Here is a 57,671-nt window from a genome sequence, read left to right as displayed (position 1 = left end):
CTTGGCCAAGCCGGGAAGCCAGAGCTTGTCCTGGACCACGCCATTCTTGACGCCTGCCTTTTCGCAAGTCTTGAAGAGGCTTACCGCCGTCTCGACGTCCACAGCCGTTGGCTTTTCGCAGTAAACGTGCTTGCCGGCAGCAGCCGCGTCCTCCACGCCCTTGGCGCGGCGGGAAGTCGTCTGGGAGTCGAAGTAGATCTGGTAGTAGTCGTCCTTCATGACGCTGTCCAAATCCGTAGTGTACTTTTCAACACCGCTCTGAGCGCAAAGCGCCTTGAGCTTAGTCTCGTTACGGCCAACGAGAATCGGGTCCGGCATGATGATCTCAGTTGGGCTAACCTTGACGCCACCTTCCTTGATGATCGCAGCGATCGAGCGGAGGAGGTGCTGGTTTGTACCCATGCGTCCAGTGACGCCGTTCATGATGATTCCTACTTTATGTTCCTTCATAGCAGTTTTGTCTTAGAGTTACGGTTACGTATTAAAATATTAGATACAGTGCTTCTGGTAAGCGTCGGTGATCATTTTGAGGTATTCGTCCTGATCCATTGCCCAGTAGCGGTTAGAAAAGATTTCGACTTCGTCGAAGCCCTTGAATCCAGCGTCCACGACCATCTTGCGAATGCCGCGGTTGTCGATTACGCCTTCTCCCATCAGACCGCGGTCATTAAGCATGTCTTCAGGTTGGTCCTTCCAATCGCAAAGGTGGAAGGAGAAAAGCCGGTCCTTCTCAGCCGTGAGCTTGATCTGAGCTTCCAAGGCGTCGTCCCACCACACGTGGAAAACGTCGACCGTGATCCCAAGGTTCTTGTGGTCCACGATGTCGCAAAGCGCGTTTGACTGAGCCATCGTCGAAACCGCGCTGCGGCTGTCCGCATACATCGGGTGAAGCGGCTCGATGCCCAACTTAACGCCCGCGGCTTCCGCATGCGGCATCACCGCCGCCAAACCTTCCGCGATCTGCTCGCGGGAAGTGAAAAGGGACTGCCCCGGAGTCGCTCCGCAAACCAGCACGATCAACGGCGCCCCCAGCTCGGCAGCCTCGTCGATCAACTTCTTGTTTTCGTCGATCGCCACTTGCCGCGTCGCCGCGTCGAGTCCGGTAAAGAAACCGCCACGCACATAGGAAACGATTTCCAAGCCTTCCGAACGCGTCATCTCGCCAGCCGCCTTGATGCCGCCAGAGAATCCCTGGGCCGCGTCACGCCAAATGGATACGCCGCCGATTCCAGCGGCAGAGTACTTCTGGACCGCAGTCTGCAGATCCCAAGGCTTTGTAGTTATCGTGTGGAGACAGAGTTTTTCGAAGCTCATAGATAATGTTCCTTTTAGTTAAATTCTAATAGCGCTTGTCCTTGCGGATGTGGACGATCACCACCTGGCAATCCTCGATCGCCTCGTAGCTGTGCTCCTGGATCGCGTCGAATTGGATGCTTTGCCCCGCCTCGAGCTCGTGGCTCTCCTTGGGCAAATCCAAGCGAACCGTCCCTTTCAGCACCCAGCAAATTTCATGGTCGTCATGATGGATCTCCGGCTTGGAAACCCGAGCTCCCGCCACCGCCGTCGCATAAATGCAATCCGCATTCCCATAGCGAATCGCCTCCAGCTCGAAGGCGCCCGACTTGTAGCGCACCGAGCTTTTCTTGTTGGAAATCGGGGCCTCCGCCAAGGAAAGCAAATCCGTGGCACGCATCCCGAAAACCTTGCCGATCTTGTGCAAGGTCCCCACCTCCGCCTGCGTTTGGTTACGCTCCAGCTTGGAAATGACCGCTACCGAAACGCCGCTCCGCTCCGACAGGGCGCTCAGCGTCAAGTCAGCGCGCTTGCGAATATCCCTGAGGATGGAGAAATTGAAGGCCGGCACAGCCTCCTGTGCGAGTACGGGGTCACTTGCCATGCACCGATTTAGATCAAATCATGTTTTTCTCTGCAATAATATTATTCGACTTTTTTATCCCCTGAGATAATTCAAAACCCTAAGCCGCGTGGCATTTCTCCCCGCTTTCCAGACCATCCGCACTTTTCAGAGCCGGGCCGTCCAACGGGAGACGCTGCCTTCCAGCACCTCCAGCTTGGTGCTTTGGCGCAGCCTCCCGTTCACGTATACCGAGATGTCGTAGGCTCCGATGATCAGTTGCGGCACGGAAACGTAAACGCCCTCGAAGCTTTTGACGTAGTCGAAGGTCTCGCCGTTGTCGGGCGTGCAGACCAGCTCCACCTCGACCCGGTCTCCGGTCGAACCGCCCACCACCGTGATCTCTACCCCGCCCTGCCGCGGTTTCATCTCCAGGTCCGTCAGGCTTAAAACTCCGTACTCCTTAATCCTAATCGGATAGTCGTAGTCGTAATACTTGGGGTGCTTCAGGCTGAGCTTCAGCTTGCCGGCCCGCATACCGCTGGCCTGCAGCGGCGTCACTCCCACCTCCCGGTCATTGAGGAACAGGCGGGCGCCCGTCGGAATCGAACGCACCTCCAAGGCCCCCGTCCCTCCGGAACCGTACAAGTCTAAACGCTGGGCAATCGCTTCCCGCTTCGGCGCCCACGCCTCCTTGAGCTGCTGCATCAAGGGCTGCTCGAAGCGCCCCGATGCCTGCCGCACGCGTTCCTGCATCACCAACAGGGACTCCTCGTCCGCCTCGAGCGAGAACGCCCGAACTTCCGCCAACATGCGATCGAACTCCCGCATCCGCTGGGCCCGCGGCTCGTAAGCCTCGCTAAACCGATCCCACAGCTGGCTCCGCACCGCCAGCGAAGCGTCCTCCCTCGCGTCGAAGGCCACCAGCTGTTCACGGACCCGATCGAAACTCTCCTGGGTCGACCACTCCCCGAGGCTCGCCACCACTCCGCGCAGCTCCCGCGCATAGGCCTGCGTTTCCGCCAGCTGCAACTTGGCCCGCTCGCCCGGCACGTAAACCTGAGCATAGTACCAATAGCAAAAGGCGACTCCGCCCAAGCCGGCCACCCAGAACAGGACAGCGAACCAGCGGCTCGATTTCTCGGACTTGCGAATCCGGGCCCGAGCGTCGATGGGCTGCGGGTCCTTTTCGGGGCGGGTAACAGACGGCATGGCGAAAATACAGAACCCCAAGACCAGCGACTCTCAAGCGAATTTGCCACCTTCCCCACCCCCGCAACCCTGCCCCCTCGACCTGCCTTCGCCACGGAAGCGCCCCTCAGGTGTAACATTATAATAGCGCCCCAAAATACATCCAGCCTTGCCAAAGCTCGCATCCCTCGTCACAAGTCCCCACTTTTTGCACCTAGGAGCACCATGAAACGCAACGAAGACATTCGCAATATCGCCATCATCGCCCACGTCGACCACGGGAAAACCACCCTCGTCGACCGGCTCATGCAGGAGGGCGGAGTCTACCGCGAAAACCAGGCCGTCGCCGAACGCGCCATGGACTCCATGGACCTCGAGCGCGAAAAAGGCATTACCATCAAGGCCAAGAACACCTCCGTACACTGGAAGGGCAAGACCATCAACATCGTCGACACTCCCGGCCACGCCGACTTCGGCGGCGAAGTGGAACGCGTCATGAAGATGGTCGACGGCGTGCTCCTGCTCGTCGACGCCAAGGACGGCCCCCAGGCCCAGACCCGCTTCGTGCTCCGCAAGGCCCTCGGCCACGGCCTCAAGCCCATCGTCGTCATCAACAAGCTCGACCGCGAACACGCCGACCCCGAGCGCGTGCACGACCTCGTCCTCGAACTCTTCCTCGCCCTCGACGCTGACGAAGACCAGTTCAACGCCCCCTTCATCTACGGCTCCGCCAAGAACGGATTCGCCGTCCGCAACATCGAAGACGAGCGCGTCGACATGACCCCGCTCTTCGAAACCATCCTCGAGCACATCCCCGCTCCGGAAGCCGACACCGAAGGCGAGTTCAAGATGCTCATCTCCAACATCGACTGGGACGACTACGTCGGCCGCGTCGCCATCGGCAAGGTCCTCAGCGGCAAGGTCGCCAAGGGCGACACCATCCTCCGCGTCAAGGAAGACGGCAAGCGCGAGCGCATCAAGGTCACCAAGGTCTTCGAATACAGCGGCATGGGCTCCTCCGAATCCGTAGAAGGCCACGCTGGCACCATCGTCGGCGTCGCCGGCTTCGAGGAAGTCGACATCGGCGAAACCCTCTGCAAGACCGAAAGCCAGGAGCCGCTCCCCTTCGTCGAAATCGACCCGCCAACCATCATGATGCAGTTCGCGGTCAACGACGGCCCCCTCGCCGGACGCGACGGCAAGCTCGTCACCTCCCGCCAAATCCGCGAGCGCCTCATGCGCGAGATGAAGACCAACGTCTCCATCCAAGTCGAAGACGGCGAGACCTCCGGCATCTTCAACGTCTCCGCCCGTGGAGCCATGCAGATCGCCGTACTCGTCGAGACCATGCGCCGCGAAGGATTCGAAGTCCTCGTCTCCCGCCCGAGCGTCATCACCCAGCAGATCGACGGCAAGACCTGCGAGCCCTTCGAAACCCTCTGGATCGAACTGCCAGAAGAATGCATGGGCGGCATCATGGAAAACCTCAACAACCGTAAGGGCATCATGACCAACATGGAAACCCGCAACGGCATCGTCTTCCTCGAGATGGAAATCCCGACCCGCGGCATCATCGGCTTCGAGATCGACCTCGTGAACGCCACCAGCGGCCACGGCATCATGTCCCACCTCTTCCTCGAGTACCGCCCCATGGTCGGCGAAATCGTCACCCGCAAGAGCGGCACCCTCGTCTCAATGGCCAACGGCAAGACCACCGCCTACTCCCTCTCCGCCCTCGAAGACCGCGGCAAGCTCTTCGTCGGCGCCGGCGTGGAAGTCTACGAAGGCATGATCGTGGGCGAAAACCCGCGCCAAGGCGAAATCCCGGTCAACCCGACCACCGCCAAGCAGCTCACCAACTTCCGCTCCTCGGGCGACGGGAAGGGCATCCAGCTCAGCCCGCCGATCTCCTTCTCCCTCGAGCGTTCCATCGAGTACATCGCCAACGACGAGTTCGTGGAGGCCACTCCCAACCACCTCCGCCTCCGCAAGCGCATCCTCAACGCCACCCTCCGCAAACGCGCCAGCCGCTAGGAGCGAACAGAGAAACTTTTTTCAATCCAGCGCGAAGCGAGCCATCGCTTCGCGCTTTTTCATGCCCCGCCCCGCGGAACCGCTCAAGCGTGCTCGCGACCCAACCAATTCTCGAGCGACTTCACTAGGGCCCGCGGATCGATCGGCTTGGTAATGTAGTCGCTCATTCCGGACTCCAAACAGATCTCCCGGTCGCCATGCATCGCATTCGCAGTCAAGGCGATGATGGGAACCTTCACGTTATGCTCCCCCGCCTCGCCTCCGCGAATCGCCCGAGTCGCCTCGTAGCCATCCATCTCCGGCATCATGCAATCCATGTAAATCAGATCGTAGCGCTTGCTGCGAACATGCTCTAGGGCGATCGCCCCATTCTCCGCAGTGTCGGGATCGACAGCGCCATAGCGCTTCAGGATCGCCTTCGCCACCATCGTATTGGAAGCCGTATCGTCGACCAACAGCACGCGGGGCTCAGACCTCTCTCCCTCTTCCTTCGCTAGGGAATCTTGAGCATTCGGGGTAAACTCTGCCACAGCCAGAAAATGAGGCAGCCCATCGAAGCCAGTCAACACATTCCCTTCTTCAATCCCCTAATAGCAAAAGGCATTTACCCTATTTGAGCGATTTTCGAATGGGTTTTACGAATACGCTCCGCCAAAAACTCGCAACTCGCAAAAAGCACGCCGCTCTCGTTCATGAACAAGCTCCTCTCCGGGTTGAGCTTCAACGCTGCTCCCGACAAATCGCACACCACGCCGCCAGCCTCGCTCACGATGCAAGCGGAAGCCGCGAAGTCCCACACGCTGCCGCCCCCTCGCTTCGCCTTCGGCAACTTGAAATAGCAGCTCCTCCCTCCCCGCAACACCGAGCAAGCGTTCAAGGCGGCCCCCATTCCAACCGTGTTGCTGATACCACCCGCTCCGCTAACCGCCTCCAAGTCCCTCAAAACCGCAGCATGCCTCGGATCGTCCCGACTGCTGCGATCGCTAAAAACAGCCAAGACCTCCGCTCCCAAGGGCCTCTCAGGCAAGCGACGGACCTGGCCGTCAACCCTCGCCCCGCATCCCTTCGTCGCCTCGAACAGCCTGTCCTCCCGCGGATCGTAGACCACCCCCACCAAAGGCGCGCCCGCGCGGGTTACCAGAGCGATCGAAACCCCATAGCCCGCAACGCCCTCGATAAAAGGCAAAGTCCCGTCCAGCGGATCGATGCACCAAAAGGCCTCCCGCTCGAACCGGCTTCCATCGTCTTTCCGCTCCTCCGTCAACACGCCTAAGCCAAACGCCTCGATCGAGGCCTCCAACGCCCGCAGGATCCGCTCCTCCGCCAAACGGTCCACCTCCGTCACCACCTGCGACGCCAAAGATTCCCCGGCCTCCTTGCCTTCCACCAGAAACCTCGAACCTACCCGCTGCTCGATCAGCTCGCCCGCCTCGCGAGCTGCCCCAGCCGCCAGCGAGCCCAGCTCCCTCAGATCCCTTTCGCTAAACCCCATCGCCCAGCCCCTCCACGACCTCCCTCGCCAAACGCTCGCTGTAGCTGTGCACCTTCCAGTGCCCCGGACTCCAGCCCTTCAAGAAACGATGGAAATCCGTCCACGCCACCGGAAACAAGCGACGCCATTCCCGCTCGATCGCCTCAACGTCCGCCTCGCGACCCAAACGCGACAACGCCTTGCCCAGCTCCCCGAAATACCAGTCGAGCAAGCTCGCCTCCATTCGCTCGCAATCCGTATCAGTTAAACAACTACCGATAAAGTAGGCCACGTCCTTCATCCCGCAGCCCCCGCCCACGTACTGAAAATCCACCGCCGCCACGCGCTGGCGAACATCGTCGAAGCAAAAGTTCGCCAGCTTCGCGTCCCCATGCACCAAGGTCTTGAAGCGAGCGCCCTCCAGGAGAGCGTCGATCTGGCCCGCCGCCTTCTTCAAAGAAACATCCTCCAACGCCGCCAACTCGTCCGGCCGCGTATCCAGATGCCAATAACTCCCCTTGGGCCACAAGCCCTCCGGCTCCACGCCAAGAAAACGGGCATGAAACTCCGCCAACCACGAAAGACACCGCTTCATGTCATCCAGCGACGCCGCTGTCTTACGAGCCGAGAAGCCGCTCGCGTCGAGATCCTCCAAAGCAAGCATCATCTCGCCCCCTTCCGCAGCCGTCGCGAAACAGCGCGGAATGCGACACGCCTGCCCGCAGGCCTTCGCCTGCCCCTCGTACCAAGCCATCTCCACCTCGTACGAGCGAATCTTCCTCAAATGGGAAAAATCCGAATTCCATCCCCTTGGATGATCCACCTCGTTGGGAATCCGTACCAGCTTAACAACTACATAATCAAGCGATCCACCCACCACGCCCAAACGAGCGATCTTCCCATACCCGCTCCAAAGGCTTTGAATCGTCTCCAGCTCCACCACATCCTTCGCCTCCAATGAGCGACACAACACCTTCCTAAATCCTTCGTTCATGCTTCGAACCAAGGATCTATCGAGGCCAGTCCCCCACTGTCCAGCACCAGATCGAAAAAGCTCCCCTAGGAGGAAGCAGCCAGCCACGCCCAAACGAGCCTACAGGGCCCTACCGTAAAAGACGCAGCGCTCCCAATGGTACCCGCTTTCCGTCTTCACTCCGCATTGGGTGCAGGAATCGCAAGCCTTGATCATACCTGGCGATTCATAACCGGTAATATCGTTCTCGTCGCTCGCCAGCTCCAGGGTCACCTCCCGGTGCACCGCGTTGCAGACCTTCTTCACAACTCTCTCTTTTAACATAGCTCTCAGGGTCCGAGGTTAACGAAAGAAGGGGCAGTCCCGAGAAACCGCTCGGCCACCGTCCCAGTTCCCGACAAACAGCCGGCCTATCCGTCCCGGGATTTGCCAATTCCCAGACGTCCAGACCGCTGGAAAGTCGCCCACCAAACGAGGATGCGAGCGACCGAACTAAAAATAGTCCAACCCGAGCCGCATATCCACCGCCCCGCCCACCTTTTCAAACGAATGAAGCCAACCTAATACCCCCTAAGAGACAGAGCCCACCGGCCACCTCTCCCATTGCAGGATCCCCCAAAAATCCATCAAAAACACCTGCGAACTAGAACCCCAAATAACTCGCTCCCTCACCCCAAACGCCTCCTTGCTCATCAGAGCAATGCCCACCGGCCACCATCCCTAAGAAACCGAAAAAAAATTCGCGTCCACGCTAGTCCGCCATTTCGTCCGCCGTAGCTTTAGCGAAGGTGGAAGCTCAAAGAGCGACGGCCGGATTCGCGCTTCCTCACATAGAGCAACCCAAACGCTCCCCCAAAACCATCTGCGCCCATCTGCGCCATCTGCGGGCAAAAAAGCACAACCCAGTCGCCCGACAAACGAAAACTAGTCACCACCGCAACCACCGCCGCAGTCGCTCCCACACGAGCTGCCACAGCCGCCGTGGCTACCGCCCTTTCCTCCACCCTTGCCGCCACCTAATCTCGCAATCACCACCCCCACAACGATCACCACGAAAATAATTCCCACCACGACATCCCCGTCTACCTTGGCCAGAGCAGACGAAGCACCCTCCCCATCGCCCGCCAAGGAAAGCAGCGCCAGTCCAATTACTAACGCCACCGTGCCCGCAAGCTGTCTCCGCAAGCGTACCGCTGTCCGAAAAACGGTATCCAACTTTAAAATACGAGCGGTCCTGTCCTGCGGCATCGGCCAAAAGCGAACCGGAGCCGCCTCGCCGAACTCCCGTTCGTAGCGCATCAAGGTCTGCACGTAAGTCGCCCGAAAGCGCTCTCGATCCTCCCGAGCCCCCGCGCCGGGATCGTGATGCAATGGCCGTCCCAAAACCCGGCCGCAGAGCTCCTCCCAGTAGGAACGCGTATAAGTCAGGTGAAAATGCCAAACCTCGTCGACCGCCTTGGACGGAACAACTCCGCCTTCGCTCACCCCCGCCAAATAGAGAAACTTGCGGTACTCCTCGATCGCTGCCTGCGTCCGCGAAGGGCTCCAGCCAAGCTTTTCCTGCAAACGCAGGGAAAACGGCGACGCCGATTCCGGCGCGTCAAACTCGAAATGGCACAGTCGCTTCCAAAGCCCGGGATCCGTCATCGCAGTCACTCAGCCAACCGTAAAGCCGTAGCTCGCTTCGCCAACCGTTAAATTCATCATCAAGCTGCGCGGCTCCACCGGGTGACGCGTCAGGTCGTAGCTCAGCACCACTTCCTCGCCCACCTTCACCTCGATCGGCTCAATCGCAAAGTAAGTCTGCATCCAATGCGTCGTCGCCTGGAACGGCCCCGTATCCAAAATCACGGACGGCGTCAGCTCCGCCACGAACCAACCCGCGAAGCCATTGATCTTCCCATCCCGATCGATCTTGAAACGCAACTTCCCATGCTGCCACACATCCTCCTTGGCCGCCTTCGCCAAATCGAGCTTCACCAGCCCCTGCGGCTCCGCGATCACATCCGCCGCCGGAATCTCCGTCTTGATGGCGAGAGCCTGCTGCAGCTCGCGCCGCTCCAGATGCGAAAAGTCGATCCCATGGACCTTGTCCTTCCAGAACCCCGGTCCCTCGATGTCGTAAAGCACCGTCGAATCCACCGGTGCCATCATCAGCTCCACTCCGGACGGCAACATGCGACCGCCCTCCTTCAAGTTCGCGTCCCGGCAATTGATCACGTCGTCCAGCATCGTTTCCGCAAAGCCGAAGTGACCCAGCCACTCGCTCACAATCAAGTCCACCGGCTCCACCACGTCGAAGTTCGACGCGTTCGCGTTTACCACGTCGATCGTCCCCGACATTCCATTGCGCTCCACCGTCTCACGAGCCGCGGCCGCCACTGCCGACTGGTCCAGAGCATAGACCTTCTTCGCGCCCGCATTGGCAGCCAGCATCGCCAACAAGCCCGAGCCCGTGCCCACGTCGATCACAGTCTCGCCCCCTTGCACCGCTTCCTTGATAGCGGCGGCAAAGGCATCCGTACGGGGCCGGTCGGATACCATTAAACGTTGAAGGCCGAGCTCGGCGTAGGTTTCGAAGTAAAAGTCCACGGCAAGGAACTGCTCAGGCCAAGCCCCTATGGCAATCGAAAATACAAGCCCAGCGTCTAGGCCCGTCCCTTGTGCCTGAAAAAAAGGATCAAGGCACCGGAGCGCCGTTCCTCGCCTCCAGCAGCTGATACCAATCCTCCCGCTCGTACTTGATCTCCAAGGCCTTCCTCGCCGTCCGGATCCGCTCCGGAGTCGTCGAGCCCACGATCGGCAAGATCCCCGCCGGATGCCGCAGTATCCAAGCCAGCATGACAACCCAATCCTCCACCCCGTACTTCTCCGCCTGGCGATCGAACTCACGCTTGATACGCGCCTCGTCCTCCGGAGTGAACGTATTGCCCCACGCCGGATAAGCCACCCCGCCGATCGGACACCAAGCCTGCGGCGTCACCCCCAACTCCTGGCACTGGTCCAAGGTTCCATCCAGCAAGGCATCCAGGTTGTGGATATTCACCTCCACCTGGTTCACGATCAAAGGCAGGTCTAGGCGAGACCGCAGCAAGCTGAATTGCGACGGCTTGAAATTGCTCACCCCGCACTGCCGCACCATCCCCGAATCCACCAGTTCCACCAATGCCGACGCAGTCTCGTCCGGATCGAAAAGGTAGTCCGGGCGATGCAAAAGGAACAAGTCCAAGTAGTCCGTCTTCAGGCGACGCAGCGAGCCCTCCACGCTCCGCAAGATGTAATCCCTCGAAAAATCGTAGCGCCCCGGCAGCCCCTCCGTCGGCGTATCCTTGAAACGCACACCGCACTTGCTCGTCAGCAAAACGCTCTCCCGCGTGATCGCGAATTCGCTCATCGCCTCCGCAAACAACTCCTCGCAACGCCCCGCCCCATAGATGTCAGCGTGGTCGAAATGGTTGTAGCCCGCTTCGTAGGCGGCAAGGATAGCCTCCTTGCCGCGTTGCCGGGCCGCGGGCGAATCGTCGCCAGAAATCCGCATGCATCCGTAGACGAGCGGGGTTGAGTGAAGGGAGCTTTTTCCGAGCTTTACTGTTTTCATGGAAGGGGGGGTGGGGAACGTTCGCAACTGCCCTCCAAACAGCAAAAATCCCTCGTCCAAGTCGAACCGTTTCTCGATTCACACGCCCCAACGCGACTCGCACACAAGAGCGATTTCCCAAACTTTTCCAGCAACCGCCTTCCCTCCCCTGGGTAACAGGCGAGACAGAATCCCGCCATGCACCGCGCCTTCCAAAAGCTCATTCTCCTCGCTCTAAGCCTTGCCGCCCTAGCTCAAGCCAAGCCCCGCAATCAGGACCTTTCCTTCGAAGACTTCTACGAACTGGAACCCATCCAGGTCACGGGCCAAGAAATTCCCATCACCGTTTTCGCCCGTTCCGGAGGCGACCGTCGCTACGCCACCCGCTTCGCCCATAATGTCGTCGAGGTCGCCTACGACACCCTCGAACGGTCTCCCGGAGCCGGTCTCATCATCATCGGCAAGCCCGGCGAACCGCACCCCATTAAGCTGCTGGAAAACTTCATGGCCCAAGCGCAAGGCGACGACGCACCCGCCGAGCTTCGCCAAATCGCCGACGAGCTGGAACAGTCGGTCCAGAAATGGCGGGAAAAGATCGACTTCAAAATGGACGACGACGAAGGCGAAGAAGACTTCCCCATCGACATCGATACCTTGATCGACGCCTTCCCCATGCCGATGCCGCCCATCGCCGCCCAACTTTACCTCCTGGCCTGGGAACTCGACTTCGAACCGAAACGCATCGACCAACGCCTCTCAACGCTCACCGTTGCGGACCTCGAAGCGCAAAACTTCGAGGCATTCCGCTGGGTCTTCTACCTGCCCCCCAAGAACACCTTGAACAAAGTCCTCAAGGAAGTCCTCCCCCTCGCCTTCAAGGAAGCCGAACTGGGCCCCGTCAAACGAGCCCTCGCCAGAGCTGCCATTGCCACCTTCAAGCCCCTCATCAAGGACGCGGTCGAAGGAGTCCGCAAAGGAGTCCTCTACTGGTCCGTGCTTTCCGCCAATGCCGCCGCCTTCCACGATGGCGACATCGAACTCCTCTCCGGCAAATACATCGAATCCCAAATGCCTCGCGGCAAAATCCTTGGCAGCGACAAGACCGAGCGCGGCATCGAAGCCACCCGCAAGCAAAAGGCGGAAAACGAAGAGTACGCCAAAGACCCGTTCGTGGTTCTCCAAGCGGTCGACGATTTCGACCCCCAGCGCTTCCTTCCCTACCTCGGCCGCTACGGCGACGAAGGACACCGCAACAAACGCTTCTTCGAGGACGCCGGCCGCTACTACTGGCAAGAGGGCGACGACGAGCCGATCGAATTCCTTCCCGCCGGCGAGCTCTTTTTCGTATCCACTCAAAAAGACACCACCCTGCAGTTCTTTCCCGGAGAGACGCCCAGCTACACCCAAGTCGAGCTGCGCAAAGGAAGGTTCCGCCACACCTTCGACCGCCTCTTCGACTCTGAATAGCGGGAGCTAGAGCAGAACCTTTCTCCTTCCCAAAGGCAGCGTCCCCCTGCAAGCTCGCCTCGTCCCACCCCTTGCCCATGTCTACCCCCGTTTCCTCAAGCGCTCCCAAGCGCTGCTTAAACTGCAGCGCTGAAATTCACTCCACCTACTGTCCATCCTGCGGCCAGCGAGACCTCGACTTCAAAAAGGACTGGCGCGGGCTCGTCGGCGAATTCGCATCCTCGTTGCTGAATATCGACGGAAAAGTCCCGCAAGGCATCATCCGCCTCCTCTTCCTGCCGGGCTCCATGACGGCCACTTTCCTGGACGGCAAAAGAGCAAGCCAGATGCCTCCCCTGCGCCTCTACCTGTTTGCCTCCCTCCTCTTTTTCCTCTGGTTCAACTCGCAACAGGACCCCGACTTGGTCGCCACGCCCACCCTTTCCACAGCCGAAGCGCCCGCCAGCGAGAATGCCCTTTCCAACGGAAACAGCGGGGCCGCCCTCTCTGCGAAAATGCAGGAAAAGTTCGAAAGCCCGGAAGCCTTCCTCAACGCCTTCAACACCTGGCTGCCACGCGTTCTCCTGCTAGGCGTCCCCCTTCTCGCCCTCGCGACCCGCCTCGTCTTTCGCAGACGCGGCTACGTCTACCTCGAGCACGTCATCATCTCGATGCACCTGCAGACCTTCCTCCTGCTCTGGGTTTTCCTAATCGGCCTCAGCTCTGACCTCATTTCTCTCGCATCCCCCAAGGTCGGAGAGCTCGTCTGGGGCGTATTCATTTGGTGGATTCAGCTATATCCCGTTTTCGCGCTGCGACGCATCTTCCAGCTCACTTGGACCAAAGCGATTTTCGCCACCCTGTTCCTCGAGTTCGTCTTCCTTGTCATGCTCGCCGCTGGCGTAGCCCTGGTTTTGCTGATCTCGTTCTTCTGGGCCTGAGCGTTCCCCGGCCACCCCTTAAAAGTGTAAACCCTTACCCTTTGACATCAAACCACAGGGATCCGACAGCCTGCCCAATCGGCTCCGACCTGACGCGAGTACCCTTCGCTTCGCTATCGCAGCATCTGCTGCCGCTCGCGGAAAAAGGATCCCATCAAAAAACCTGCAATGCAGCCGACGGCGAAGCCCATGCGTTTGGCCCTCCAACTTCGACCATCGCAATAAATCAGCAAAACAAAGATTACTATGAAGACCTATCCAAAAACCTTCTCCCACATCGGACTGTCAGTGCCCGACCTTGAGAAAGCAGTCGCATTCTACGAAGAGGTCATGGGGTGGTACACCATCATGAAGCCTACCGTCGTGACGGAAGAGAACGACACCGCCATCGGAAAGATGTGTATCGACGTTTTCGGTACGGGCTGGGAGTCCTTCAAAATCGCCCACGTGTCTACGGGCGACAAGATCGGCATCGAAATGTTCGAATTCCGCAACAACGAGAAACCGAAGGAATTCGAGTACTGGAAAACGGGAACCTTCCACTTCTGCATCCAGGATCCCGAAATCGAAGCCCTCGTGGAAAAGATCGTCGCCCACGGCGGCAAGCAGCGCATGCCGATCCGGGAATATTACCCGAACGAAAAGCCCTACAAGATGGTCTACGTCGAGGATCCGTTCGGCCTAGTGTTCGAGATCTACACCCACAGCTACGAGCTCACCTACTCCCAGGGAGCCTACTAAGCAGGTCGGCTCTCAAGGACGACCTCGCCCGAGGCCGTCCTTGTGGGTGCTTTTAGCGGTCGGAGGCGCAATGCGCATTGCACCCCGACTTCTTCTGGCAATCGGGACCGGCATCGCTCACAGTCGCCCCAACCTGCCATGTCCAATCTGTATCCAGAAGAATTCGACGCCATCATCCTCGGTGGCGGTTTCGCCGGCGTCTATGCCGCCCAAAAGCTCTCCCGCGCCCTGAGGCGCTCCGGCTCCTCCGCCAGCGTCGCGCTCATCGCCGAGGAGAACCACATGGTCTTCCAGCCCATGCTGCCGGAAGTCGCCGGGGCCGCCCTTTCGCCGCGGCACGTCGTCAATCCGATTCGCAGCCTCTGCAAGGGAGTCAACGTATTCAAGGGCAAGGTGAACTCCCTCCAGCTCGACCAAAAGAAGCTCACCCTGCACGCGGGCGACTTCGCGGGCCCCGTCACCTTCACCTACCGAAACCTCGCCCTCTGCCTCGGAGCCAAGGTCGACCTCAGCCGCATCCCCGGCATGCAGGAGCACGCCTTGCTGCTGCAAAACGTGGGCGACGCCATGAGGATCCGCGCCCACTTCATCTCCCGCATCGAAGAGGCGAACCTGACCTCGAACCGAGCGACCAAGCGACGCCTGCTCTCCTTCGTCATCGTAGGCGGCGGCTATTCTGGAGTGGAAACCGCCGGGCAGCTCATCGACTTGGCCCAAGCCATCCACAAGCACTACAAGCACGTGGACTGGGCCGACTTCTCCTTCACCCTCGTGCACAGCCGCGACCACCTGCTCCCCACCCTGCACCGCTCGCTGGGCGAGTACACCGCGGCCCAGCTCAAACGACGCGGACTGGACATCGTACTCAACCGCCGCGCCAAGGCCGTCACCGCCAACACCGTCTACCTCGACGACGGCAGCGGCATCGATACCAACAACATTATCTGCACCGTCGGCAACGCGCCGCATCCGCTCATTCTCAACCTCGAGAAAACTGCACCTTGCCCCGTATCCATCGAACGGGGACGGGTGGTCACCTTGCCGGATTGCTCCATCGACGGGATCCCCTGGCTCTGGGCCGCCGGCGACTGCGCCAGCGTCCCCCAAACCGACGGCACACCCAGCCCGCCAACCGCCCAATTCGCCCTGCGCCAAGGCGAGTTGATGGGCCGCAACATCGCCCGCCGCCTCAAGGACCAAGAAACCCGCCCTTTCACCTTCAAGGCTATCGGCGAGCTCGCCACCATCGGCCACCACAGCGCCGTGGCCGAGATCAAGGGACTTCGCTTCTCCGGCGCCTTCGCCTGGTGGATGTGGCGAACCATCTACCTAGGAAAGCTCCCCGGCCTCGAGCGAAAGCTGCGAGTCCTCTTCGACTGGACTCTCGAGCTCTTCTTCCCCCGCGACATCAACCTTCTCAACCCTCGCTACAGCACCGACATCTCGGAGACCCACCTAGAGCCGGGCGACACCCTCTTCCGTGCCGGCGACCCGTCCTTCTCCTTCTACCTCGTCAAGAAGGGCGCCATCGACCTCCGCGACAAAGGGCAGCTCGTCAAAAAGGTCGGCCAGCACGAGCACTTCGGCGAACGCGCCCTGCTGGAAAACCGCCCTTACCTCTTCGACGCGGTCGCTACCGAAGCCACCACCCTCGTAACCATCGGCAAGGACATCTTCCAAAAGATCGTCTCCGCGGACTCCAGCTTCGGCCAATCCCTCCAGCAAAGCGCCCGATCCTACGTCAGCGCCGAGGAGCTGGACATCCTCCTCAACCGCCTGCCAGCCGAGCAGCTTGAGCAGCCCGTCAGCGAGTACATGAGCGCCAAGCTCTTCAGCATCGAAGCCAGCGCCACTATCGAGGACGCCCTCGAACGCTTCACCCAATCCTCCCGCAACTACCTGCCCGTAATCGAAGCCGACGGCAGCTGCAACGGAGCCATCAACAAGGAAAGCGTCTACATGCGCCTGCTGACCTCGGAACTCGATCGCCAAGAGCCCGTATCCACCCTCACCCAAACCAAGCTCCCCCTTCTCAGAAAGACCGCCAGCCTCCGCGAAGCTCTCACCCTCATGACCCGCTCCAACGCGAGCAAGGCCATCGCCACGGATGCGGAAAACCGGCCCTGCGGCATGATCGCCATCATCGACCTGCTGGAGTCCATCCGTTGAGGCCCAAGCCCACCCAGCCGCCCGCTAGGCTACCACTCAACTCCAACCGCCAAAAGCGTTGAGAAATCCTCGCGGACCGCAAAACTCACCATCCCTTTAAACCCACCCCGAAAACATGCCACATAACAAAACGCGCTCGCGCTTCCCTCGCACCTGCCTCGCGGCCTTCGCCGCCCTACACCTGCTCGCCGCCAGCTGCCTGCTCGAGGCCAAGCCTCTCAAGCCAGCGCCGCCCCAGTCCCTCGGAATTTCCAGCGAGCGGCTCGAGCGCCTCGACAACACTTTCAGCGAAATGGTCGAGTCCGGCCAGCTGCCCGGAGCCGTAGTGCTGGTAGCGCGACACGGCAAACGGGCCCACCTCGGCATCTACGGCGAGCGTGACCAGGAGGCCGACGCTCCCATGAAACGCGACACGATCTTCCGCATCGCCTCCCAAACCAAGGCCATCGTCAGCGTCGGCGCCATGATCCTGCAGGAGGAAGGCAAGCTCCTCATCAACGATCCCGTCTCCAAATACCTACCCGAATTCGCCAAAACCACCGTAGCGGAAACCAACGAATCCGGCGAAACCGTCATCGTGCCCGCCAAGCGGCCCATCACCATTCGCGACCTGCTGACCCACACCTCCGGAATCGGCTACAACGGAAAAGGCCCCGCCTGGGAAGCCTCCGGCATCGGCGGCTGGTACTTCGCAGACCGGGAGGAGCCCATCCGCGAAACCGTCCGCCGCATGGCCGAGCTCCCTTTCGCGGCCCACCCCGGCGAGCGCTACGTGTATGGATACAATACCGACATCCTCGGCGCCGTGCTCGAAGTCGCGTCCGGGAAGTCGCTCGACGTCTTCCTTCGCGAGAAGATCCTCGATCCCCTCGAGATGAACGACACCCACTTCTACCTGCCCCAGCAAAAGGCGGACCGCCTCTCCGTCGTCTATTCCTACAAGCAGGACCGCGGCCTTGAGCGAGCGCCGGACGCGGGCGGCATGTCGGGACAAGGCCAATACCTCGACGGTCCGCGCCAAAGCTTCTCCGGCGGCGCCGGACTTCTCTCCACCGCCGACGACTACGCCATCTTCCTGCAAATGCTGCTCGACGGCGGCGAATACAACGGAGTACGCATCCTCTCCCGCAAATCCGTCGAACTGATGACCTGCAACCACCTCGCGGAAGGCGTCAAATTCCCTTGGAAGGATGGGGCCGGCTTCGGCCTTGGCTTTCGCGTCGTGGAAGACCTAGGCCGATTCGGCGAGCCCGGATCCGTCGGCGAATTCAGCTGGGGCGGCGCCTACCACTCGACCTACTGGGTCGACCCTGCGGAAGACTTGCTAGTCGTTTACTTCACCCAAGTACGCCCCGCGGGCGGACTCGACGACCATGCGAAACTCCGCGCCCTCGTCTACCAAGCCATCGTCGACTAAGGCCCAGCTTAGCCCTCGGCGAGAGACGCAACCCATGCGTTCCCTCGCCAAAAAAGCGGAACGCTAGAGCTCGCAGCTAAAAGCATGTTCGCCCGGTCCGACCTCTCGGCTGCCTCCGTCCGGAAGCTCCACCGAGGCGCTCGTATTGGGCGGAACCCGAACCAGCAGGGAGAAGCGGCCCTCCTTAACCTCCCAAGAGCTCTCCGCCAACCCATAAGGCGTATCCAACTTTGCTGACGCGGACGACAATCCTCCGCCCACCTGCGGAGCCACCCGCAGCTTGCGGTAGCCCGGCGCCGCTTCCGACAAGCCAGCCACCGACTCGTACAGCCACTGCCCCACTGCTCCGTAGGCGTAGTGGTTGAGCGAATTCATTTTAGCCCCATTGAATCCCTCCTCCTGGGAATAGCTGTTCCAGCGCTCCCAAATGGAAGTCGCGCCCTGCCGAATCGAGTAGATCCAGGAAGGGTATTCCTCTTTCAACGCCACCTCGTAAGCGAGATCGCTCCTTCCGAAACGGGTCAAGGTGCGACAAATGAGAGCTGTACCCACAAATCCGGTACGCAGGTGACCTCCCGCCTCCTCGACGATCAGCCGCTCCAGCTCGCCCAGGGCGACGGGGCGATCCTCCTCGGGCAAAAGATCGAACGCCAAGGCCAAAAGGTAAGCCGTCTGCGTGGGCTGCCCATCCTCTCGGGGCTTCAAAATCCCGCCTTCGAAAAATGCCTCCGCAAAGCGATCCCGCACCGCTTCCGCCCTTTTGGCGAACAGCGTGGCGTCATGGCTCTCGCCCAGCGCCTCCGCGGTCCAAGCGAGAATTGCGGCGCTGCGAGCATAGTAGGCCGTTCCCAGCAAGGAGCGACTGGTGTCGCCTCGGAGCGGCCGCTCGGTGTTTTCCTGAAACGGCTGCAGCCAATCCGAATAACCGTAGTCGATCCAAAGCCCGTCGTTCGCCGCCGTTTCCAAATCGTAATAGGCCACCCATGCGATCATGGATTGGTAATTGTCGCGAAGGATCTTCTTGTAACCATACTTCTGGTACATGTCCCAAGGAACGATGGCTATCGCATCGCCCCAAGCGGGCGTACCGGTAGGTCGAACCCGCTCCATAACGTCCGGAGCCACATCGGGAATCTTCCCGCTTGCATACTGCCCGTCCCTCAAGTCGCGGCACCACTTCTCCAAGAAAGCCAGCGATTGGTAGTTGAAGCTCGCGGTTGGGCCGAAGACCTGGATGTCGCCCGTCCAGCCGAGCCGCTCGTTGCGCTGCGGACAGTCGGTCGGCACTTCGAGAAAGTTCCCGAGCTGGCTGCGGCGAATGTTCCGTTGCAGCTGGTTCCAATCGTCCACCGAACTGCTAAATTCGCCCGTGGACGGGACCTCGCTGGAAAGCACCAGACTCTCGACCCAGTCCGCTTGCGGAGCCAGTTCCTCCGGCATGCCGATCAACTCGAGGTAGCGGTAGCCATGGAAGCTGAACCGAGGCGACCATTCAGCTAGCCCCGAAGAAGCCGCGACGTAACGATCCGTCGCTTCCGCAGAACGCAGGTTTTCGTAGTGCGGACTTCCATCCGGATCGAGGGCTTCCGCAAACTTCAACTCGATCTGCTGCCCCTCGCGCAACGGCAAAGCGATACGCGGAACCCCTACCAGATTAACGCCAAAGTCGTAAACGATCGAGCCTGTCGCGCTCCTGCTCCAGGAAACCGGAGCGATGCGCTCGACCACCTTCACCGCTGGCCCCGCATAGGAATTGATCGGAAGCTCGCGATCCACCTCACGGGCCTGAGGCCAGCCCCATCCGCTAGCGTCGTAGCCCGCTTCGTCCCACGCCCCAAGCTCCAGACGCGCGTCGTAGCGCTCCCCATCATAGAAGTCAGCCGACACCACCGGACCCGTCGCCACTTTCCAACTACCATCGCTGGCCAATACGTAGCGACTTCCGTCTTCATAGCTCAGCTCCAACTGGCAAAGCAGGGCCGGCACGCCGCCATTTCTGTCGCGCTTGGAAAAAAGTAAGGTACCGCTGAACCAACCATCCGCCAACACGGCACCGATCGCATTTTCCCCACGCTCCAGCAAAGAAGTGACATCCACCACGCGGGCAAGGCGACGCTTTCGGTAGTCCGGCCAACCGGGAGCGAAGTAGTGATCCGAAACCGCTTGTCCATTGATCGAAAAATCCACGATGCCCTCGGCCGCAAAATACAAGCGAGCCTGCTTCAGCGATTTGCCCACCTGGAAATCCTTGCGGAAATGGGGAGCGTACCAGGCCTCGCCTGCGGGATGGTCTCTATGACTGATCCATTGCCCTTCCCAATCCGTAGCATGCAGCAAGCCGAGCTCCACCTTGGAAACGGGCGCCCATGGCGAAACTTCGTTCGCTTCGTTCCAGTATCGAACCGTCCAATACAGCTGGTCGCGGGAATCTAGAACAGCCCCTTCGTAGTCGACGAATAAGCTTTGATCGGAGTCGCGACGCCCGCTCGACCATAGGTCCGCCTTCCCCGGCAAATCCTCCGCAGAACTCGAGCAGCGCACTTCCCAGGCGATCTGCCGACCTTCCGGCAGCTGCCAGGAAAACTGCAGATCCCGCTCTCCATAGCCGATCGGATTCTCGAGCAACGGTCCGACTCGCAGCGAGGTTGCAGCAGGAGCTGCAAACAGTTGAGGAACGATCAAAAGCGAAAGGGCCAATAGTTTCTTCAGCATACTAGACGAGGTCAGGGTAACAAAAAGGAGACTTGGACGACTTAGCGGACTACCTTTCCTTGGGATACGCGTTCGATCAGGACCAGCCAATCCTGATGCCGATCGAAGGGAGGCAAGCCGATGTCTGAAACGTAAGCTTCCTCCACTAGGATCTCGTCGAGGCTGGGCACGCGACGCTTCGGGTAGCGCTCCTTCCATTCCGATCCCGTGTACGGACCTTCGCCCGTACGCGGATTGAACCACTTTACCCGGTAGGACCCATAATACTCCCGCAGGTCGATAGTGGCCCGTTGCCACTTTTCGAAGTAAACCGCATAGATTTCGCCTTCCGCAGCCAAGCAATAGGCAGGAGCAGCAGGAGCATCGATGAGTTCATTATTTGGATACATGCGCCTCAGCGGCAAGCTCCCCATCACCTCGATGGAGTAACGGGCAATATCCCAAAACCGATCCCGCGTGCGCCAATCTTGGCAGGTAAGATCGTTATGCGGTTGCTCGTATCCAAAATACCATTCCACGCCCGAGCCGCCTCCCATGAGGTTCGGATAGAGAGCGATCCGCCGCAGAACGCCTTGGTTGTTCGGCGACTGAGCATCGGGCTCGACGCCCTGCCAAGCCATGCCAACCTCGTCGATAAAGACAGGCCATTCTCTCCCTGCGGCCCGGGACCTTTCGATCCATTTCACCGTCTGCGAATAAACGACGTCGTAATCGTCGCGAGTCTGCACGCTGAGCACCTCAAAGGTAGGATGCCCCAACATCGGCCGATAAAGCACGTCCCAACCATAAGGCACCGTGTGAAGGGCCTTCGGGTGACCATAGGGATCATGGGACGCGAAGTAATCGCAAAAGTCCTTAACCTGCTCGACTGTATTCGTATTTTCCTCACCGAGATTCCAAACAAGGGCCGGGTGGTGAGCGAAGCGCGCGATCAGTTCCCGGTAGTACAGCTTGCGCTCCGGACCGAGCTCGCCGCCATCGAGCAGCTGGTCATTCTCCCGCTCCTGGGTTACCACGTTGAGCATAATTCCCTTGCGGGTCATGTGCTCGAACACGATCTCCCACTGATCGAGCTTGCTGCAGTCGAAGCGAAAGCGCTCGTCGTAATCCGTGTAGGGCCAAACATCCTGGCCGTCTCCGATGATATTCTTCGTGATGAAGTAGATGACATTCATCCCTTTGTCCGAAAGGTAGTTCACGGCCCCGATAATTCCCTTTCCCTTGCCACCGCGCCAGGTCGGATCCCCTTCGTTCCAATCCCGCACATGCGGGGCCCAATCCTTGGAAAACTGCTTGTTCTTGTTGTGCGAGTAGGTCTCATCGAAATCCGTAAAGGCCAAAAAATTCTCCGGGCTGTCGGGACCGGCCTTCAGGAAAATCTCCCCAGTCTCGGCAAACCTCAGGTAACGGTCTCCCACGTAGTCGAGCCGTCCCTTTCCGCGAAAGTCGGGGCCGTCCTTATCGCTTTCCTCAATCTCGATTCGCCCCGAGCTCCCATCGAAAGCAAGCGCTTCTCCCGCATCCGGATCGTCGGAAAGCGCTATCTCACGGCCCTTGCGAAACGAGGCCTTGTAGGTCCACTCGCCCACCGCGTCCGGCGAGAAGTGGGCCCGCCACTTGTTGCCGACGCTCGCACCGCTTTCCCCCGCCTCGCCGTCAGCTGCGTAATAGCCAGGCACTCGCACCTGCCTGTCTTCTTGGCTAAAGGTCACCCAGAGCCTGTAGTTGAGAAATGGATTTTCTTCGGAATCTTCCGAACTTTCCGGACCGTCGAACGTGAGCGTCACGCGGTGCCACTTTCGCAGCTCTCCGTCAATCTGCGGCGACGCCGCATGAGCGCCGCAAAGGTTCAACAATAACAGCAGGAAGCAAATCGATTTCATTTCTTTCATAGCGTTTCGGGGGGGGTAGCGTGGTTCAATCCGACGTGCTGAATCACGCCTTGGCTAACGGCGACCAAGCGTAAGGGGTGAGGTGTCGGAAGCTAGAATCATAGCGAAGGCGGGAAACGTTTCTATGAGATAGTTTTGTCTCAATGCGTATAGTGTTGTGAAAAAGAACAATAGGACAGCGTCCTCCATTCCTAACTGTACTCTTCCCCTTCAGTGGAGGCTTCCCGCTTCAGCAATCGCAGGTCGTTGCCCGCTATTTCGACGGACTCTCCCACCGCTTCATCGGTACGCGCATCTCGCCAACCTGCGTCCAAGGGAAAGCGCTTCGCGTAATCCGTCCAATTCAGCAAAAACAGCAAGCGGTACGACTCGCAGACGCGTTCGTAAACTGTCACCCCTTCCTGCCGTTCGAAACGCTGCTCTACGCCGGCCTCCGCAGTCAACCACTTCGCGAACGGCAGCATCGCCTCGTCGTCCAGTCGCAAACCGAGATAGATCAGCGCACCCTTGCCAAAACGATGCCGCGTAAGGGCCGGCATGCCCTTGCGCCAGCCCTTGCCGTGCCTGGCCACGACCTCAGCGCCTTCCACGTGTATTTCATCGGCCAATACACCACCGCCCAGCCCATCGAGTTCGCAATCGGACTCTAGGCTCAAATCCAGATCTTCGGAAGCGACGAAGTCGCTCGACCACATTCCCGCAATCTCGCTCAAACGCCCCGGCCTCGGCTCCTCAAAGCACTTCCCGAACTCGTCCACGACCCCGGAACCGGCCGTCAAGCACAAGGTCCCTCCCGCCTCCACGAAGCGACGCAGGTTCGTGGCGATCGCTTCGTCGACCAGCCACAAGCGCGGAGCGACCACCAGACGATAGCCCGACAAATCCGCCCGCGGATCCAAGGCGTCAATGGCCGTCACCACCTGAGACAAACCTTTGTGAAGGCCGATCGCCTCTTCGACTGGGTCAACAGACTTTGGATACACGCTGGCTTCCACTGCCCACCGCGAGTCGTAGCCATAGGTAATCGCCACCTCCGCCCGCGGCCGCGTAGGCTCGATCAAGCCGGCTAAGTTGCCCAGCTCCGCTCCCATGGCGGCAAACTCCCGGAAGAAGCGACTCTCCCTGCCGCTGTGCGGCAGCAACCCGTCGCCGAACTGCTCGCAGCCGTAGCGACACTGCCGCCAGCGGAAAAAAATCAAGGCGCTCGCTCCGTGAGCAATCGCCATCCACGCCCATAAGCGCATCCACCCCGGCGGCGAATCGATGGCCGGCAAATGCGTTTGCTGCTCCAGAACCCAGACCTCCCCCTTGTCGCCTCGCAGGCAATCCAAAGCGAGCTCCGGCGTACGGGCCGGATAGTGATTCATCCCGTTCACGTCGATTTCGTCGGAAAGCGCATGGTAGTCAGTGTGAGCCCAATACAGGTTCTGGAAGTTGGTTGTGACCGGCTTATCCGGATCCGCCGCCTTCATCAGCTTCCGGCGCGAGGCGGCGAATTCCACGTTCAACGACGAGAGAAACTTGCGGTACTCGAGCTTGATATGCGGATTTTCGAACGGCCGCGGCACGTCCTCGAATCGCTCGATGGAAAACGCCCAAAAGTGCTCCCCCCAGGCCTCGTTCAACGCCTCAGGAGTCTTGTATTTCCTTTCTAGATACCGGTGAAACTCCGACATGCAATGATCGCAGTAGCAATCCGTATGGCAGCCGATCTCGTTATCGACCTGCCAAGCCACGATATTTTCGTTTCCGGCAAAATGGCTTATCATGGCCTCGTCGATCCGGCGTGCCTCCTCCACGAACGAAGGGTGCGCCATCGCCACCGCGTAGCGACCATCCGCATACCGCACCACTCCCTGCGGGTCGACCGGCAGCATCTCAGGGCGCCGCCGATACAACCACGGCGGCGGCGTGCGGGAGCAGGTGCAAAGGATGGTGCGAATCCCCGCGTCTCCCAACAAGGCGATCGCCCGCTCCATCCACGAAAAGTCGAGCTGACCGGGCTTCGGCTCGAAGGCGCTCCAGCTCAAGTCGCCCATGCGCACGTACTTCACGCCCGCTTGCTTCATCTTTGCCACGTCTGCCGCCCATTGGCTCTCCGGCCACTGCGATGGATAATACTGAACTCCAAACTTCATAGGATAAAAAACCGATTCGCCCTCCACACTAGCAGCTTGCCCCCATTGCGTGAATACACAGCCTTGCGTAAAACATGGACAATCCTCCGGATACCCAGGCCAACCGCTCCCAGAGCCGACGCCTCTACCGCATCCCCACCCGCGTCCTTAAACTCGCGCGGGCTCGCTCCTTCACACAGGATTTCATCGTCACGGAAATCGGACACCGGCTGCGGAACGCATCCCCCGCTCCCAGCGAAGAAAGAAGCCACCCCCACCACCTGCTGATCTTCGTTCCCCAAGGACAGGCCCAGCTCGAGATATCGGGGCAAACCTACCGCATTAAAGGAAAGCAAGCAGCCTTAATCCCAGCCAGCACGCCCTACCGATACGGATCAAATTCCGACGAAGACGGCGAACGGTATTGGCTGAAGTTCGAGGGCGCCGGAGCTGAGGGTCTCCTGGCCTGGACCAACTTCAATCCCCAGAATCCGCTCCTCGGCTGCGCCGCGGCGGAAAACATAAAGCGCCACTTCAACGCCATCCTCAACGCCGTGGAACGCGGATACACGGAGCATACCACCCTGCAGCTCTCCCTCGCCCTCATAAAGGTTCTCATCAGCCTGCACGATAACCCGCTCGACGCAGAGGGGCGCAGCTCCACCAATCGCATCGAAAGCGCCATGAGCCAAATGCGCGAAGACGTATCCAAACCTCAAGCACTAGCCGCTTACGCGAAGAAGGCCGGCTACTCCGTCACCCAATTCAGCCACCTCTTTCGCCAGCACACCGGCACCAGCCCTATCAATTACCTCAACGAGCTACGTATCCAACGCACCGCCGAGCTGCTCAACAATACCGACCGGACCATCAAGAGCATTGCCTACGAGCTCGGCTTCGAAGACCCGCTCTACTTCTCGAGAAACTTCCGCAAATGCGTCGGCCTCTCCCCGCGAGCCTACCGCAGCCGCTAGCTCGATGCCGCAAGTCCTCCTTGCGCTGGCGGCCTGACGCCCAACGCCAGCCCCGACACCTCGGCAGTGGTGCAACCGCCAAGCGCGCATTCCCCGCAAAAGCGGTGACGACCCCAAAAAAAGGCGGCCTCCCCAAGCAAGGGGAAGCCGCCAAAGGTGTTTTCCTGAAGCGGAGAGACTACTCTTCGCCGATTTGGAAACGAACGAAGCGGCGGATCTTCATGTTTTCGCCAAGCTTGGAGATCTGCTCGGTGAGAACGTCCTGAACCGACTTGCTGTCGTCCTTCACGAAAGGCTGGTCGAGCAAGCATACCGTGGAGTAGTACTTGTTGAGCTTGCCTTCGATGATCTTCTGAACCGCAGCCGCTGGCTTGCCTTCCGCCTGGGAAGCAGCCACTTCGCGCTCCTTCTCGACGAGCTCCGCGGGAACTTCCTCGCGGCTAACGCAAACAGGGTTGAGAGCGGCGATGTGAAGGGAAATGTCCTTAACGAAAGCCTTGAAGTCGTCGTTCTTGGCAACGAAGTCCGTTTCGCAGTTCACTTCGATGAGAACACCAACCTTGCCACCCAAGTGGATGTAAGAATCGATGAGACCTTCGGAAGTCGCGCGGCCAGACTTCTTGTCGGCCGAAGCGATGCCCTTCTTGCGAAGGATGGTTGCTGCAGCTTCCAAGTCGCCGTTGGCTTCAGTCAAAGCCTTCTTGCAGTCCATGAGACCTGCGCCGGTCTGGCCACGGAGTTCGCCTACTAGTTTCGCGGATATTTGTACGCTCATTTGCTTTATAGAAATGTATTGAGTGGAGAGTATTTAAGTAGAAACGAAAAAGGCGTTGCCGAAACAACGCCTCTTGCAGAGTCGTTCTTAGCCTTCGGACTTTTCTTCTTCCTCGGCAGCAGCGGCAGGCGCTTCCTCAGCCTTAGGAGCAGCCACGGGAGCTTCCGCCTTCACGGGAGCAGCGACAGGTTCCTCGGCAGCAGCCTGGACCGGTGCGGCCACTGGCTCTTCGGCAGCAGCAACGGATTCCGCAGCAGCAGCGTTGGCGTCGCCGCCCTTGCCCTGGTTCATGCGGCTCGCGCGCTTGGCGCGGCCCGACTCGACCGCTTCCGCGATCGCCTCGAGGATGATGCGGATAGACTTAACTGCGTCGTCGTTGCCTGGGATCGCGTAGTCAACCGTCGACGGGTCGGAGTTGGTGTCCACGATCGCAGCCACTGGGACCTTAACGCGACGCGCTTCGGCAACCGCGATGTCTTCGTAGTTCACGTCCACTACGAACATAGCCGCGGGAAGCTTATCCATCTTTACGATGCCTTCGAAATTGCGGTGCATACGAGCCATCTCGCGACGGATTGCGGAACCTTCCTTCTTAGGAAGCTTCGCAAGGGAACCGTCCGCTTCCATCGCCATGTACTTCTTGTACTTAGCGATCGAGGTCGTGATGGTCTGCCAGTTGGTGAGCGTGCCGCCCATCCAACGGTTCACGCAGAAAGGCATGCCGGTGTTGGCAGCCGTTTCGCGAATGATTTCCTGAGCCTGACGCTTGGTGCCGACGAGCAAAACTTCGCCGCCCTTTGCCACGACATCCTCAACGAAGTCGTAAGCCTTCTTAAGACCTTCGTAAGTCTTAGCGAGGTCGATAACGGAGATACCTTGGCGGTGGTCGAAAACGAAGCCCTTGGACTTCGGGTTCCAACGCTTAACTTGGTGGCCGAAGTGTACTCCAGCGTCGAGAAGATCAGTTAGTTCAATATTCATATGTCTTAAAACACCCCTGATTAGCGGGGGCGCAGGCCGCCCGAAAGCTGCCTTACGTCATGGTTTTGGTTATTTGTTCAAGGTTCCCAGAATGGGAGAAGCGAGAAAGCTAGCCCTCCCCCCTCCCTTGGCAAGGAGTAATTTGAGAGATTTCCGCAGGAAAATCGAAGAAAGTTTCCAAAAGGCATTGACAGGAGGATTTTTCTATACCTTTCTCCGCATCTTCCGACACACCAGAGCGGAAGTTTACAGTTTAGATACTGCAGTTGCAGGGTGGAGCAGTCTGGTAGCTCGTCAGGCTCATAACCTGAAGGTCGTTGGTTCAAATCCAACCCCTGCACCCACGAAGGCCCAAGGATTAACCCCTTGGGCCTTCTCCTTTTACGCTGCCTATTAGCGACTTACAAAGCCCATCGCCTCAGGCGAAGACCGCATATTGCTGATAACTAGATGAATTCAGCGCCCAAACATTCACGGTGCGACCGCCAACCAACGGAATCGGCTCACTCAACTTATTGAAGGCCTTGAATACTTCGCTAAAGTCCTCGACAGGCCAAGGCTCGCCTCCCATCAAGCTCCAAAAAGCTTCGCAACTCCGACCTTCGACCTGCTGTACGGCGCATTTCGCAGCTGAGCAGCCTTCGGCGTAAGCTTTCCGCTTTCGATAGCAGACGCAGTTTCCATCCTCTCCTTCGCCTTTCGGCGAGAAAGAGTTTTTAGCGAAACTGAGACATCTCCCTTCTCAAATGCCATAATCGCTCTCCATAACGGAAAAAGTAGCCCAAGACTCAAGCAAACTCCCTTTAGGAGCAAACGGCCGAACCGAGACGACTCATTACAACGGTACGCTTTTCCAACCTGCACCTCGACCGCTCCACGCCACAGGTTTGCACCGAGAGGCGATCGGGATACGGCCAGACGGGGACAACCGTCCCCACCCTTCGACTACAGCCCGATCAGCGGCTCTTGCGGCGACTTTCCGAAACCCGCGAGGACTTCGTCCACCTCGAGGAAATAGAGATGGCTGAAGAAGCCGCTTTGCCACACCTCCTCCACCTTAAGCTTCCCCCGCACCCGAATCGGAATGTTGTCGAAAAGATTAGTGCCCTTCTTGGCTCGCGCATAGACGAAGCTGTTGAACGCTGGCATGGCCCCGTAACAGCATGCTCCGGTGTCCGGCATCAGCAAAAACTCGTCGACCTTCTCCCCCTTCGTCGAAATAGGCAGCATGTAGCCCACGATCTCCACTGACTTGCCATCTAGGGCAAGCACGCTGTCCAGGACGTATTCCTTCAAATAGTCCTCATCCTTACGCACCACCTTCTTTTCGCCTTCCGGCGCCACAGGCTCGTAGACCTTCGCCGCCAGCGAATCGAAGCCAAGCGGCTGATAGTCCTTCCCCTGAGCCACACCGGCGCCGCACGCCAGCAAAGCCACTGCGACCACCCAATAACGTATCTTACATTTCATAGAAAAATCCTCCCTGTAACTAATTTCAGTGCGATCCATGCGGATAGGGAATCCGAACATCCTCAAAAACCTGCCCCAACATTTCCAATCGGTCGAAACTCAACTCGAATTCCGCCAAGCCCGCCAGCTCCTCCACCTGTACCGTAAAGTGCGAGGTGCTACCCAGCGTCTCGCCTGTCGCCTCGTTCTCCATCGCCCGGAAGGTAAGAGCCCACTCCCGCTGCCCAGCCGTCGCCCGAGCCTCCAACTCGAGGGCCTCGATCCGTACGAAACGCTCTGCGTCGCCGTCGAGAACGTACAAGTCGATCCGCCCTTCCTCCCGGTTCGGCAGCACCTCGATCTGAAACGCATGATTCCCCAACATCCCCAAAGCCCCTCCATGGGGAGCGTGGTGGGCATGCCCTCCATGGCCACCCTCGTGCCCCTGCGAATGGTCGTGATCGTGAGCATGCTCGTGCCCTCCTCCACAACCGGCCAAGGCGAAGCTCGCCGCCGCCGTCGCCGCCAACGCCACCCATCTCAACATGCTCTTCGACGCTAATCCGTTTCTCATCATAAATCCTTTGTCACATCGACTCGGTAAGCCTTAACCGCTGGGGCCAAGCCCGCTAGGAATCCGATCGCCAGTACGCCCAGCGGCACCCACAGAAACGCTGCGTTCGGCGCGAACAGCTCGAGCATGACGCCCGCCTTTTCGCGGGCCACCGCCGCCAAGGCGTAGCCGGAAACCAAATACAAGCATGCCCCGAGAGCCAAACCGCAAAGCGAAATGCCCAGCGACTCCATCGTTGCTATTGCAAACACCACCCTTCGCCTCGCCCCGAGGGCGCGCCAAACCGCGATGTCCCGCCGACGCTCGCTCATCGCATTGTAGAGCGTAGCCGTCACCCCCGCTGCCGCAATCAGGGCCACCAAGACCGCGATTCCCCGCAACGCCAGATCGAACCAGGAAAGCTTTTCGAACAGTCGCAGCACGCTCTGGCTCGCGGGCCAGGCCAGCGTCAGCCGATCCCCCCTGCGGTTGTACAACATATCAAGCTGAAAGCCCGCAGTCCGCGCCCCCGGCTTAAACGCCACCAGCACCGCGCTCACCGAATTCGCAGCAGCCGCCGCATGTCCGCTCATGTTTTGCACTCCAGCAACCGGTATCCAAATCACCCGATCCCCCGGAGTGCCAGTCGGCTCCAGCACCCCCACCACCGTGTAGAGCTCCTCATGGCGAGCATTCGCGTCGTATTGGAGCCCATGGTACGGATGAAAAGTGTCGCCCACCTTCAGCTTCAGCTGCTTGGCCGCCTGACTCCCCACCACCGCCTCCAGCTGACCTTCGGAAAAAACGCGCCCCGAGCCCGCGATCGCGAACCCTTGCCCCTCGCGAAACTCATGCTGCGTCAAGTACTCCGAAACCGTACCCACAAGCCGAATACCTTGATAATTGTCTCCCACCGCGATCGGATACGCTGCCGCCACCATCGGATTCGACTTGATTTGTTCGTAGTCGCTCCAGCGCAGCAAGCCAGGCGACTCGTCCAAATGGTAGAGGGCGTTCAGAACGATCTGCAGCTTCGAGCCCCTCGGCCCCAACACCGCATCAAATCCACCATCGGCCGCCGCAAAGCTTCGCTCCGCTTCCGCCTTGAACCCCCAGACCAACAGCAGTAAGCACACCGACAATGCCAGCGATCCAGCCGTCACCGAGCTGCTCAAGACGCGGCTGCGCAAGCCCTTCAGGGCAATCCGCCAAGCCGTCATCTCGCGCCTCCTTCCGTTCCCGCCAGTGCCTTGTTCAAGCTCCTAAAGTCTTCCCGACGCGAGAACCCGTCCACTACCGAGCGATCATGGCTCACCAGCAGCAGCGACGCGCCATTCTCCTCGCACAGTTCCCGCAGCAGAGCCACCACCTGCTCGCTGGCCACCTCGTCCAAGCTTCCAGTCGGCTCATCCGCCAAGACCAGCTTGGGACGATTCGCCAGAGCTCGGGCCACTGCCACCCGCTGCTGCTGACCAACCGATAGCTGCGAAGCTCGATACTCCAAGCGGTCGCCCAAACCCACCCGCATCAGCAAGGACTTCGCGAAACTCCGATCCACCTGCGCCCCGAACGACATCCCAAGTTCCACATTCTCGATACAGCTAAAATCCCGCATCAGATGGAAGCTCTGGAAGACGTAGCCAACCGTCCGGGCTCGGTAACGGTCTCGCGCCGCCTCCCCAAGTTCCGAAACCACCGTATCCCCGACCTGAATCCTTCCCCTTGAGGCAGGCACGATGCCCGCGACCAAGTGCAAAAACGTCGTCTTGCCGCAACCGCTCGGCCCCATCACCGCCACCTGCTCGCCAGCCTCCAGCGAAAAACGGTCCACCGACAACACCGGACGCGCCCCTCCTTCCGCACCGTAACCTTTTTCCAAATACTCAATCTCCAGTAATGCCATTTTCTCGAAACTACAAACGCGTCACCCTAGACACCCAATGCGCCAAAATGCAAATTACCTTCAACAAGCCCGCACGCAAATACAGCAGCCCGGCTTAGCGGAAAGCCAGCTCCAAGTCGCAAGTCTCCCGTAGTCGGACCTTGGATACTGTTAAAGAGGAGGCCACACGACAATAGCTTCCCCGCGATCACTCACCAACGGCTAGCGCCTTTATTTCTTCCGCGCCACCACATCATCGAGCCACGGGCGCTAACGCTTCCGTAGCGTTGCGGCCTTCTCCATTCATCGAACCGGAAGTCGCCCTTCCCGAAATCACACCGCTCGGACGGATGGTAGGGCAAGAGGGACTCGAACCCCCGACCCTCGGATTAGAAATCCGATGCTCTATCCAGCTGAGCTATTGCCCCATCCAGCGAAAAAAGGCGCCGCCTCATTTTCAGGGCTGCTTTAAAAGTGCTGCAGAACCCCTTGTCAAAACGGAAACTCAACTTGATGGCCTCTCCTCCCAAAATAACAATTTCGTAGACAGCACCCCTAATCGAGCTAGCTTCGTGCCCTATTTCCTAGCCCTCCCGAGACATGGCACATCAACTACACCCAAATATCGACCTAAAGACCTTCGAGTCCCTCGCCCAAAAGGGAAACGTCATCCCCGTCTACGCCGACTTGATGGCCGATCTGGAGACCCCGCTCACCGCCTACTCGAAACTCAAGACCGACGGGCCAGCCTTCCTGCTCGAATCCATCGAGGGCGGAGAACGGCTTTCGCGCTACACCTTCATCGCCTGCCGTCCCCGCAAGGTCTTCAAGTGCTACTGGGACAAAACCCTCATCGAAGAAGCCGGCCAAAGCAGCCGCGAAATCGATACCCCCCAGGACCCCCTTACTCTAATAGAAGAAGAGATCGCCAAGCACAGCCCCGTCGAGATGCCGGAGCTCGCCCCCTTCACCGGCGGCGCCGTCGGCTACGTCTCCTACGAGTACATCTCGCGCATCGAGACCGTGGTACCGGTCGCCAAGCGCAACTGCCACGGCTCTCCGCTCGCCTACTACATGCTGGCCGACTCCATGGTCATCTTCGACCGGGCCAAGCAAACCATGCGCTTGCTGGTCAACGCCCGCCTCGAAGGCAAGTCCACCCCCGCCGAAGCCTACCGCGCCGCCCTCGAGGAGCTGGACCAACTGAAAAGCCGCCTCGAAACCCAGTGCACCCTCTCGCCCGCCACCTTGAATCCCCCCGAAGGGCTCACCGTGCCGCAAGGCAACTTCCTCAAGGCTGACTTCGAAGACATGGTAAAACGCAGCCAAGAGTACATCCGCTCCGGCGACATTATCCAGGTGGTGCTGAGCCAACGCTTCGAAAAGGACTTCGAAAAGACGCCGCTGGACCTCTACCGAGCGCTCCGCACCGTCAACCCCTCTCCTTACATGTTCCTTCTCGAGACGGAGGATTTCGCCATCGTAGGCGCCTCCCCGGAAGTGCACGTGCGCCTGACCGACAAGAAAGTCGAGATCCGCCCCATCGCCGGTACCCGCCACCGCGGTAAAACCCCAGAGCAAGACCTGGCCTTGGAACGCGAGCTCCTCGCCGACGAAAAAGAGAAGGCCGAGCACCTTATGCTCGTCGACCTCGCCCGCAACGACATCGGACGCGTCTGCGAATACGGCTCCGTCGAGGTTCCGGACTACATGATCGTCGAGCGCTACTCGCACGTCATGCACATCGTTTCCCAAGTGGAAGGCCAGATCGCCTCGGACAAGAACGCCTTCGACCTGATGCGGGCGACCTTCCCAGCGGGCACCGTCAGCGGCGCCCCCAAGATCCGGGCCATGCAGATCATCTCCGAAAACGAGCCGGACCAAAGAGAGTTCTACTCCGGCGCCCTTGGCTACTTCAGCTACAACGGAAACCTGGACAGCTGCATCACCCTGCGTACCGCCATGGTCAAGGACGGCAAGGTCGTGATCCAGTCCGGGGCCGGCATCGTCGCCGACTCGGTACCGGAGAGCGAATACCAGGAAACCATCTTCAAGGCGTCCGCCCTTTTCAAAGCGGTTAGCCTCGCGGAAGCGTTCGAAGACTAGGCCGCTCGCTACTCACCGTAGCCATCCCTCGAGGGCCCCGATCGGGCTCCCTCCCCTACGCCGCATCTACCCTAGTTGCTCGCCGTCCTCGACGAGCGATTACCCTGAGATCTAACGACAGAAGCAGGCTAGGGCTACCCATGCCTGCCCGCCTCTCGAAACACCTTGACGCAAGCACCTGAACCCCAAGGACATGCGTCTCGAGCCCTCTTAAGAAAGGGTAGGCCCTGTTATCAGCGTCACCAAAACGGTACATACCCTTAACCATAAAGAAAGGGTCTTCACCCACTCCAAATGCATTTAATTTCCGATTTTTCCTATTTTCCGGAAGAGTTTACTCGCATTTTTGGCGAAACTGGCCCAAAAAAGGAGTCTAGAATGTAAATCCCGGTAATTATTAGCGGTCTTTTTGTAAAGATGAGATTAAAGAACGTGGGTATAGTACCCTACCCCCTTTTTGGGCTATACACCGTCTCCGCTAAGTACTTTGATTGATCCATAGCCTCAAACGCCCAGCAATAGATCACAACCGCCCCATGAGAGCTGCATACAACACCTCATGGGGAAGCCCAGATCGCCTGCGAAGCATTTGATTTCGAACCGTCCAGCCACCAAATATCGACCCCCACTAAAACATGTCCATTCAAGCACTCGCCGACCTATCCACCAACTCGCCCCTCGGATCCCAAGCCTCTAACCTTAAGATATTTAACGAGGACGAGGCATCCAACGTCACCACCGTAAACTTCCGAGCGGCGGCTCCGGAGAAAAAGGAGAAGGCGGAGCTGCCAGAGCGCAACAGCATCAAAACCTACCTGCAGGAGATCGGAAAGATTCCCCTCCTTACCCCCGCTCAGGAGATCACCTTAGCCCGCCGCATCCAGGCCGGCGAGAAAGAGGCTCGAGACCTCATGATCAAGTCCAACCTTCGCCTCGTGGTTAAGATCGCCCACGACTACAAGGATTTCGGCCTGCCCGTGCTCGACCTCATCAGCGAAGGCAATATTGGCCTCGTGAAAGCCGTCGAACGCTTCGACCCCGACAAGGGCGGCAAGCTCAGCACCTACGCAGCCTGGTGGATCAAGCAATCGATCAAGCGGGCCCTGGCGAACCAGAGCAAAACCATCCGCCTCCCGGTCCACCTAGTCGACAAGATTTCCCGCATGCGCAAGATGGCCATGGCCCTTACGGAAGAGTTTGGCCGCGAGCCCACCGACCAGGAACTGGCCGACGAGCTGGAAATGCCCGTCAACAAGGTCTCCCACCTCAAGTCCGTAAGCGTGCGCCCGACCTCCCTCAACGCTCCTGTCGGCGAAGATGGCAACAGCACGGAATTCGGCGAAATCGTCGGCGACGACAACGCCCCCACTCCTTACGAGAACCTGCACGAGAAGTCCCTGCGCGGCGACTTGCACGAGATGATCACCGGGCTCGACGAGCGCGAAGCCGAAATCATCCGCCTTCGCTTCGGCCTCAACGGCGACACTCCCCTCACGCTCGAAGAAGTCGGACAACTTTTCAACATCACCCGCGAACGCGTTCGCCAATTGCAGAACATCGCGCTCTCCAAGATGCGCAAGATCATGGCGGGCAAGGAACGCCAGCACACCGCCGAAGAGATCGAGATGGAAAACCGCGAACGCAAGCGGATGGAAGTCTTCCGCGAATTTTACGAAGCTACCGCAGCCAAGGCCTAGACAGCCGAAAATCAGTCTTTGTAGATAGCCAAAACTCGATGCCCTGTATCCTTCTCTGGATACAGGGCATTCGCTTTTCCGGCAGAACCTCCCGCACCTTCCCTAAAACAAGCGGCAGGCCAGCAGTTCGCGTTCGAAGATAAGCTCCTTCGGCAAGTGGTCGTGCAGCCGCAGGAAGAGCTCTTCCTGCAGGATCAATTCCCGCTTCCACACCTCGCGGTCCACCTTCATGAGGAAATCCCACCGCTCTCGAGGAAAGTCCAGCCCCCTCCAGTCGATATCCGAATAGTGAGGCACGTAGCCGATTGGCGTTTCCTTAGCCTTCGCCTTCCCTTGGGCCCGCTCGACGATCCACCGGAGCACTCGCATATTCTCCCCAAAACCGGGCCAGACGAAGCGTCCCTCCTCGTCCTTGCGAAACCAGTTCACGTGAAAAATGCGAGGCGTCTCAGAGATCCTCCGCTGCATCTTTATCCAGTGCCGAAAGTAGTCGCCCATGTGATAGCCGGCAAACGGCAGCATGGCCATGGGATCCCGACGCACCGCCCCGATGTCGCCAAAGGCGGCCGCTGTCATTTCCGACCCCATCGTAGCGCCCACGTAAACCCCGTAAGTCCAATTGAAGGCCTCGAACACCAAGGGCATGGTGCTCATTCTCCTGCCTCCGAAGATGATGGCGCTGATCTCGACCCCGTTGGGATCCTCCCAGGCCGGATCGATCGTCGGACACTGGGAAGCGGGAGCCGTAAAGCGGGCGTTCGGATGGGCCGCAGGAGTGTCGGATTCCGGCGTCCAGGCCTCTCCGCGCCAGTCCATGCAGCGAGCCGGCGGATCGCCGTCCTTGCCTTCCCACCAGACGTCGCCGTCCTCCGTCAAGGCCACGTTGGTGAAGATCGCATTTTCCCGCATCGACTCCATCGCATTCGGATTCGTCGCGTAAGAAGTTCCCGGCGCAACCCCGAAGAATCCAGCCTCAGGATTGATGGCTCGAAGACGTCCCTCGGCGTCGGGCTTTATCCAAGCAATATCGTCGCCCACCGTCCAAATCTTCCAGCCCTCGAAACTCTGCGGCGGAATCAACATGGCGAAATTCGTCTTGCCGCAGGCGCTCGGAAACGCCGCCGCCACGTAGCTACGCTCCCCCTGCGGATTCTCGACGCCGAGGATCAGCATATGCTCCGCCATCCAGCCCTGGTCCCGGGCCATGCAGGAGGCGATCCTCAAGGCGAAGCACTTCTTGCCCAAAAGGGCGTTTCCTCCGTATCCACTTCCGTAGGACCAGATCGCCCGCTCCTCGGGAAAGTGAACGATGTACTTGTTTTCCGGATTCGATTCGCAAGGCCAAGGCACATCGACATCCCCCGGTTCGAGCGGAGCGCCCACCGAGTGCATGCAGGGCACTACGCGCTTCCCTTCCAACTCTTCCAGCACCGCCTGCCCCATTCGCGTCATGATTCGCATATTCACTACGACGTAGGGCGAATCCGTGATCTGGATACCGATATGCGAAATCGGAGAGCCGATCGGCCCCATGCTGAACGGAATAACGTACATGGTGCGGCCATGCATACAGCCCGCGAACAAGCTCTTTAGCTTCCGCTTCATCTCCAGCGGCTCATGCCAATTGTTGGTCGGCCCCGCCGCGTCCTTGCTGTTGCTGCAGATGAAGGTCCGATCTTCCACTCTCGCCACGTCGCTCGGATCGGAGCGACAGTAGTAGCTGTTCGGACGCTTGCTCTCGTCGAGCTTCACGAAGGTGCCGGAAAGCACCATTTTCTCGCAGAGCCGGTCGTACTCCTCCTGCGAGCCGTCGCACCAGTGAACCTCGTCCGGTTCGCAAAGGGTAGCCATCTTTTCGATCCACTTGTTGAGCGGGATGTTGTCGGAGAGCGGGGGCCTAGGGATTCGTGTCTTCATCGCTGAAAAAATAGCGAACGATCCCAGAAGAGCAAACGGGTCGGGCCTGGTTTCCAGGACATAGCGCCACCTGCTAGCCCCGCAATAAGGGAGCCTAATCCGAGGCCTCCCGCCAAGGCGTTCAAAACCGCGTAAAACGAACGTTAAGCCTACAGGGGCCGCCCCAAGTTACCGATACTAGAAGCGACCCATTGCATTACTCACGAACAACATCAACCACAGGACCAGTTTTGAATAAGAAGATACTCATCGTCAGAGGGGACAAGCAGAACGCAAAGGCGTTGTCGTTCCTGCTCGCCGGTTCCGGTTACCAAATCTCCGCTCACTCTTCCGCAGGCGAGGCGGTCGAGGCCGCGCGCCATCAGCGCTTCGACCTGGCTATCACCGACGAAGCCCTGCCCGAAAACCAGCCCGACCTTTCCCTCGTCTCCAACCTCAAGGAAGCGCAACCGAGCCTGCCGATCTTCTACCTCGCCTCCCAGCAAAGCGTGGAAACCGTCATCAGCTGCATCCGCGCCGGAGTCACCGAAGTGCTCAACGACCCCAACGACCTCAAGAGCCTGCTGGAAACGACCAATTCCTTCCTGCGCGGAGCCAACCAGCCCGCCAGCGACGACGAAGTCACCTGGGAAGACATTCTCCAAGTCGAGCGACTGCTCGACAGGGCCTACCCGGGCTCCGGAAACTCCACCAACGCCGCCCCCGCCGCCAGCTCGGCAGAGGTAGCGGAGCTCAAGGAAAAGCTCGAAGCCGCCCTCGCGGAACGCGATCGCACCACCGGCGAGCTCGCCACCACCCTCGCCCATCTCGAAAAGGCCCGGCGCTTGGTCGACGAGCTCAAGCGCGACAACGGCGACAAGGCCACTGATTCCGAAATGCTGGAACGTGCCGCAGAGCTCGACGAGCGGGAACGCAAACTCAAGGAAACCTCCGCCCGCCTCTCCCAACAAAAATTCGAAGTGGAATCCCAACTCGCCGAACTGGAAGCCCAGCAGATCGAGTTCGAGGAAGCCCAAAAGGAAGCCCTGCCCAACGGCGGCGGCGCCGACATCTCCAACCAGGAGCTCGAGGACGAACGCGCCAAGTTCAACGAGATCCGCCTCGATCTGCAGGCCACCATCCAAGACCTCCAGCGCGAGCTCGAAGTCGTCAAGTCCAAGGCCAGCAGCAACGAAGGCCTGCAGGCCGAGCTCGTATCCTTGCGGGAAAAGCTGCAGGACGCCAAGGAGGCCATCGCCGAAAAAGACTTCATCATCGAGCAACGCGACCGCGAACTCGAAAGCCTAAAGGCCAACCTCGAGACCACCGCCAGCAACCTGCAGGTCGAAGAGCTCGAAGACGCCAAGCGCCTCGTAGAAATCGAACGCCACAAGCTGCAGGAACGCATCGACCAGCTGGAGCTGGAAAAGCGAATCTCCGACGAAAAGCACGCCAAGGACCAACGGGAAATCCAAGTCGAGCGACGCGACGCCGAAATTTCCCTGCGCGAAATGCAGAACGCCATCAAGGAGGAGCAGCTCAAGCTCAAGGTCGAGCAAGCCACCCTCCGCGACGAGATGCGCCAGTTCGAACAAGCCCGAACCAACTTCCAGGAAGACGTGCAGGAGCTTCAAAACAAGCAGGCCGAGCTCAAGAAGATGGAAGCCTACCTCCACCAGATGGAAGAGAGCATCAAGGCAAACGGCGTCATGGCCGAAAACACCCTTCCCAAGCCGGACAGCTCCGCCTTCGAGCCCATCCAAACCAGCGCGCCGCAGCCCGCCGTCGAGCAAGCCCCCGGCGCCGCCAAGCCGGAGGCCGCGAAGAAGCCGGAAAACTGGGGAAAGCCAGACATGGAGAAAAAGGCCGGCCGCGGCCCCCTCCGCATCGGACGCCGCTCCTCGTTCTAGAATTTCCACTGGGCCTTGCCGTCCCAAGGTAGGGTCCGACCGCCGGGCGGACCGCGGCGGTCGGGCAAAAAAGGGCGAGACGTGAGGATAGGCTCTGCGGCGGACCGCGGCTCCCTCCCCCCAAACCGAGAGCCTGAAGGCGCTCAAAGCATAAAAAGGAAAGGCGCTCCGCCTATGCGGAACGCCTCCTAAACGCAAACAGCCTACCTTTAGAAGCTGTTGTACAGAGCCAGAACCTCGGCGGCTGAAAGCTCGACCGAGTAGAGCATAACTTCGTCCAGCGTCCCGCTGTAGAAGTTGTTGTTCAAGCCGCTCCCGATCCGCCCCGTCACGATTTCGGACATACCTTTGGTTTTGCCGCTACCGCTATGCCACAAGGAACCGTTGAGGTAGATCTTCATATCGCCCGTGGTGGCGTTCTTAGTGAAGACCCAGTGATTCCATTGCCCGGCGAATTCAGACAAGGTCGCCGTTTTCTGGATACGGTCGTAAGACCCTCCGGAATAGCCCGCGTCCCAATAGACCGTGGAATTGCTCCATGGCAGGTGGATGTTCAAGAAACGATTTCCCGAAGCGTCCACAGCGTAGAAAACGGAATCGTTCTTGGGTTGGCTTGCATCTCCGTAAACCCACATTGCCACGCTGACCTCCTGGTCGATGTCCTCGAACGCCGTAGCGTTCAACCATACCGCGTCGTCGACGCCATCGAACTGGATCGCGTTGCCGCCATTGACGCCCGCAACGATCGTTCCGTCCCACAGGGACGCATTGTGGACTGATCCCGAACTATCCGCTACTTCCTCCGCAACTATGGAATCGAAGGTCCAATAGCCCTCCAGCTCTCCGCCTTCGACCTGCACGTTGCTAAACTCTCCGGTGCAGAGCGTACCGTCGTTGTGGGAGGTCACGCACAAGCCCATGGCAATGACCGAATTCATATCGATGTTCACGGATCCCGCGGAGGTCCAGGTATTGCCGTCGCTCGAGCGATAGGCAGAGATCGTACCGCCCGAACGCTGCAAGCGCACCCAGTACGGAGCGCTCAAGCCCGAAGCGGCGGAGTAGCCCGAGGATCCATCCTTCTCATCCCTCCACTGGAACGAAACGCCCTTGCTTGGCGTAACGACGAGAGCGGCGTTTCGCGATCCGGACTCCATGGTCTCACGGATCATAACCCCAGCCTTGGCCCAGGAATTCGTGTTCTCCCCGGAGTCCACCCGAGCCGTGATCGTCGCTTCGCTGGCAGTCACCCACTGCGAGAGGAACTGGAACTCGTCGCTCGTTCCCCAAATGTCGGCGCCCGAGCCCTCGATCGTAAACGTCCCATTCGAGTAGCTCGCGGTTCCTGCCGCAGCGACATTGCCCACGTCTTCGCCGCTCCATGGAGCCGGCAAGCTCGCAATCGTGGTCGCGCTAACCGCGTTCCCCGTACCGGAATCCGTTATCGTTCCCGCGGATTGCCCCGTCGTATTGGAACTCTTCGAGGCGAGAACCAAGGGGTATTCGGTCAGGTTGTTGATCACTACATTGTCCGAGCTGAAATCATTATAAGTCGGATTCACCGTTACAAAACGCATCCCGGGGCGGAGGCCACAAACCATCACCTGCAAGCTCTGGTCCGGATTCGCGTCCCTGTTTCTCAAGGTGATATCATGCCCGTTACCGCCGATGTAGGCGACTGCTGTGTTTCCATAGGTTGGCCCTGTATCCAAAACTTCGAGGTCAACCACGCTATCGCGGTCGTTTTGGTAAGCGTTGGCCAGCAAAGGACCGTACTTGGCATCGCCGCGACTGGCTACGATTTGACCTCCCGTGCCTACCCAGAATCCGTTTTCGCAACCGATAGAAGTAACGTTTTCCACGTACTTCTGGTTATCGCAAAAGCCAATGGTAACGCCCGAGCGCATATTCTTCACGGTGCAGTCTATTACCTGCATATTGGCAGTGTTTCGCGTCACGCCCGAAGGGTCAGGCCCCGTATTGTAGGCGCGGATACCGTCTTCCTGCAGGCTAAACATCGCCCCTGGCGGAACAGGATAACCCCACACCGTCATGAAGTTTACCGAATCGGCGGGAGAGCCGGTACCTGCCTCCGCCAGAACGTCGTCGGTAGAGCGCATCTCTCCTTCCACATAACATCCTTCGATCAAGGCGTCGATCGACCCTTGGCAAAAGATGCCATGCCCATAAGCTCTGTGAATCAAAGTCGTATCCTTCAGGTGGTTGCTGTTTCCCCGTATCAAGACCCCTGAATGCTTAAAGTGCTTGATAACGTAGCCACTACCTTTTCCAAAAAGGTCTCCGTAACCGTAAGGATAGGAGCCGCGGATCGTCATATGGAACCCTTCTACCCGATTCGATATGCCATCCAGCAGTACGCCTAGCGCGGTTCGTCGAGGAACGACCTCGCCTACGTCCACCAAGGTAAGGTTCTTCAATACCAAGTTGGTGCCCGTTACCGCAATCTCCGTTACGTTAATATTGCCGTAGGAGCGGAATATATTCGTATCCACCTCCAGGGTTACGCCGGTGAAGTCGAAGGTGCTATTGTTGCCGGAAAAAACTAGAATATCCGGATTCGGCAACAAGCCCGAAGTCACGTCGGACGGACCGATCGAATACACGCCTGGGGCAAGCTGTATATCGACATTGTCATCGTCGAGGTAAGGTATGAGATCAGCTATCGAATAGACCACCGTTTGGCCTTGCAACGATAGAGAGAGAGTCAAAAAGGCAGCCACGAGCAGCGACCTTGGCGTAGGCACGCGTCGAACCGCGCCCTTGATCCACGTAAGAAGAACAAAGTTCATATTACTAATAATGGGGTTATAGCAAACAGACGACCCGTTTGCATAAATGAGGGTTGGAGTATAAAACGAGAAAAGCAGATCGTTTCTCGGAAGCGCTGTAGGGGAAGTGCACATCCCTAGCCCATTTTATATCGAGCGTCCGCCCTAGGCATTACCCGAATAAAACAAGCTAGTCTGGACCCCTTGCTACCGCAGCCTACCCGCTTTCCAAACCAGTATTTCGCTTACACTGGAGAACGACCTACGAAGAGAGAACGTTTCCCAAGAAACGTCGCAAATTGCAACCGTACGCGACGAGGCCCTTAGCAAAGCGCCTCGCTTTATGAACAAGAGAGGACGGAGCGCTTAAGCTCGGTAGTACTCTTCCCAGCCCTTGCGGGGCTGCGGTTTGATATAACGCTCTAAGTCGCGGTGGTTCGTGACTTCCATAGTGACGGGATCCCACTCGAGGCTCTTGCCAGTGCGAATCGCCAAGGCGCCGAGAAGGATCAACTCCGTCAAACCTTCGGCATAGTCGAAATTCGAACCGGGGGTGGGGCCCTCGCCTTTCACCGCCCGTATCCATTCCTTAATATTTCCGCCCTTCACGCGGGGCAGGACCTTCGGCGGACGGTTGCGGCGAAACGCTTCCCACGCCTCCTCGTCCAACAGCCGCGGACTATCCGGACGCATGCCCGGCGAAAAGAGCGTTTGCTTGCTCCCTACCATAAACAGACCGCCTTCCTTGGTCTTCCTCAACTTCTTGGTATCTTGGCCGGCCGCCTTCAGTTCTGCGGCTTGGGCGGCCAGGTAGTCCTCGGTCATAGGCGGCACCGCCGGTCCCTCGTACCACTTCACCTTAACGGGCGGCAACTCGCCGCGAGCGGGAAAGTGGTAGGTCACGATGCTGCCGCTCGGCGTATAGATGTCGTTGACCGGTTCCGATAGCGCAACCTCGATCTTGCTCGGGTGCCCCAATTGCAAGGCCAGATAAGGAATGTCTAGAGTGTGGCAACCGATATCCCCCAGGCCACCGCAACCGTAGTCCCACCAGCCACGCCAAAAGCCTGGGTGCAGCTCCGAGCTGTATCCAGTTTGTGGAGCAGGTCCCAGCCACAAGTCCCAATCAAGCCCATCCGGCTTCGGCTCTGCCGCGGGCAGGCTCCGGTGGTTGGCGCGGCGAAAGCCTACGCCGGTGGCCGGACGGTTGGTCCACGCGACCACTTCCTTCACTTCGCCCAGAGTCCCATAGTCGAACCATTCCTTGATCAAACGCATGCCCTCGAAGGCCCGCCCCTGGTTGCCCATCTGGGTAACCAGCTTGTTGGAGCGCGCCTTTTCGCAAAGCGTTCTCAACTCGTAGATATTGTGCACAAGCGGCTTCTGCACGAAAAGGTGCTTGCCGAGATCCGCCGCCGCCATGGAAGTCACGAAGTGGGTGTGGTCCGCCGTCGCAACGCCGACCGCATCGATCTCGTTCCCCATCTGGTCGAACATCTTCCGGTAGTCCGTAAACTGACGCGCTTTGGGAAAGCTTTCCGCCGCCTTGACCAATGCCACCGGATCCACATCGCAAAGGGCCACCACGTTCTCCGCAGCCATCGCCGTCAAGTTCGATCGCCCCTGGGCTCCGACGCCTATGAAAGCGATGTTCAACTTGCTGTTCGCGGACGGGCCCGACTGCCCGATCGAAAAACGGGGCAGGACAAAGGCTCCGCCTGCCAGCAAGGCGGAGGTCTTCAAAAAGTCGCGACGCGACGCGTTCGATGCAGAAAGTGAATTTCGTTTCATTCGTTTTTCTTTAAGAGTTACGAGTTTAAGAGTCTCATCCTTGTCGCCTGCGGCGATCTACCGCTCCTCTGGTAGCCTCAACTGCAGACGTTTGCCTTTCGCGTCGTAGGGAGCATCGAAACGCTCTCCGTTCAATAGGACAGTATCCGGCTTCGCCGCGACGCCAAGCCCTACGTTCAAATAAGGCTGACCTTGCAGCTGCACCTCCAGAAGTCCCTGCTCGCCACGACTCGCCGACAGGAAAACCTTGGACAAGGAATCCAGCGCCACCCAATCGCCGCGACGCAGGTAGCTGCCATTGATCACTGCCGTGCGCAAAGCGGAGCTCGGATCCGTCACGCTCCCTCCCTCCGGATAGGTAAAGGCGAAAAGATAGGCATCCGTTTCCCAACCATTGTCCAGCACGAGGTTCGCGTTGCGATGGCGGATACGACCATCCGCCAGCAGATTCAAGTACACTTCCGTAACTGTACCCGACTGACGAATACGCACGCCGATCCAATCAATTCCCTGCAAACGCTCGATAGTCGGAGCCCCTTCCCTGCCCTCGTCTCCCAACGGCAGGATTGCCGTAATGAACTTTTCGCGACGGCTCAACTCCGCCGGCTGAAACACATGGTAAGTCCTTTCCTTAACGGCCCGCTTCTCCCCACGCACCGGAGTATAGCCCACCTTTTCTACAACCCGCATGTTCTCCGGATAGTCGGTCGGCAGACCACCGATCGGCAAGGTCATGGGAAAGAGCGGGCGCACCAGCACCTCAGCGCCTTCGTAGTTCACGTGAAAATCGATATCGTGGTGCGGACGGCTTCCTTCGCCATTATAGTGCAGCTGCCACTCGAACTGCCCGGGCTCGAAACTCTTCACGTCGTCGATGACCAGAATCACATCCCCGATCCAGAGGAAGCTGCGATAGTTGCGAGCGAAATACTGAGACGTCGGTCCCGTCGCATCCGCCAAAACGTATCGAAAGTCCCCGTCGTCCAGGAGATGCGACATCGTTCCGTCCTTCACCGAACCATAGTAAGTGTTCTCCGGGTTTTCGGCCATGCCGTTGAACAGTACCACATTGTGAGCCACGCTCTGACGGAAGTAGTCATCGTATTCAGCCGAGGGATAACTGCTATGCCCTGAGTCGATCAGCATGTATTTGCCTTTGTGATACAGCACGAAGGAGCCCGCATCCGCATGGGCATGATTCCAAGAAAACCCGCTCCGCGCCGCAAGGAAGGTCGCATCCTTCTCCCATGAGGACCGCATCAAGGCCCAGCCCATATTGTCGTAAAGCATCGCCGTCGGCAGATCCGGCTTTTCAGGAACCTTCGCGAGCTCCTCCGGAGTCGGCGCGTACAGCAGATCCCGCGGACTCTCGGTGAATAGCGTTTCCGCCGCTTGGCCCGTCACTTCCGAAAGGTACCAAAGGTTGTTCGCCTCCCGCTGCCCCGAGATCCACAGCATCCGCATCGGCTCCGCGCCTTTCAGGTAATTCGAGCTGTCCCCAAAATCCACTGACATCAATCGATCGCTATTCGGATAACACCCGTGGATAAAAAAGGCATCCAAACCATCCAAAACCGGCAACTCGGGTGGCGCTTCGACAAAGGCGTTTTCCCAAGCCATACGAAACGGCAAGTAAGTGCGCACCGCAAAGCCAGCGTAGTTCAAGCTTTCATAAAATCCGCCCGCCGGATCGAAGGTCGCTGGCTTGTTCGACAGAGCGCTCCCCGTGTAGCGGTGGTATTCGATCGAAGCATCGTTGATGCGACGCACCCAGTCTTCGGCTCGAGGATCCTCGTCCAGGATCGCCATGGCTCCGACCCCGGCGCCAAAGACGATAGCGCTCCACCAGTTATGCCCCATAGTATCCAGCGAGTGTATACGCTCTTCTCCCAGCACCCAATCGTTGAGAATAACGAGAATCCCCTTCTCCGCGAAACGCGCCGCCAGCTCCTTGCGCTCCTTCGGCTTCAAAAAGTCGTAGACCGAGTCGTAGGCGATCGCGAAATGGTAGGCAGCCTCCCCGGTCCCAAGCCCCGCGTTCCACTGCGGCTCCCGTTTCATCAAGGGCGTGTCGCTGCGAGGCTCCCCCGTATACTGATCGAACAACCACTCCCTCACCCGCTCCGCGAAACGCGTCTCCCTCGTCATGCGATAGGCAAGGCAAAGCTCCTCCACCGTATCGCGTCGCAAACGCTTGCGGCCTTTCTCGGGGCCCGCAGCTTCCTCCGCGCTCGCCAGCATACGCTCCCAAGCGTCCGCCAAGATCTCCTCGGATTCCATGCGCTCCTTGAGCTGCTCCACCCTTTCATCCGTGTAGAGCAAGTAGGGATGCCCGCTGCGGCGCTCCAAATCTTGGGCCTGCAAGGCAAAGGCGAACACAAACAGAATCGGGGAAAAACGAAGCAACAGGGTCATAACAGCAAGGGTTCAGGGGATGGAAAGGCCCTCAAGGGCGAGCCAAACATACAGCCTCCACGAGGAAAGACACCTGCCGCACCCGAGCAAAGCTAGATTTCGCTTACCTTGGTAAACAGCCTTCGCTCTTTGAGCTTCCTCTCCCACGGCGACGGCCCAACAGCTAAACGGCAATCCCACGGCTGTTGGTCACGGACCAAAAAAATGCCCCCGGCGAACCGGGGGCAAGCAACCTAGTCAAAGCTGCGCCGGAGAAGAGACTACCTGAACTTCACCTTGACGCTATAAACCGACCACTTGTTTCTCACTCCCGCCGCATTAACGTACAATGAGAAATCCTCCACTGGAACGCCTCCAGCGAGATCTTCGAGCTCAACATCGAAGGGCGTGCCTCCCAGGTTTCCGAGCCCATGGCTTGAGCCAGCGACCGCGATCCCCACGCTATCCTTGCCCGGACTCTGTCCATTCACGATCGAAACGGATACGAAAGACAGGTCCAAAACATCGGCAGGGCTGAGCACTCCCCCATTAGGATTAAAGTCGATGACCCGTAGGTTCCCCACACCGTCAATCTCGTCGCCAAGGTTGCCGTTGAAGATTCCGTCGGCATCGACTCCCCAACTCGTAGCAGTGGAAACGCCTCCCGTCGCCTTGCTTACGATCGCAGTTCCCGCTTGCGGAACCACGTCGAAGGCAAGCTTGAACGTCGCCAAACCGTCGTAGGCGACAAGGGTGTCGGATACTAGGGTCGCGACCGAATCCGTGCCGTAGTTGGTATTTGGAGTCGCGAAGATATCCACGTCGCGCAAAACAGGGAGAACGAAAACCTCGAGAGCGATCTCGGCGCTATTCACGCCATCGGTAACGCTGACGATCCACTCGTTCAATCCGTAGTTCTCTTCGGTCGGAACCCCGCTTACGCTCCAAATCCCCTCGCTGAACGCTTCGACATTCAGCCAATCCGGGCCGCTCACTTTCGATACGACCAGCGCGTCCCCTTCGAAATCGTAGAAGTCGACTCCTTGAATAAGGAAGGTTTCGACGAATCCCGGGACTTCCGCTTCGTCCAGAACGATTCGATCGCTCGCCCAAACCGGAACGCCTGGCTCGCCTGCCTCGAAATCCAGAGGAATCTCGCTAACCGTCAAGCTCGCATCACGCGTCGCAAAGACAGTACCATTGTCCGCAACGAGGCTAAAGGAGTAGGCCGTAGAATGGCATTCCGTGGGTATGCCGCTCAAAATCCAGACACCTTCGTCCGTAGTTGATTTCTCGAGACTGAGCCAATCGGGAACCTTGCTGGGGTCGACTACTGCCAGTCCGGTGATCGGATTCCCTTGCGGATCCCAGAAGTCTACGCCCTCCACTAGAGTATGGTAGTAAGCCTGCCCCACGATCGCTTCCGGAAGCGACGTACTTGCACGGGCCCAATTCACGGTATCCGGGAACTGCACCCGCTGGAGTTCTTCGTCCATCAGGGTCAACTGGGCCATAGCCCAATCTTGGACCAATACGTCCGTCGCTCCCAAACCATTGCGATTGCGGAGCGGAGCGCCCCAGGAAATAGCGCCCCCAGCAAGCATTGCTTCCCGGTTCCAAAGCACGAACTCCTCGTCGGTAAGAGCAGGCACTCCGCCCGAATTCCACGCGGAAGTGCTCATCGGCGGGTCAAAGTGAGCCACCACCTTATCGTCCCAGGTCCACGGACCGTCGTCCAAGTGAGCGTTGCCCCCCTTCTTGGTCATCCACTGGATAATCGAATAGTTCATGTCATAGCGCGATGTGCCAATCGCTGGCACGTAATCGTGATTGCCGATCTGCTTTCCGCCCGCGAAGGGATGTCCAAACATGTAGTCGTCGAAGCGCGTAGCCGGCGTAAAGGGATTGTTGATACCGTCTCGAGCGCCGGGCGAATTGTTGAAGGAAACCGCTGCATTCGCGTTTCCAGCGCGGCACGCAAGGGCAAAAGCCTCGTACAGCCTTTGGTCTTCCAGCACGCCGTTTCGGGAATCGTCACCATCGCTCGCCAACTTATAGCCAGCATCGAACAACCAACCGTCCACCAAGTCACCATAGCGAATCGCATAGTCTCGCAACACGAATTCCGCATAGCAAAAGACATACGGACGGTTGGGGTGCTCCCCATCCACATGGTAATCCTTGCTCTTTATAAAGGCCTGAGCCGCAGGATCAGTATCGCACCATTCCTTCCAGCGAGCCGTAACATCCGGGATATCCCCATTCGGGCCCATGCCTAGCATCTGAGCGCTATTCACGTAAACTTGGGTCTTCAGCCCCCTGGCCTTCACCGCCTTGAGCATCTCTTCGAAGGGGTCGAAACCGATTTCGGCGCGGGGGACCGCAAGGTTGATCGGATTCCCCTGCTCATCCACATCTCCTCGCCAAAGGCTCTCTATCAAGGGGTGCGTTCCCCAATGCACGGGCGAACTGATATGCGATTCCCCCAAATGCAATTGTATATAGTCAATCGTCCTCAAACCTTCGATCTGATCCAGAAAGTCATCCACCACCAAGGTTTCGACCTTCCCATTCGCCCGGAAGGCAGGCTTCCAATTGATTCCCCAGGAACCGCGCAGCCAATCGGCTCGTTCGCCCAAACCGGGACGTATTCCTTCCGGCACTACAGGCACCGCAGCCTTCACCACGACCTTGTCGATACCCGTTCCCTCGGCAGCGACTTCGGAGGCAGCCCCACCCCACCAGGACAAACGAAAAGTCGCGGTACCGCCGGGACCTAGGTCCTTGTCGGCAAGCTGACTCAAGTCGACCTCCACCGCTTCCCAGGCGCCTTCCGTGGAGATCTCACCACGAGCCACCGTTCCAATCGTAATATCCCCGGACTCAACCGACAGCGTCCAGTACCTCTGAGCTGCCGGGTTGTTGAAAAGGGCACTGAATTCGAAGGATCGCAGCTCCGTCCGCTCTCCGGTGGCCGTAACCGTGAAGTCGACAAAAAACGCCTCGTTCGAGCCCTGGCGAAGATAACTGTCGCCTAGCTTCCGCCTCAGAAAGGAGCTAAAGCGACTCCCCCCGCGACTCGCGTAGTAGCGGTCGACTTCAGGGCTTGGGCCACTCGCCGCGGCAAGCCCCGTCGCTCCCCATTGAAAGGTCGCGCGTTGCTCGCCGGCGTCGCGCCAAAGATCCCAGGAGACGATTCTACTTTTGCGCTCCTCGAGCCGCTCGAACAAAGACGACAGACTGTCGTAGTTTTTATTCTTAGAACCCAAATGCTCCAACCAGCTCCAATGCCCAGCCTTTCCGTGAGAGGGATTGGCATCTTCGCAGTCAGGCGAGTTCGCATTGGCCGCGCCAGCGACTCCGCATGACAGCATCAACGCTGCCGCTAGTATCGTTTTTCGTTTCTTCATATAGTACATACAATAAAAGGGGGAATCCAAGAGGAGAAGGAACAGAGAGTTCCTTCCCCTCCCGATATATTAAAAGGATCGCGTACCACTATTATCACTATTGATACACCCCTAGGCTCGACGGAGAGAGGCCTCCCGTCATCGCTAGCTTAATCCAGTTCAGTTTCCTCCCGCATAGGCGAGGTAGAGCGCTTCGACCTCTACCGGCGCGAGGGCGACATTATACAACTGTACGTCGTCGATAGCTCCGTTGTAGCTGTTGGTGGATAGGTTACTACCCAAAGAAGCGGCCGCAACCGAGCCGATCGATCGATTCTTGCCAGAACCGCTATGCCAGAGGACGCCGTCGAGATAGATATTCATCGCGCCCGTATTGGCGTTCTTGGTGAATACCCAGTGACGCCAGCTGCCTTCGTATTCAGCAGGAGTCGCGCTTTTGTTGATACGGTCGTACCCGGAGCCGTCACCAGCATCCCAGTACACTTGACCGTTGCTCCAAGGCAGGTGGATATTCAACAATCGGTCCCCGCCCGCGCTCTGAGCGTAGAAGACAGAGTTGGCCTGCGGATTGGCGAGATCGCCTTTAACCCACATCGCAATGCTCACCTCGTCGCTCACGCTTGAGAAAGCACCGCTTGGCAAGGTCACGCTGGAGCTGCTCCCGTTGAAGTCCAAGGCCTGGCCATCGACTCCGCTTACCCAAGCGGCGCTGTCAATCGTGGCATCGTATCCATTTCCTGAATAATCGGACGCCACCGCCCCTGCCCCTTCGTCCAAGGCCCAATTCGCGACCAAACCTTGCAACGCAATTTCATACGACACCTTGATTGCGTTGATCGACCACTTGTCGTTCGTCGCGACACGTCCATTCTCGAAAGCGACATGCGCCGCTCCCGCCAGATCGACGTCGTCCACGATGCTCGACATCCTGACGCCACCCGCGGACGCAGGCACACCATCGAGCGTCACCAGCACGCGGTCGCCGACCGATTGTCCATTCACGATCTCCGCCGTTTCGAAGGCGAAATTAGAGAAGTGGCTCGGCAAGAGGCTACCGGTAGTATTGATGACGCGGACGTTGTCGATCGCGTCAGCGGACTCGCCGTCGCTGCCCTTAAAGACATAGTCCGCCCCTATGCCCCAGCTTCGGTTGGTGGAGGAGCCGCCCGAAATTCCGCTTTGGATACTGCCACCCGTCATGGGAGTTACATCGAACGCGATTTGGAACGATCCCAAGCCATCCGGCGCAGCGATCACGGAAGACACCAGGGTGGCCACCTCGTTGGTTCCATAGTCGGTATCGGGCTTGGCTTGGATGGAAACGCTCCCCTTGATCAACTCGGAGCTGCCGGAGCCGGCTACAGCCAACGTCACCCAGCGATCCCGGTCGTTGGTGCCATCGCTCGCCCTCAATCGAAAATGATGCAGGGTATCCTCGCTTTCGCCTGGCATTCCAGACAGTATCCAATCTCCGGATGCGTTCGTGCCGATGCTCATCCAAGCCGGAGCCCCAACCAAGGAAACCGTCACGGAATCGTCCTCCGGATCCCAGAAATCGACATCCTTTACCAGCGTTCGGGCATACGCCTGTCCGGAAACCGCATCGGGTAAAACCGTTTCCGCACGTGCCCAATTCGGAGCGCCGGGAAACTGGACCTCGCTCAAGTGGTCGTCCATCAGCGTCAACTGGGACATGCCCCAGCTCTGGATCAACACATCCGTCTGGTTGTTCGCGCCATTGCGATCCACCAAGGGAGCGCCCCAGGAAATGGCACCGCCGGCTAACATCGCCTCCCGATTCCACAACAGGAATTCGCTATCGGTCAAAGCGGGGATGCCACCCGAATTCCAAGCCGAAGTGCTCATGGGCGGATCGAAGTGAGCCACCACCTTCTCATCCCAATCCCAAGGTCCGTCTCCAGCGTGCGGATACCCGTTCTTCGCCGTCATCCATTGGATGATAGAGTAGTTCATGCCATACCGGGTGAGACCCGTCACCTCCACCGTGTGATCGCCAATACGCTTTCCGCCCGCGAACGGGTGGCCAAAGGTATAGTCGTCGTAAAGAGTCTCGACCGAGAACGGATTTGCCGTTCCGTCCCGCTCGCCAACTCCATTGTTGAAGGAAATCGCGGCATTGGGATTGCCCGCGTGACAGGCGTCGGCAAAAGCCTGAAACAAACGTTGCTCGTCCGGATCTTCGCTCACGTTGTTGTCGCCGCCGTAGCTCGCTATCCCATACGACGCATCGAAGAGCCAGCTATCGACCAAGTCGCCATAGCGGATCGCATAATCCTTGAGGACAAATTCAGTGTAGCAAAAGTAGTATTTCCGGTATGGATACGCGGGATCGTCTCGATAGGACTCACTGTTGATAAAGGCCTGCGCTTCCGCATTGGTATCGCACCAAGCCATCCAACGTTCAGTGACGTCCGGCACTTCGCCCGATTCGCCAAAGACGACTTCGCCCATCATGTTCGCACTGTTCACGTAGACCTGCGTCCTCATGCCCGCCGCCTTGACCGCCTTGAGCATTTCCTCGAAAGGGTCGAAGCCAATGGACGCCCGCGGCACCGCCAAGTTGATGGGATCGCCGTTCGCGTCCGTATCGCCCTGCCACAGGCTTTCGATGATCTCCTGCGTGCCCCAATGCACCGGGGACTGCACGTGAGACTCCCCCAGGTGCAGCTGGATGTAGTCGATGGTTCGCAAGCCTTGGATCTGATCCAAGAAGTGATCGATCACCAAGGTTTCGGCCGCGCCGTTGGCTCGCATGGCCGGCTTCCAATTAATGCCCCAGGAACCGCGAAGCCAATCGGCTCGCTCGCCTAGCTCGGGTTCGGGGGTCTGGGCATGCAGGTTAAGGGTCAGGGCAAGCGCCGCCAAGGGCAGGGCCCTTTGATGTCTGAATCTCTTCATTTTCGAGGTACGGGGGTCGGGGGTTTTTATGGATCGAACAAAAGTCGAAACACCATGGGCCACGAAGCCCCAAGCGGTTCCAACTCATCTTCAACGGACCGACGCCGACCAAAAAACGACGGCTATCGGATCCTCGCCGACCCTAGCCTTTCCGCCTCCCATGCGGCTATGTCATTACGTCCAACCCCACAGGACACCTTGTCTATTTAGCTGGTAATAAGCAGCTTAGGAACCCACATTTCGCGCACTCCTGGCCGTCTTCGAGTAGCGGGATAAAACCTTACGGCGCCGCTCAAACCCTCGCCTCTTTCTGGAATTCAGACGGAGTGCAATGGAAGCGCTTCTTGAACGCTCGGTAGAACGACCGCGTCTCCAAATAGCCGACCAAGCCTGCCACCTCGGTGACCGACTTCCCGCGCTTCAACAGGTCCTTAGCTTTCGAAAGCCGGTACGACTTGATCAGCTCTGCTGGCGTGATATTCGCGATCGCCTTGCATTTTGAATACAAGGAGCTGCGGGCCATTCCCAACTCGCTAGCCAGCTGATCGGTATTGAAATCCACCTGGTTCCACCGTTCCGCTAGGATCGCCTGCATCCGCTTCACGAACTTCAGATCGGCATCGTTCTCGGCATGGCCAGCGTCCGCGTTGGGATCGACGACTTGCTCGCTCGCGGGTTCCAGCAACTGGTTCCTCAGATGCGCTGCATACCGCTTGCGGGCTTCGAGGTGGCTAGCGATACGCTTCCTCAGCAGCGATACGGAGATCGGCTTCGAAACGTAGTCAATAGCCCCTGCCTCGAAACCCGCCGCCTCGCTTTCCTCGGAAGCGAGCGAAGTCTGCAAAATGATCGGAATGTGACTGGTCAAGGAGTCCTCTTTGAGCGCGTCGCAGAAATCGACGCCATCCATTTCCGGCATCAGAACATCGGATACAATCAAGTCGGGCAAACGTTCCCGCGCGATGGCGAGCCCTTCCCGACTTCCTCGCGCTTGCAGGATGGCGAAGTCCTTCCCCAGCTCCGCCGCCAGGTAGTCCCGCAACTCATCGTGGTCATCCACCAGCAAAACGAGCGGTCTGCCCCCACTTTCCTTGCAGGACTCCGCAGGACGCGCCGCCGCTGCCCTGCACGCCCCCTCAAGGACCCTTTCCTCGCCCTTGATCGCCGCGTTCGCCGCCTCCACGCGCGGCATCTCGGGAAACTCGATAGCAAATCGGGATCCATACCCCCGCCCTTCGGAATGCTTAACCGGACTTTCCACCGAAATCGTCGCTCCGCAAAAATCTACCAGTTCCTTCACCAAAGCCAAACCGATGCCAAAGCTCCGCAGCCGCGGGGAGCTTGGCTTCGAGTCGTTGTAGAAGGGTTCGAAGATCCGCTTCAGAGCGCTCGGCTTGATGCCGGCCCCATCGTCTTCAACGACTAGGCGCACGCCTTCGCCCCCAGCGATTTCCGCAGTCGCCAGCGATACCGAGATCTCCGTATTCGGGGGCGAGTGCTTGATCGCGTTCAGGACCAGATTATCCAGCATCTTACGATAGATGTCTTCGTCGAAGCGAGTGGCATAGCTTTCGGCGTCCGCGAAGAAGCGTAGGCTTTGCTCCCGCGAAGCGGCTAGGTTCTCGAAATCCGCCACCACCGTTCGCGTATACCGCACTATGTCTCCATTTTTTGGATTCAGCTTATATTTCTGGGCTCTGGCCTTATGCAAATCGAGCAGTTGGTCGACCAGCTGGTTGAGGCGACGCGAGCTGCGAAGCGCCATGGCCAAGTCCTTCGACCTTTCATCGTTCTCCTCCCCTCTCGCCCATTTCTCCAAAGGCATCATGATCAGGCTCAAGGGCGAACGCAGCTCGTGAGAAATGTTCATCAAGAAACGGGTCCGCAGCCCTTCCAACTCAGCCATATGCCTGAGGCGCTGGATCAACAAAAGGAGCAGCAAACCGATCATCACAAGCGGTACCGCGACTGAGAGAGCTAGAAACCACCGGCTTTCCCAGAAGGGAAAGTAAACGGAAAAAGCGAGTTCCGCTGGACTTGTATCCACATTTCCATCGCGATCTCGGGCCTTCACACGGAAGATATGCTCGCCGGGCCGCAAGGCCGCCAGGTGCATCGATTTTCGCAGGCCGTAGGGCGACCATTCGCCTCCGTCGATCTGATAAGAGAACTGCAGATCCCTGTGCGAAGTCTCCGCCCAAGGATCGACGCCCGCCCAGGAAACGTATGCGGAATCGGAATACTTCGACGGCTCGAAGGCGAAGGACACCTCGGTTTCCGGAGCGAGGCGATCCGGCTGAAACCTCCAGCAGCGAAAGCCCAATTCCGGATGGGTTCGAGAGTTATGCCCAAAGTGCCAGCCTCGGCTCGCTTGGTTGACCCAGATCGATCCGTCGGAGGAAATCCGCAGCGAAGAGCCGTCGCGAATTCCCCGCAGGTCTGGCCCGGCCACCGCCTGCCATTGCCCATGCTCGAACCGGTCGAGCCCCTTCGTGGTCAGCGCGTAGACGATTCCCTCCTCCAAAACGAGCAGGTTGGATACATAGTTGGAGCTCAGTCCGTCCTTCTCCGTGAACACCTGCCAATCCTCTCCATCGAAGAAGTGGACCCCTTGCCCCCAGTTGCAGTACCAGAGCTGTTCGTCGCCCTGGAAATGAAACTCGTCGATCGAACTATCGCCCCCTTTGAGCGGCACCTGCAGGCGTTTCGAGCTCCCATTTTCGTATTCAAAAATTCGATTCTTACTATAAAAGAGCGTCCCCTTCGCATTCTCCTGAATCGATAGGATGCGATTGTAGAACAAGCCCTGCAGCCTCTCCTGGCGATAACCACCCGCGTCCGGCCAAAACCGAACGATCCCGCCCTCGCCTTTCTCGTGAAACCGGTCATGCCCGTAGGCGAATACGAGACTGCCGTCCGCCAGCGATCGGGCCGAGAAGCGGCTAATCATGCGACCGAGCGACGGCAACGTTTCCCGACGCCAATCCCTGCCGTCGAAACGACTGACGGCTGCTGTATTATCGTGGGCCCCGGCCACCCAAAGTTCCCCTTTCTGGCTAACGATAGCCACTACCGGCGTGTCGATTAGGCCATCCTCCTTCGCGTAAACCTCCCACCGATCCTCTTGGGCATGATGGATCGCCAGCTCCCCCGATACCGACAGGAAGCAACGCTTTCCCTCGCCCCAGTCGCATTGGAAGTTCAGCCCTTCCAATCCACTCCAGCGCTCGCCCGTATAGTCGATCCGCAACAAGCGATTTTGACTCGGCATCCTACCGCTCTGCAGGCACCACAAGTAGCCGTCTTCGCCCACGTTCATCAGCGTGGTCGGGTCCGAAAACCGTTGCTCGATAGTGGGAACCGCACCCCACCTTCCCGCCTTCTGGTAAGATATCGATTGAGGCCCTGATATGAGCAGGTCCCCGTTAGGATGCTCCACAATGGAAAGGTTCTCGTGGTCGCCGCCGGAATCGCGAATGCCGCACATCGTCCAGGTTCTCCTTTGCGGATCGTAGAAGCGCGGCGGCCTTCGGGTAACCGAATCGACGACCCAGACAAGTCCGTCGCGGGTGGCTTCGATCATACCTTCCTTCGCCCTGCGATGCGCCCCCGGACCATCCCATCTCTCCTGCACCAGCGCCGCTCCCGCATCCCTGGCGCAGCGAAAGACGCTGCCATCCTCAGCCAAGGCCCAAAGCTGTCCCTCACGGTCCAACTCCACTTCGAGCAAGCGGCTGGCGATCGCCTCGGACTTGACGACCTCGTCGCCCCGGACGCTGACCACCCGCCCGTTTCCAGCGAACCAAAGCCTTCCCTCGCCATCCTCCACAAAGCGGCGCCCTCCGATCGGCCTCATTTCGGCAAGCAGATTCCAAACGCCGTCCTGCAAGCGGTACAGTTCGGTGTGAGCCAGCACGTAAACCTCCCCCTCCCTGCTCGCCCCTATCCCGCGCAAGACCGACGGAGCTCGGCTAAATTCGCCGTATTCACGAAACGATACGCCATCGTAGCGGAGAACTCGATCTCCGACGCCGATCCAAACGACACCGTCTTCCGCCAAATCAAAGCAATGGATGTCCCCTTCTCCTAAGCCTTCGATCTCGCTCCAATTCGACGACTCCGCGATGGCGCTAATACGATCGAAAAGCGGGACCGGAGCAGCCCACGCCCCCGTCGCCCCGAGCAGTACAGCCAGAAACGCGAGGAAGCTCCGCAAGCTCGGCGCGAATCGTAAACGGATGGTCACAGGTAAAAATCGACACTTTCTCAGGGGCATTCGGGTCAAAAGAGGGGTAGCTTTGCCACGCGTCCGATTTCAAGGCGGAAGCGCAAGCCCTCACGCTAACAGCCCTTCGGCTCCACGAATACCGCCTTTTTCGGTAGCGCCCACCCAAGCCCGAGGCCATCCTCCCAGAGGATGCGCAGGCCGGAAAGGATGCCACCAAGAGCTCAGTCGAACAAAAAAAAGGAGGAGCAGGTTTCCCCGCTCCTCCAGAATTGCCTTCGCTTTTTCGGGAACGACGCTTAGTCGAGGCTCACGTTATCGAAGCTAGCCGTGCAAAGCGCACCGTCGTCGTGGGAGGTCACTGCGAGACCGACCTTGGCGTTGCTGGACATCGCAACCGACTGGGCCGCGATCTGCGTCCAGCTGCTGCCATCCGTCGAATAATATCCCGTAAAGAGATTTCCACTACGGATCAGCCGTATCCACTTCACGCTCGAGGTGTCGCCGACGATGCCGACATTCGAACTCGTTCCCCCTGTCGCGTTCCGCCATTGCAGCGTGAGCTGACGATTGGGACGCACCACCACTGCCACGTTCGGCGAGTTCGCTGCCAGCGATTCGCGAATCATCACGCCTGCCTTCGCCCAGTTATGCGTGTTCTCTACGTCGACCACGCGGGCAACGATTGCGATATCGCCCGTAGCGTCCGCAGAGACAAAGCTAAAGCTGTCGCTGCTCCCCCATATGTCCGCTCCGCCGCCTTCGACAAGATAACTACCGTTGCTGAAGGTCGCCGTTCCGGACAGTCCAGGAGCGCCGATATCGTCGAGATCGGTGAAATAGCCGTAGGCGTTCGTTTCCGCAAAGGCGAGGTAGAGGTCCTCAACCTCCGCTGCGGTGAGAGCGACATCGTAGAGCTGCACGTCATCGATGATTCCGTCGTAGCTATTGGCGGAATGGTTGCTGCCGAGCGTCACCGAATCGATTGCTCCGATCGGGGTCGTATGACCGCTTCCGCTATGCCACAAGCTGCCGTCCAAGTAGATGCTCATTTCCCCCGTATTCGCATTCTTGGCGAATACCCAGTGATGCCATTCGCCCTCGTATTCGGAGGGTGTAGCGACTTTGTCGATACGATCGTATCCAGACTGGTCTCCAGCATCCCAATACACCCTCGAGTTCGACCAAGGGAGATGGATATTCAACAAACGACTACCGCTCGCGCTCTGGGCATAGAGGACGGAATTTGCCTGCGGGTTCGTGAGGTCGCCCTTCGCCCACATCGCCACGGAAACCTCGTCGCTTACGTTCGAGAACGCAGTCGCGGGCAGGCTTACCGTCGCCGCCGCCCCGTCGAACTCGAGAGCATTGCCATCCAATCCAG

38 protein-coding genes and 2 tRNA genes (2 of these 40 only partly in view) are annotated in these 57,671 nt (G+C 58.8%); 11 read left to right on the top strand and 29 right to left on the bottom strand.

The genetic code is table 11. The annotated features are described in order from the left end of the window. From QEH57_RS03100 to QEH57_RS03085, 4 genes are all read right to left on the bottom strand, one after another. On the bottom strand, positions 1-450 hold the beginning of the coding sequence (locus QEH57_RS03100; RefSeq protein ID WP_309005212.1) for a Gfo/Idh/MocA family oxidoreductase. The gene continues 699 nt to the left of window position 1, outside the view; only the first 450 of its 1,149 coding nucleotides appear in the window; the start codon lies at positions 448-450; its stop codon lies off the left edge, out of view. Positions 451-489: 39 nt separating this feature from the next. Continuing rightward, entirely contained in the window at positions 490-1,314 is an 825-nt protein-coding gene (locus tag QEH57_RS03095) for a sugar phosphate isomerase/epimerase family protein (protein WP_309005211.1), read from the bottom strand. A 25-nt stretch (positions 1,315-1,339) separates the two neighbouring features. Then, positions 1,340-1,897 carry a cupin domain-containing protein gene (locus QEH57_RS03090; RefSeq protein WP_309005210.1) on the bottom strand — a complete coding sequence of 186 codons (558 nt, stop codon included), beginning with the start codon at positions 1,895-1,897 and terminating at the stop codon, positions 1,340-1,342. Between the two features lie 126 nt (positions 1,898-2,023). Continuing rightward, entirely contained in the window at positions 2,024-3,067 is a 1,044-nt protein-coding gene (locus QEH57_RS03085; RefSeq protein ID WP_309005209.1) for a PEGA domain-containing protein, read from the bottom strand. 204 nt (positions 3,068-3,271) lie between these two features. On the opposite strand from QEH57_RS03085, the gene typA reads away from it, so the two are divergent. Beyond that, positions 3,272-5,080, top strand: a complete 1,809-nt coding sequence (gene typA / locus QEH57_RS03080) for a translational GTPase TypA (RefSeq protein ID WP_309005208.1) — start codon at positions 3,272-3,274, stop codon at positions 5,078-5,080. A gap of 83 nt (positions 5,081-5,163) precedes the next feature. On the opposite strand, the gene QEH57_RS03075 is transcribed toward typA, so the two are convergent. From QEH57_RS03075 to QEH57_RS03045, 7 genes are all read right to left on the bottom strand, one after another. Further along, the gene (locus QEH57_RS03075; RefSeq protein ID WP_309005207.1) at positions 5,164-5,610 is read right to left on the bottom strand and encodes a response regulator; all 447 of its coding nucleotides are present in this window, start codon (positions 5,608-5,610) and stop codon (positions 5,164-5,166) included. Positions 5,611-5,684: 74 nt separating this feature from the next. Then, positions 5,685-6,572: an inositol monophosphatase family protein gene (locus QEH57_RS03070; RefSeq protein ID WP_309005206.1), complete on the bottom strand. Its 888-nt coding sequence runs from the start codon at positions 6,570-6,572 to the stop codon at positions 5,685-5,687. After that, complete coding sequence (locus QEH57_RS03065; protein WP_309005205.1) at positions 6,562-7,545, bottom strand: phosphotransferase; 984 nt, start codon at positions 7,543-7,545, stop codon at positions 6,562-6,564. Before QEH57_RS03065 ends, QEH57_RS03070 begins: the two co-directional genes overlap by 11 nt. 99 nt (positions 7,546-7,644) lie before the next feature. Then, entirely contained in the window at positions 7,645-7,848 is a 204-nt protein-coding gene (locus QEH57_RS03060; protein WP_309005204.1) for a hypothetical protein, read from the bottom strand. Between the two features lie 600 nt (positions 7,849-8,448). Continuing rightward, complete coding sequence (locus QEH57_RS03055; protein WP_309005203.1) at positions 8,449-9,180, bottom strand: hypothetical protein; 732 nt, start codon at positions 9,178-9,180, stop codon at positions 8,449-8,451. After that, positions 9,181-10,116: a 50S ribosomal protein L11 methyltransferase gene (locus tag QEH57_RS03050; protein WP_309005202.1), complete on the bottom strand. Its 936-nt coding sequence runs from the start codon at positions 10,114-10,116 to the stop codon at positions 9,181-9,183. It abuts the gene before it with no gap. Between the two features lie 88 nt (positions 10,117-10,204). Further along, a complete protein-coding gene (locus tag QEH57_RS03045; RefSeq protein ID WP_309005201.1) occupies positions 10,205-11,122 on the bottom strand; it encodes an aldo/keto reductase in 918 nt (305 codons plus the stop codon). Between the two features lie 177 nt (positions 11,123-11,299). Here QEH57_RS03045 and QEH57_RS03040 point away from each other — a divergent pair, with 177 nt between their 5' ends. The 5 genes from QEH57_RS03040 to QEH57_RS03020 all read left to right on the top strand — a co-directional run bounded on the left by QEH57_RS03040 (position 11,300) and on the right by QEH57_RS03020 (position 17,815). Beyond that, on the top strand, positions 11,300-12,568 hold the full coding sequence (locus QEH57_RS03040; protein ID WP_309005200.1) for a hypothetical protein: 1,269 nt from the start codon (positions 11,300-11,302) through the stop codon (positions 12,566-12,568). A gap of 77 nt (positions 12,569-12,645) precedes the next feature. Further along, on the top strand, positions 12,646-13,488 hold the full coding sequence (locus QEH57_RS03035; RefSeq protein WP_309005199.1) for a DUF3667 domain-containing protein: 843 nt from the start codon (positions 12,646-12,648) through the stop codon (positions 13,486-13,488). 246 nt (positions 13,489-13,734) lie between these two features. Further along, a complete protein-coding gene (locus QEH57_RS03030; RefSeq protein WP_309005198.1) occupies positions 13,735-14,229 on the top strand; it encodes a lactoylglutathione lyase family protein in 495 nt (164 codons plus the stop codon). Between the two features lie 138 nt (positions 14,230-14,367). Continuing rightward, the gene (locus tag QEH57_RS03025; RefSeq protein WP_309005197.1) at positions 14,368-16,398 is read left to right on the top strand and encodes an FAD-dependent oxidoreductase; all 2,031 of its coding nucleotides are present in this window, start codon (positions 14,368-14,370) and stop codon (positions 16,396-16,398) included. Positions 16,399-16,513: 115 nt separating this feature from the next. Beyond that, positions 16,514-17,815 (top strand): serine hydrolase domain-containing protein, encoded by a 1,302-nt coding sequence (locus QEH57_RS03020; protein WP_309005196.1) that lies wholly within the window; start codon positions 16,514-16,516, stop codon positions 17,813-17,815. Positions 17,816-17,878: 63 nt separating this feature from the next. Here QEH57_RS03020 and QEH57_RS03015 read toward each other — a convergent pair whose 3' ends face one another. The 3 genes from QEH57_RS03015 to QEH57_RS03005 all read right to left on the bottom strand — a co-directional run bounded on the left by QEH57_RS03015 (position 17,879) and on the right by QEH57_RS03005 (position 24,557). After that, on the bottom strand, positions 17,879-20,527 hold the full coding sequence (locus tag QEH57_RS03015) for a family 78 glycoside hydrolase catalytic domain (RefSeq protein WP_309005195.1): 2,649 nt from the start codon (positions 20,525-20,527) through the stop codon (positions 17,879-17,881). Between the two features lie 41 nt (positions 20,528-20,568). Then, a complete protein-coding gene (locus QEH57_RS03010) occupies positions 20,569-22,419 on the bottom strand; it encodes a DUF5060 domain-containing protein (RefSeq protein ID WP_309005194.1) in 1,851 nt (616 codons plus the stop codon). Between the two features lie 191 nt (positions 22,420-22,610). Beyond that, a complete protein-coding gene (locus QEH57_RS03005; protein ID WP_309005193.1) occupies positions 22,611-24,557 on the bottom strand; it encodes a beta-galactosidase in 1,947 nt (648 codons plus the stop codon). 74 nt (positions 24,558-24,631) lie between these two features. On the opposite strand from QEH57_RS03005, the gene QEH57_RS03000 reads away from it, so the two are divergent. Further along, positions 24,632-25,510 (top strand): AraC family transcriptional regulator, encoded by an 879-nt coding sequence (locus QEH57_RS03000; RefSeq protein ID WP_309005192.1) that lies wholly within the window; start codon positions 24,632-24,634, stop codon positions 25,508-25,510. Positions 25,511-25,688: 178 nt separating this feature from the next. On the opposite strand, the gene tsf is transcribed toward QEH57_RS03000, so the two are convergent. Beyond that, on the bottom strand, positions 25,689-26,285 hold the full coding sequence (tsf, locus tag QEH57_RS02995) for a translation elongation factor Ts (protein ID WP_309005191.1): 597 nt from the start codon (positions 26,283-26,285) through the stop codon (positions 25,689-25,691). 87 nt (positions 26,286-26,372) lie between these two features. Then, positions 26,373-27,266: a 30S ribosomal protein S2 gene (gene rpsB, locus QEH57_RS02990; protein ID WP_309005190.1), complete on the bottom strand. Its 894-nt coding sequence runs from the start codon at positions 27,264-27,266 to the stop codon at positions 26,373-26,375. 267 nt (positions 27,267-27,533) lie between these two features. On the opposite strand from rpsB, the gene QEH57_RS02985 reads away from it, so the two are divergent. Further along, positions 27,534-27,610: transfer RNA gene (locus QEH57_RS02985), tRNA-Met, on the top strand. 601 nt (positions 27,611-28,211) lie between these two features. On the opposite strand, the gene QEH57_RS02980 is transcribed toward QEH57_RS02985, so the two are convergent. The 5 genes from QEH57_RS02980 to QEH57_RS02960 all read right to left on the bottom strand — a co-directional run bounded on the left by QEH57_RS02980 (position 28,212) and on the right by QEH57_RS02960 (position 31,578). Next, entirely contained in the window at positions 28,212-28,736 is a 525-nt protein-coding gene (locus tag QEH57_RS02980) for a DUF3299 domain-containing protein (RefSeq protein ID WP_309005189.1), read from the bottom strand. 25 nt (positions 28,737-28,761) lie between these two features. Continuing rightward, entirely contained in the window at positions 28,762-29,289 is a 528-nt protein-coding gene (locus tag QEH57_RS02975) for a hypothetical protein (protein WP_309005188.1), read from the bottom strand. Next, a complete protein-coding gene (locus tag QEH57_RS02970) occupies positions 29,289-30,488 on the bottom strand; it encodes an ABC transporter permease (RefSeq protein ID WP_309005187.1) in 1,200 nt (399 codons plus the stop codon). The genes QEH57_RS02975 and QEH57_RS02970 overlap by 1 nt, the downstream gene beginning before the upstream one ends. Beyond that, positions 30,485-31,171 (bottom strand): ABC transporter ATP-binding protein, encoded by a 687-nt coding sequence (locus QEH57_RS02965; protein WP_309005186.1) that lies wholly within the window; start codon positions 31,169-31,171, stop codon positions 30,485-30,487. The genes QEH57_RS02970 and QEH57_RS02965 overlap by 4 nt, the downstream gene beginning before the upstream one ends. 330 nt (positions 31,172-31,501) lie before the next feature. After that, positions 31,502-31,578 (bottom strand) — tRNA-Arg (locus tag QEH57_RS02960). Positions 31,579-31,750: 172 nt separating this feature from the next. Between QEH57_RS02960 and trpE the strand changes: the two genes are divergently transcribed. Further along, positions 31,751-33,256 carry an anthranilate synthase component I gene (trpE, locus tag QEH57_RS02955; RefSeq protein ID WP_309005185.1) on the top strand — a complete coding sequence of 502 codons (1,506 nt, stop codon included), beginning with the start codon at positions 31,751-31,753 and terminating at the stop codon, positions 33,254-33,256. 635 nt (positions 33,257-33,891) lie between these two features. Next, positions 33,892-34,953 (top strand): sigma-70 family RNA polymerase sigma factor, encoded by a 1,062-nt coding sequence (locus QEH57_RS02950; protein ID WP_309005184.1) that lies wholly within the window; start codon positions 33,892-33,894, stop codon positions 34,951-34,953. A gap of 102 nt (positions 34,954-35,055) precedes the next feature. Here QEH57_RS02950 and QEH57_RS02945 read toward each other — a convergent pair whose 3' ends face one another. After that, positions 35,056-36,870 (bottom strand): phosphoenolpyruvate carboxykinase (GTP), encoded by a 1,815-nt coding sequence (locus tag QEH57_RS02945; RefSeq protein ID WP_309005183.1) that lies wholly within the window; start codon positions 36,868-36,870, stop codon positions 35,056-35,058. A gap of 230 nt (positions 36,871-37,100) precedes the next feature. Between QEH57_RS02945 and QEH57_RS02940 the strand changes: the two genes are divergently transcribed. After that, positions 37,101-38,759, top strand: coding sequence for a response regulator (locus QEH57_RS02940; RefSeq protein WP_309005182.1), 1,659 nt, complete (start codon positions 37,101-37,103; stop codon positions 38,757-38,759). A 209-nt stretch (positions 38,760-38,968) separates the two neighbouring features. Here QEH57_RS02940 and QEH57_RS02935 read toward each other — a convergent pair whose 3' ends face one another. The 7 genes from QEH57_RS02935 to QEH57_RS02905 form a co-directional block, all read right to left on the bottom strand. Continuing rightward, on the bottom strand, positions 38,969-41,569 hold the full coding sequence (locus QEH57_RS02935; RefSeq protein ID WP_309005181.1) for a LamG-like jellyroll fold domain-containing protein: 2,601 nt from the start codon (positions 41,567-41,569) through the stop codon (positions 38,969-38,971). 345 nt (positions 41,570-41,914) lie between these two features. After that, complete coding sequence (locus QEH57_RS02930) at positions 41,915-43,339, bottom strand: Gfo/Idh/MocA family oxidoreductase (RefSeq protein WP_309005180.1); 1,425 nt, start codon at positions 43,337-43,339, stop codon at positions 41,915-41,917. Positions 43,340-43,396: 57 nt separating this feature from the next. Continuing rightward, positions 43,397-45,754, bottom strand: coding sequence for a heparinase II/III family protein (locus QEH57_RS02925; protein ID WP_309005179.1), 2,358 nt, complete (start codon positions 45,752-45,754; stop codon positions 43,397-43,399). A gap of 260 nt (positions 45,755-46,014) precedes the next feature. Beyond that, positions 46,015-49,143: a hypothetical protein gene (locus tag QEH57_RS02920; protein ID WP_309005178.1), complete on the bottom strand. Its 3,129-nt coding sequence runs from the start codon at positions 49,141-49,143 to the stop codon at positions 46,015-46,017. Positions 49,144-49,302: 159 nt separating this feature from the next. Next, positions 49,303-52,062 carry a LamG domain-containing protein gene (locus QEH57_RS02915; RefSeq protein ID WP_309005177.1) on the bottom strand — a complete coding sequence of 920 codons (2,760 nt, stop codon included), beginning with the start codon at positions 52,060-52,062 and terminating at the stop codon, positions 49,303-49,305. Positions 52,063-52,354: 292 nt separating this feature from the next. Next, positions 52,355-56,308: an ATP-binding protein gene (locus tag QEH57_RS02910; protein ID WP_309005176.1), complete on the bottom strand. Its 3,954-nt coding sequence runs from the start codon at positions 56,306-56,308 to the stop codon at positions 52,355-52,357. 278 nt (positions 56,309-56,586) lie between these two features. Beyond that, a protein-coding gene (locus QEH57_RS02905) for a LamG-like jellyroll fold domain-containing protein (RefSeq protein ID WP_309005175.1) crosses the window boundary here: on the bottom strand, positions 56,587-57,671 show its 3' portion. 2,263 nt of this gene lie beyond the right edge of the window; 1,085 of the gene's 3,348 nt are visible here — the last part of the coding sequence; the start codon falls outside the window, past its right edge — the gene reads right to left on this strand; its stop codon occupies positions 56,587-56,589.

The organism is Pelagicoccus sp. SDUM812005 (assembly GCF_031127875.1).
GTDB lineage: Bacteria > Verrucomicrobiota > Verrucomicrobiia > Opitutales > Opitutaceae > Pelagicoccus.
This window is presented reverse-complemented; position numbering and strand designations above follow the sequence as displayed.

Bases quoted from the DNA above. Each gene is read 5' to 3' on its own strand.
- QEH57_RS02925 (WP_309005179.1), bottom strand. From the start codon at position 45,754: ATGACCCTGTTGCTTCGTTTTTCCCCGATTCTGTTTGTGTTCGCCTTT.
- QEH57_RS03015 (WP_309005195.1), bottom strand. From the start codon at position 20,527: ATGCTGAAGAAACTATTGGCCCTTTCGCTTTTGATCGTTCCTCAACTG.
- QEH57_RS02975 (WP_309005188.1), bottom strand. From the start codon at position 29,289: ATGAGAAACGGATTAGCGTCGAAGAGCATGTTGAGATGGGTGGCGTTG.
- QEH57_RS03030 (WP_309005198.1), top strand. From the start codon at position 13,735: ATGAAGACCTATCCAAAAACCTTCTCCCACATCGGACTGTCAGTGCCC.
- rpsB (WP_309005190.1), bottom strand. From the start codon at position 27,266: ATGAATATTGAACTAACTGATCTTCTCGACGCTGGAGTACACTTCGGC.
- QEH57_RS03065 (WP_309005205.1), bottom strand. From the start codon at position 7,545: ATGAACGAAGGATTTAGGAAGGTGTTGTGTCGCTCATTGGAGGCGAAG.
- QEH57_RS02950 (WP_309005184.1), top strand. From the start codon at position 33,892: ATGTCCATTCAAGCACTCGCCGACCTATCCACCAACTCGCCCCTCGGA.
- QEH57_RS03010 (WP_309005194.1), bottom strand. From the start codon at position 22,419: ATGAAAGAAATGAAATCGATTTGCTTCCTGCTGTTATTGTTGAACCTT.
- QEH57_RS03005 (WP_309005193.1), bottom strand. From the start codon at position 24,557: ATGAAGTTTGGAGTTCAGTATTATCCATCGCAGTGGCCGGAGAGCCAA.
- tsf (WP_309005191.1), bottom strand. From the start codon at position 26,285: ATGAGCGTACAAATATCCGCGAAACTAGTAGGCGAACTCCGTGGCCAG.
- QEH57_RS03090 (WP_309005210.1), bottom strand. From the start codon at position 1,897: ATGGCAAGTGACCCCGTACTCGCACAGGAGGCTGTGCCGGCCTTCAAT.
- QEH57_RS03000 (WP_309005192.1), top strand. From the start codon at position 24,632: ATGGACAATCCTCCGGATACCCAGGCCAACCGCTCCCAGAGCCGACGC.
- QEH57_RS03035 (WP_309005199.1), top strand. From the start codon at position 12,646: ATGTCTACCCCCGTTTCCTCAAGCGCTCCCAAGCGCTGCTTAAACTGC.
- QEH57_RS03025 (WP_309005197.1), top strand. From the start codon at position 14,368: ATGTCCAATCTGTATCCAGAAGAATTCGACGCCATCATCCTCGGTGGC.
- QEH57_RS02945 (WP_309005183.1), bottom strand. From the start codon at position 36,870: ATGAAGACACGAATCCCTAGGCCCCCGCTCTCCGACAACATCCCGCTC.
- QEH57_RS03040 (WP_309005200.1), top strand. From the start codon at position 11,300: ATGCACCGCGCCTTCCAAAAGCTCATTCTCCTCGCTCTAAGCCTTGCC.
- QEH57_RS02930 (WP_309005180.1), bottom strand. From the start codon at position 43,339: ATGAAACGAAATTCACTTTCTGCATCGAACGCGTCGCGTCGCGACTTT.
- QEH57_RS02965 (WP_309005186.1), bottom strand. From the start codon at position 31,171: ATGGCATTACTGGAGATTGAGTATTTGGAAAAAGGTTACGGTGCGGAA.
- QEH57_RS03070 (WP_309005206.1), bottom strand. From the start codon at position 6,572: ATGGGGTTTAGCGAAAGGGATCTGAGGGAGCTGGGCTCGCTGGCGGCT.
- QEH57_RS03095 (WP_309005211.1), bottom strand. From the start codon at position 1,314: ATGAGCTTCGAAAAACTCTGTCTCCACACGATAACTACAAAGCCTTGG.
- QEH57_RS02980 (WP_309005189.1), bottom strand. From the start codon at position 28,736: ATGAAATGTAAGATACGTTATTGGGTGGTCGCAGTGGCTTTGCTGGCG.
- QEH57_RS02970 (WP_309005187.1), bottom strand. From the start codon at position 30,488: ATGACGGCTTGGCGGATTGCCCTGAAGGGCTTGCGCAGCCGCGTCTTG.
- trpE (WP_309005185.1), top strand. From the start codon at position 31,751: ATGGCACATCAACTACACCCAAATATCGACCTAAAGACCTTCGAGTCC.
- QEH57_RS02920 (WP_309005178.1), bottom strand. From the start codon at position 49,143: ATGAAGAAACGAAAAACGATACTAGCGGCAGCGTTGATGCTGTCATGC.
- QEH57_RS03085 (WP_309005209.1), bottom strand. From the start codon at position 3,067: ATGCCGTCTGTTACCCGCCCCGAAAAGGACCCGCAGCCCATCGACGCT.
- QEH57_RS03020 (WP_309005196.1), top strand. From the start codon at position 16,514: ATGCCACATAACAAAACGCGCTCGCGCTTCCCTCGCACCTGCCTCGCG.
- QEH57_RS03060 (WP_309005204.1), bottom strand. From the start codon at position 7,848: ATGTTAAAAGAGAGAGTTGTGAAGAAGGTCTGCAACGCGGTGCACCGG.
- QEH57_RS03045 (WP_309005201.1), bottom strand. From the start codon at position 11,122: ATGAAAACAGTAAAGCTCGGAAAAAGCTCCCTTCACTCAACCCCGCTC.
- typA (WP_309005208.1), top strand. From the start codon at position 3,272: ATGAAACGCAACGAAGACATTCGCAATATCGCCATCATCGCCCACGTC.
- QEH57_RS02915 (WP_309005177.1), bottom strand. From the start codon at position 52,062: ATGAAGAGATTCAGACATCAAAGGGCCCTGCCCTTGGCGGCGCTTGCC.
- QEH57_RS02935 (WP_309005181.1), bottom strand. From the start codon at position 41,569: ATGAACTTTGTTCTTCTTACGTGGATCAAGGGCGCGGTTCGACGCGTG.